We start from the raw sequence: 56671 nt of genomic DNA, 5'->3' as shown, positions 1-56671 counted from the left end.
CGCCGCCTGTATCGCGGCCGCCGCGCTCAAGGCGAACGCCCGGCCCGGCGAGCGCGTCGCCGTGGTGGGCACCGGCACGCTCGGCATGTTCGCCGTGCAGTTCCTCAAGGCCCTCTCCCCGGCCGAGTTGCTGGTGGTCGGCACCCGCGACGACCGCGAGGCACTGTCCCGGCAGTTCGGCGCCACCGACTTCCGCACCCGGGACCAGCACCTCCCGGCAGGCTTCGACGTCGTCATCGAGACCGCCGGGTCCGCTTCCGCCGCGCGCACCGCAGCGGCCCTGCCCAGGCGCGGCGGACGCCTCGTCCTCACCGGCATCCCGGCACCCGGCGCCGAGGGCCTCGACCCCACCGATCTCGTCGTACGGCAACTGGAGGTGCACACCGTGTTCGGGGCGCCGCCGGACGCCTGGGCGCACACGGTCCGGGTCTTCGGCGCCGGGCTGCTCGATCCGCTTCCCCTGATCACACACGAACTGCCGCTCGACGGGTTCCCGCGGGCCATGGAACTGGTGGGATCCGGCGATCCGAAGGTCGGCAAGGTCCTGCTGCGTCCCTGACACTCCCGGACCGTACGCCGGCACGGAATCACCCGACGAGTTCCGTGCCGGCGTACCACCCGGCCTCTCCACGCCCCACGACACGAACGTTGTCCGAAATACCGAACATGAAGGACGCCTTGTGACCGACTCCGCTACGGCAGCCCGCAGGCCCGGTGAGCAGGTGCTCGCCGCGCTCGGCCTGGGCGCCCCCGTCCCTTGCCCCGCCGACGCCTCTCCGCACACCTTCCCCGGAGGCGGCCGCTGGCGCACCGAGATCCCCTCGTGCGAGGGACCCGAGGCGCTGGCCGTGGTCCTCAAGGAGTCCTCCCGGCTCGACGTGCCCATCCACCGCATCAGCCAGGGCAGCGGAGTGTGGATGCTGACCGACGCCGAGATCACCGAGATGGTCGAGGCGACCGGTGAGCGCGACATCGAACTGTGCCTGTTCACGGGGCCGCGCGGGACCTGGGACATCGGCGGCTCCGTGCGCACCGACTCGCGCGGGGCCGGGCTGCGCGCCCGCGGCCACGACGCCGTCGCCGGCTGTGTCGAGGACGCCGTCCGGGCCACGGAACTGGGCGTCAAGTGCCTGCTCGTCGCCGACGAGGGGGTGCTGTGGACGCTGCACCGGGCCCGCACGGCGGGGATCATCCCGGCCGACACCACCCTCAAGGTGTCCGCGCTCGTCGGGCCGGTCAACCCGGCGTCGTACTCCGTCTTCGAGCACCTCGGCGCCGACTCCGTCAACGTGCCGAGTGACCTGACGCTCGATCATCTCACCGAGATCCGGCGGGTCTCCGCCGCCCCCATGGACATGTACATCGAGGCCCCCGACGACCTCGGCGGCTACGTGCGGATGTACGAGGTCGCCGAGCTCATCCGGCGCGGCGCACCGCTGTATCTGAAGTTCGGTCTGTCCAAGGCCCCCGGGATCTACCCGTACGGCACCCATCTGCGGGACCTGACCCTGGACACCGCCCGGGAGCGGGTGCGGCGCGGCCGGCTCGCTCTCGACCTGCTCGCCCGGCACGGCGCGGACGGCGACATGGCGCCGCTCGGCTCCCGGCTGCCCGGCCCGCTGCACCGGTTTCCCACTGATGTCACCCCACTCAACGACGAGAAGAACGAGGACTGATCAGCCATGCGCACTCGTAGAGCCGCTCTCGCCGCGACAGCCGCAGCCGCCTCCCTCGCCCTGACCCTGTCCGCCTGCGGCCAGAACAGCGAGGGCGGCAGCAAGGAGGACAAGGGGAGCGCCAAGGGCGGCACCATCGGCATCGCGATGCCGACGAAGTCCTCCGAGCGCTGGATCTCCGACGGCAACAACGTCGTCAAGAACCTCCAGGCCAAGGGCTACAAGACCAAGCTCGTCTACGGCGAGGACGACCCGGACACCCAGGTCTCGCAGATCGAGAACCTGATCACCCAGGGCGTCAAGGGCCTGATCGTCGCGGCCATCGACAACAAGTCGCTGAACAACGTGCTCCAGGAGGCCGCCGACGCCCACATCCCGGTCATCGCCTACGACCGGCTGATCCTCGGCACCAAGAACGTCGACTACTACGCCTCCTTCGACAACACGAAGGTCGGCGAACTGCAGGCGGGCTACATCGTCGACAAGCTCGGCCTGAAGGACGGCAAGGGCCCCTTCAACATCGAGCTGTTCGCCGGCTCCAACGACGACAACAACACCAAGTACTTCTTCAACGGCGCGATGAGCGTCCTGAAGCCGTACATGGACAGCAAGAAGCTGGTCGTCCGCTCCGGCCAGACCGCGCTCAACAAGGTCACCACCCTGCGCTGGGACGGCGCCACCGCGCAGAAGCGCATGGACGACATCCTCACCTCCTCGTACAAGAGCCAGAAGGTCGACGCCGTCCTGTCGCCGTACGACGGCATCTCCATCGGCGTGCTGTCCTCGCTGAAGTCGGACGGCTACGGCAGCAAGAGCAAGCCGCTTCCGGTCGTCACCGGCCAGGACGCCGAGCTGGCCTCGGTGAAGTCGATCATCGCCGGTGAGCAGACGCAGACCGTCTACAAGGACACCCGCAAACTCGCCGAGGTCGCCTCGACGATGGTCGACGACGTCCTGGCCGGCAAGAAGCCCGAGGTCAACGACTCCAAGACCTACGACAACGGAGCGAAGGTCGTCCCGTCGTACCTGCTGCAGCCGGTGAGCGTCGACAAGACCAACTACGAGGAGACCCTGGTCAAGGGCGGCTACTACACCGACGCCGAGCTCAAGTGACCCCGCGGCCGTACCCGACCCCACACTGATTGGAAGGCACGACCATGGCGGGACCCGTCCTGGAAATGCGCTCGATCGTCAAGACCTTTCCCGGCGTCAAGGCGCTGTCGGACGTCACCCTGACCGTCCGTCAGGGCGAGGTCCACGCCATCTGCGGGGAGAACGGCGCCGGGAAGTCCACCTTGATGAAGGTGCTCTCCGGCGTCCATCCGCACGGCACCTACGAAGGCGAGATCCTCTTCGAGGAGGAGATCTGCCGCTTCAGGGACATCCGGGCGAGCGAGCAGCACGGCATCGTCATCATCCATCAGGAGCTGGCGCTGGTGCCGTTCCTGTCCATCGCCGAGAACATCTTCCTCGGCAACGAGCACGCCACGCGCGGTTTCATCAACTGGAACGACACCCTCAAGCACGCCACGGAACTGCTGCGCCGCGTCGGTCTCGACGAGCACCCGGAGACCCGGGTCGCCGACATCGGCGTGGGCAAGCAGCAGCTGGTGGAGATCGCGAAGGCGCTGTCGAAGTCGGTGAAGCTGCTCATCCTCGATGAGCCGACGGCGGCCCTGAACGACGAGGACAGCGGCAAACTCCTCGATCTCATCCTGGAGTTGAAGAACCAGGGCATCACCTCGATCATCATCTCCCACAAGCTGAACGAGATCCGCCGGGTCGCCGACTCGGTGACCATCCTGCGCGACGGACGCACCATCGAGACGCTCGATGTGAAGGCACCGGAGACGACCGAGGAGCGGATCATCGCCGGCATGGTGGGCCGCGACCTCGACCACCGCTTCCCCGAGCGCACTCCGCACGAGGCCGAAGAGGACGCGGCCCCGGCGCTGGAGATCCGCAACTGGACGGTGTTCCACCCGATCGACCAGCAGCGCAAGGTCGTCGACGATGTGTCGATCCAGGTGCGGCGCGGAGAGATCGTCGGCATCGCGGGACTGATGGGCGCCGGGCGCACCGAGCTGGCCATGAACGTCTTCGGGCGCGCCTACGGCCGCTACGCGAGCGGCACGGTGCTCAAGGACGGCCGGGAGATCCGTACGAAGACCGTCGCCGAGGCGGTCGGACACGGCATCGCGTACGTCACCGAGGACCGCAAGCACTACGGACTGAACCTCATCGACACGATCAACCGGAACATCTCGCTGACCGCGCTGAAGAAGGTGGCGAAGCGGGGCGTGGTCGACGAGCACGAGGAACGGCAGGTCGCCGAGGGCTACCGGAAGTCCATGAACATCAAGGCGCCGACCGTCTTCGAGCCGGTGGGCAAGCTGTCCGGAGGCAACCAGCAGAAGGTCGTCCTCAGCAAGTGGATCTTCTCGGGGCCCGATGTGCTGATCCTGGACGAACCCACGCGCGGTATCGACGTGGGCGCCAAGTACGAGATCTACACGGTCATCGACCGGCTGGCCGCCCAGGGCAAGGCGGTCGTCTTCATCTCCTCCGAGCTGCCGGAGCTGCTCGGTATGTGCGACCGCATCTACACGATGGCCGCCGGAAGGCTGACCGGTGAGGTGCCGCGGGCCGAGGCCACGCAGGAAGTGCTGATGCGCCATATGACGAAGGACAAAGAGGTGACGCGATGAGCGCCGATGTGACCGCGAAGACCCCGGCCCCCGCGCCGCCGGGCAGAAGCGGATCGGCCGGCGGCGAGGGTCTGCTCCAGCTGATGCTGAACGGTCTGCGCCGCAACATGCGGCAGTACGGCATGCTGATCGCGCTCGGCCTGATCGTCGTCCTCTTCGAGATCTGGACCGGCGGGGACCTGCTGCTGCCGCGCAACGTCTCCAACCTGGTGCTGCAGAACAGCTACATCCTGATCCTCGCGATCGGCATGATGCTGGTGATCATCGCGGGGCACATCGACCTCTCGGTCGGTTCGCTGACGGCGTTCGTCGGCTCGTTCGCCGCCGTGCTGACGGTCAGCCATCATGTGGCGTGGCCCCTCGCCCTGGTGCTGTGCCTGCTGGTGGGCGCGGTGGCGGGCTCGGTCCAGGGGTTCCTGATCGCGTATCTCGGCATACCGTCGTTCATCGTCACCCTCGCCGGGATGCTGTTGTTCCGCGGTCTGACGGAGATCCTGCTCAAGGGGCAGACCCTCGGCCCGTTCCCGGACGGGCTGCAGAAGATCGGCAACGGCTTCCTGCCCGAGGCCGGCCCGAACACCAACTACCACAACCTCACACTGCTCCTCGGCCTCGTGCTGATCGCGGCCGTGGTACGGCAGGAGATGCGGGACCGGCGGCGGCAGCAGGAGTTCGCCCTCGACGTGCTGCCCGGGCGGCTGTTCGCGCTGAAGCTCGTCGCACTGGTCGCCGCGGTGTTCGTCCTGACGCTGCTGCTCGCCAGCTACAAGGGTGCCCCGATCGTGCTGATCATCCTCGGTGTCCTCGTGGCCGGCTACGGCTATGTGATGCGCAACGCCGTGTTCGGCCGCCACATCTACGCGATCGGCGGCAACCTGCCGGCGGCGAAGCTGTCCGGCGTCAAGGACAAGCGGGTCACCTTCCAGGTGTTCCTGAACATGGGCGTGCTCGCGGCCCTGGCGGGTCTGGTGGTCGCGGCCCGCCTGAACGCGGCCTCACCGAAGGCGGGTGTGAACTTCGAACTCGAGGCGATCGCCTCGTCGTTCATCGGCGGCGCGTCCATGAGCGGCGGTGTGGGTACCGTCCTCGGCGCGATCATCGGCGGTCTTGTCCTCGGCGTGCTGAACAACGGCATGAACCTCCTCAGCGTCGGCACCGACTGGCAGCAGGTCATCAAGGGCCTGGCCCTGCTGGTGGCGGTCGGCTTCGACGTGTGGAACAAACGCAAGTCCGGTTCGTGAGCCGGCAAGGCCCCCACCCGGCGGTGGGGGCCTTGCGCTTCCTCGTGCGACCCGTCCCCGACTCGCCGGGCGCGTGACGCACCACCAGCGGGAACGGTTCCCGAAGACACACCTCTTTCACATCAGTTGAACACCGCCTCCCGCGCATCCGTATGAAAGGGCGGCCCGTGCTCCCCCCCTGCACGGGCCACCTGAAAGTCGACGGGCCCGGTCGTCCCCACCGGGCCCGCCTCATACGGAGGTTCCATGGCCGACAACGTCACCTCGCTCTTCCGCAGCACCGCAGCGCACAGCCCCTCGATGGCAGCGCTGACGCGGGAGGGTGGCGACGGTACCGGCCCGGTGGACTTCTGCATCCCGTGCAACCCGTACTTCCCCACGTCCGCCATGTTCGACGAGATGGCGACGCGGCTGCGCGAGATCGTCACCTACTACCCGAGCAGCGCCGACACGATCACGGCCGAGCTGTGCAACCTGCTCCAGCTGCCGCCGCAGTGCGTGGCGATGGGCAACGGCTCGACCGAGCTGATCACCTGGATCGACCACCTGCTGGTCCGCGAGTCCCTCGCCGTCCCCGTCCCCACCTTCGGCCGCTGGACCGACCAGCCGATGGAGACCGGCAAGCGCGTCGACATGTTCCCGCTCCAGGAGTCCAGCGGATTCGCCCTGGACCTGGCGCAGTACGCCGAGTTCATCCGTAGACGCGGCACCCGCGTCGCCGTCGTCTGCAACCCGAACAACCCCGACGGCGGGTTCGTGCACCGCCAGGCGCTCGTGCAGTTCATGGACGCGATGGCGGATCTGGACCTGGTGGTGATCGACGAGTCGTTCCTGGAGTTCGCCGACGCCGAGAACGAACCGAGCGTCGTCCAGGACGCCGTGATGCGCCCTAACGTCATCGTGCTGCGCAGCCTCGGCAAGAACTTCGGCCTGCACGGCATACGGTTCGGCTATCTGGTCGCCAACCCCTCGCTCGCGGGCAAGGTCCGCTCGATGCTGCCGAAGTGGAACCTCAACTCCTTCGCCGAGCACGTAGTGTTCATGCTGAAGGAGCACGCCTCCGAGTACATGGAGAGCCTGCACGAGGTCCGTCGGGATCGCCTGGACATGTCCCGCCAGCTCTCCCAGCTCCCCGGCCTGACGGTCTACCCGTCGCAGGGCAACTTTCTCTTCGTGCGCCTCCCCGTCGGCGCCGAGGGCACCGTGGTCAGGGACCGGCTGCTGACCGAGCACCGGATCCTGGTCCGCGAGTGCGGCAACAAGATCGGTTCATCCAGCCGCTTCCTGCGGCTCGTGGTGCGCCCCGAGGTGGACGTGCGTCGCCTGGTGTCCGCCATGGAGCAGGTGCTCTACGGGACCAGGAGAGGAGCCGCCGTGCCCGAGCTGAGCACAGGGACCAGCTACAGCTCGGGCACGGCGGCGGTGGACCGGCTCGTCAGCCAGACGAACGGGGCCGGTGTCATGGGGCTCGCCTCCCAGGCCGCGTCGATGCCGCTGGCCCCGGGCTCGGCCCCGGCGCCCGCCCCGGCCCCCATGCCCGCGCCGGCTCCGCTGCCGACGCCGGCCGCCCCCATGCCGGTACCCGTGCCCATGCCCGCTCCCATGCCGGCACCCGCGCCGATGCCGGTACCGATGCCCGCCCCGGCAGCCGCCGTCCCCATGGCCCCCGCGACGCCGCCGGGGGTCGCTCCGGCCCCCGCGACCGGCTTGCAGCCCGTTCCGCAGACCGGTCTGCCCGGGCTGGCGGCTGCCGCGCAGAACCGGCGCGGCATGCCCGCCGCGGGCGGCCTCACGGCCGCCCAGGTCCGCGGCCGCACCCAGCCGGAGCCGGTCCCCGAGCCGACCGGCTGGCCGGCGGCGGGCGCGATGTACAACCAGGTCGGCTGAGCCGCCCCTCACCCCCACCGACCCTCCGCCGCCCAACCGGCCCGAGCCGGACGGGTGCCGTGTGCCCGCAGAGACGCCCCGGGCCGGCCGGACTGCTCTGCCGAGGGCTTCCACCCGCCCGGCAGATCGATCTCGACGCGCACGGTCTTGCCGGGGGGCGGCTCGCGGTCCAGCACCTCCCACCGGTCGGCGAGCGCGTCGACGAGCACAAGCCCGCGGCCGCTCTCCGCCAAGGCGGCCGGTGACCGCACCGCGCCGGGCGCCGGCGGGTGCGGCGGCCCGCTCCGGGTGTCGCTCACCTCGATCCGGACACTGCCGGTGACCAGGGACAGCCGCAACTCGAAGTCCCTGCCGGGTACGCGGCCATGTGTCACCGCGTTCGCGGCCAGTTCGGCGACGATCACGGCAGCGGCCTCGGAGGTGTCCGTCCCGTGCGGGACGCCCCAGGTGTGCAACTGGTTGAGCGCGAGGTGGCGGGCCAGCCGGGCGCCGCGCGGGGTGGCGCTGAGGCGCTGCACGAACACACGTGCAGTAAACGGGTCTTGGGGAGTGGGAGGTGCGGTCATGCGCCCAATCTGGCGGGCGGGAGGGGCACTTCACCAGGTCGACAGCGCGTACGCTGCGGCAGCGTACGCGTTCACCGACTGGACAGTACCAGTTACTTTCCGTGACCATGGCCGCGGGAGGTGGCCTACGGTGTTGGATGGCGCGACGGGTGCGGGCGGAGAGCCGGAGTCCTCGGACAGTCTGCGGACGTTCGGGGCGGTGGTGCAGGCGTTACGAGAGCACGCGGGGCTCAGCCGGCACCAGTTCGGCGAACTGGTGCGGTTCTCCAAGCACACGGTGGCGTCCGTGGAGCTGGGGCGCCGGATGCCGGACCCGGCCTTCGTGGAGCGGGCGGAGGAGGCCCTCGGGAACACGGGGGCCTTACGGAAGGCGGCGGGCCATCTGGCACGGCAGCCGGGGCTGGCGGCGTGGTTCCGGCAGTGGGCACGGCTGGAGACGGTGGCGGTCAGTCTGTACACGTACGAGTGCCGGGTACTGCCGGGCCTGTTGCAGACGGAGGGATACGCGCGTCAGTTGTTCGTGGACCAGTTGCCGCTGCTGGAAGACGAGCAGATCCAGGTGCAGTGGGAGGCCCGGGCAGAGCGGCAGCGCCTGCTTCGGGACCGACCCAGCACTGCGTTCAGCTTCATCCTCGAAGAGCACCTGTTCCTCCGGCGCACAGGTGGGGTGGACGTCACGCGTCAGCTCATCGATCGCGTACTGGCGGCCTCCGAACTGCGCAACGTCGAGATCCAGGTCATGCCGTTGGTGCGGGCGTCCCATGCCGGACTGCACGGGCCCATGCAGCTGCTGGAAACCCCCGACAACAAGTGGCTCGCCTATACAGAGGCTCCGGAAAGCGGCCAGCTCATCGCCAACTCCAAGGTGGTCAGCGTGCTCCAGCAGCGCTATGCCAGGATGCGTGCGCAGGCTCTCACCCTCGAAGACTCCGTGAGTCTGTTGGAGCAGATGCGAGGAGCGCTATGAGCACGCCCGAACTGGCCTGGTTCAAGAGCAGCTACAGCAGCGGCTCCGGGGACGACTGCGTCGAAGTCGCCCTCTCCTGGCACAAGTCGAGTTACAGCAGCAGCGGTTCCGGCGACTGCGTCGAGGTCGCCCTTTCCCCCGCCACCGTCCACGTCCGCGACTCCAAGGACGCGTGCGGCCCCCGCCTCACCCTCTCCCCCGCCGCCTGGACCGACTTCCTCTCCTTCGCCGCACAGGCCTGACCTCTGCCTTTGACCTGCCGCACCTCGCGTCGGCGACCCCATGAACGAACATGTTCGTCACGAACTTGTTCGCGGCGAACATCCGGCGACGGCCGAACTCCTGGGCGGGGGGATGATGTTCTCGCTCGCCGACGGCAGGGGCTTCCTCACGCACCTGGAGACCGACGGCTCGATCCACGCGTACGTGGCCTTCAAGGCCCCCGAGGACTGGCTGCCCGGCATCGACTTCACGGACCCGGCCGCGGCCAAGGCGAAGCTGCTGGGGTATTTCGAGGGCTGGGACGACCGGTTGCGTGCTCTCGTCGCCGACGCGGACGGCACGCCGACCCCCCGTCAGATCCACGCCCTCCCGGTCGGCCACAGCTGGAACCGCACGCCCGGAGTGACCCTTCTCGGCGACGCGGCCCACCTGATGTCGCCGTTCGCGGGCGAGGGCGCGAACGCGGCGATGCAGGACGGCGCGGAGCTGGCTACGGCGCTCGCCGGGCACCCCGGCGACCCCGAAGCCGCACTCTCCGCGTACGAACACGCCCTGTTCCCGCGCGCCGAGCGGGCCGCCGCCGAGTCGGCCGAGGGCCTCGCTCTCCTGTTCGGCCCGGACCCCGTACGGAACCTGGTCGCGATGATGGGCGGCGGCGCCTCGTAGCCCGGAGTTCCGGTCAGGGGTTCTCCCAGGCCGCGGGTTCCTCGGCCAGTGCCCGCACCGGGGCCGGCAGCGTGCCCGTCGCGATGTCCGCGAGGGTGACGCCCTCCAGGATGCGGCGGACGTTCGCCCGGACCGCGACCCACAGCGGCAGCAGCGGCTCCGCGGGTCCGGTGTAGGCGAGCCGGTTCGGGCGTTCGCCGCGCACCGAGACGATCGGGCCGTCCACCGCGCGGATGACGTCGGCCACGGTGATCGCGTCGGCCGGGCGCGCCAGCCGGTAACCGCCGTTGCCGCCGCGCCGGCTGTCGACCAGGCCACCGCGGCGCAGATCTCCGAGGATCCCCTCCAGGAACTTGTGCGGGATGCCCTGCGCGGAGGCGACCGTCTCCGCCTTCACCGGATCACCGCCCTGACGCACGGTCAGCTCCAGTGCCGCCCGTACCGCGTAATCCGCCCGTGCCGAGATCCTCATACGCTCATTGTGATGCCTGTCACCGGCCACAATGTCGGCAGCCGCGCCCGTGAGGAGACTGTCCTGGTGTTGAGCAGACGTACCTTCAGCGCGCTCGTCGGCACCGCCGCGCTCGGCCTTTCGCTGGGCGGGAGCGGTGAGGAGTGCGCCGCCGTCACCGCGCCGACCGGTCCTATCCCCGAGCCGCCGGGTGCGGACGGGCGGGACCACTCGGTGGGCTTCGACAAGTACTCGATGATCGTCGACGGCAGACGGGTCGTGCTGTGGTCCGGCGAGGTGCATCCGTTCCGGCTGCCGAGCCCTTCACTCTGGCGGGACGTCCTGCAGAAACTGCGCGCCCACGGCTACAACACGATCAGCGTCTACGTCTCCTGGAACTACCACTCCCCCGCCCCCGGCAGATACGACTTCACGGGCGTGCGCGACCTCGACCTGTTCCTGCGCACGGCCGCCGAGACGGGGCTGTACGTGACCCTGCGCCCGGGCCCGTACATCAACGCCGAGGTGGACGCGGGCGGCTTCCCCGGCTGGCTGACCGCCACCGAGGGCACGGCCCGCACCGCCCACCCCACGTACCTGAGGCATGTGGACGAGTGGCTGACCGCCGTGAACCGGATCGCGGTCCGGCACCTGTACACCAAGGGGACCGGCACCATCGTCCTCTACCAGCTGGAGAACGAGTACGCGAACCACGTCACCGAGGCGACGGGCCGCGACTACATGGCCCACCTCTACCGGAAGGTGCGCACGGACGGCGTCGACGTGCCGCTCTTCCACAACGACAAGGGCAGGAACGGCCACTGGGCGCCCGGCACCTTCGACACGGGCGGCGAACAAGGGCGTTGGCTGTACGCCTTCGACGGCTACCCCTCGCCGTTCCAGACGCCCCCGGACTGGGGGTACTTCGGCCCCGGAGGGACCAAGGGCGGGTCGACCGCGAGCCCCGACACCCCTGGATTCCTGGCCGAGTTCGGGGGCGGCTGGTTCGATCCGTGGGGCGGCGCCGAGTTCGACGGCGAGGGGTACGCGGAGTCGCGCCGCACCCGGGACGCGGCCTACGAGCGGCGGTTCTACCTGACCAACCTCGCCAACGGCATCAAGGTCCACAACGTCTACATGACCTTCGGCGGCACCTCGTGGGGCTGGCTGCCCGCGCCGGTCGTCTACACGTCGTACGACTACGGGGCCGCCCTGGACGAGGCCCGGCAGCCGACCGCCAAGCTGGTCCCGATGCACCAGCTCGGCCATCTGCTCCGCAGCGTGCCGGATCTGGCCAAACTCGACCGCGCCGAGGACATCGATGCCGGCGGCGGTCCGGGCCTGAGGGCCTATCACCTCGTCAACCCCGACACCAAGGCGCACGTCTACGTGCTGCGGAACGACACCTCCACCGAGGCCGTCGCCGCCGTCCCTCTCTCCGGGACCACCGTCCGCGTGGCCCTCCCCGGCCGCGACGCCCGGCTACTGACCACCGGCCTCTCCCTCGGCCCGCGCACCCTGCGCCACTCCACCGCCCAGCCCATGCTGTACCTGACCGCGGGCCGCCAGGACGTCGCCGTGTTCACGGGCCGCTCCGGCGAGGCGACACAGACCGTCCTGGAGTGCGCGAGCAAACCGTCCGCCACCGTGCTCGAAGGCGAGGCCCTGTACGGGTACCGGGACGGGGCGCTGCACGTGGACGCCCGGCTCGGCGGTCTCGCCCGGGTGCTGGTGGAGGGCGCAGGAGTGCCGCGACCGCTGCTGCTGCTCCTCGCCGACGACCAGACGTCCGTACGCCTGTGGCGCCATGACACCCCGTCGGGCTCCCTCCTGGTGTACGGGCCCGCGCTGCTGCGCACCGCCGTCCTGCGCGGCACGGCCGCGCACCTGACCGGCGACACCGTCGAGGAAGCGGACCTGGAGGTGTGGGTACCGCGCGGGGTGACGGAGGTCGTCTGGAACGGACGGCCCGTGCCGGCACGCGTCACCGCCTCCGGCAGCCTGCGCGCCACCCGGCCGCTGCCGGGTGCGGGACCGGTCCGGCTGCCCGCGCTGAGCGGGTGGCGGCGGAAGGCCGAGAACCCCGAGTCGGCCGCCGGCTTCGACGACTCGGCATGGCGGACGGCCGACCTGACGTCCTCCTACAGCACGACACCCGTGCCCGCGGGAGCACCCGTCCTCTTCGCGGACGACTACGGCTTCCACTACGGGGACGTCTGGTACCGGGGCCGCTTCGAGGACGCGGCGGACGCCGAGTCGGTCTCGCTCTCGTATGTCACCGGCACTCAAGGGCTGCTGATGGCGTGGCTGGACGGAGAGCCGCTGGGCACGCACCGGATGCCCGTGCCGGACAAGAAGACGGTGCGGCAGGCGACATGGGCGGCGACGGCGACGTTCCCGCTCCCGCCGGAGAAAGGGTCCGCAGTGGGCAAGGAGAAGGGGTCCCACATCCTGTCCGTCCTCGTCCGCCGGATGCAGCACGACCAGGACGGCCGGGCCGACGACACCCACAAGGCGGGACGGGGACTGGTCTCCGTCACCTTCGGCGGCGCGTCGCCCAGGGTCGGGTGGCGGATCCAGGGCGGGACGGCACCCGATCCGGTGCGCGGTCCGCTCAACAACGGCGGGCTGTACGGGGAGCGGCACGGCTGGCATCTGCCCGGCTTCGCGGACGGCGACTGGCAGTCCGTCGCCCTGCCGCGGGCCGAGCGGCTACAGGGCGTGGTCTGGTACCGGACCGGATTCCGGCTCGCGGTCGATCCCGGGACGGACGCGTCGATCGGGCTGACCCTCACCGACGAGCCGACCCGCGCCTACCGGGTGCAGATCTTCCTCAACGGCTGGAACATGGGCCAGTACATCAACGACGTGGGTCCGCAGCACACCTTCGTGCTGCCGAACGGGGTGCTCGACACCCGGGGGGAGAACACGCTCGCTCTGGCGGTCCTCTGCGACGGGACGACGCCATCGGGCCCGGGGGCGGTGGAGCTGACGCTGCTCGGCCGGGCGTCCGGAGGAGTCCCGGTCACCCGTGTGGACTCTCCCGGCCCGACGGGCGCGGCCTAGACCGCCGTCCCGCGGGGCAGCACGGCATGGGCGATGCCGGTGAGGTTGCCCTGCAGGATGAGGATCTCCCTCTGGCCCGATCCGTCGAGGCCGGCGGCGTAGACGTTCCCGGCCAGGTCGGTGATGTACATATGGCCGCCGTCCGGATCGAGGGCGATGCCGATGCCTTCCATCAGGTGGGTCATCAGGATCTCGGACGTCCGCCGGCCGCCCCGCGGGTCCGTCGGAGCGCGGTTCACGGTGTTGCCGCGCGGCGGGTCCCCGCGATCCGTCCAGTACAGCATGTGCTCGGCGAGGTCGAGTTCCAGGTCGATGGGCTCCGGGAGCCGGTCGAACAGCACCTCGATGTCGCCGCGTTCGGCCGGGCTCTCCCCTGCGGGCAGGTCGATCCCGGCCCGCAGGATCCTCCCGAGTCCGGCGTCGCTCGGGCCCTTCTGCGTCCAGTAGAGGTGTCCGGCGACCGGGTCGACCGTGACGCCCACGCACCACTTCGTCTCGTCGCGGCGGTCGTCCTCGCCCTGTCCTGCCAACACCAGGGTCTCGGGGTGCGAGCCGTCGAGGTCGCAGCGCATCACGCGCATGCCCTCGCGATCGCCCCAGTACAGCTTGCGGCCGGCGGCCTCGAGGTGGAGCTGCTTCGGCGTGTGGGTGACGCCGCTGGGCACGATCGTCGTCCGGTTGCCTCCGTCCAGGTCCACTCGTTCGATCGAGCCGTCGTTCTCCGGCGGGAGCCCCATGTTCGTCCAGTAGATGTGCCCGGCCACCACGTCGACGGCGACCCCGTCGGGGATCCTGCACCCGGTGACGAGGACCTTCTTGGCTGAGCCGTCGGGGTTCACGGAGAACAGGCGGCCGTCGCTGCTGGCCTCGAGCACGAACAGTCTTTCCTGACGCCGCGTCACGGTCCTTCCTCCGCCGGGCGACCGGCCGCGGCGGACGGTTCGTGCTCGGCCCGCACGGCCAGCAGGGCGCACAGCATCGCGTCCCGCCGGGCGTCCAGTTCGTCGACCGAGTGGCCGCCCGCCTCCTCCAGGACGCCGTTCACGATCGTCTCCCTGAGCTCGGGCGTGAACTCGGGAGTGCCCAGTTGCTGCCAGGACTCGACCATCCGCGGCATGAGGGTGTCCATGAAGTGCTGGATGCCGCCCTCTCCTCCGCCGAGATGCCACAGCAGATGGGGGCCCATGACCCCCCATCTGAGCCCCGGCCCCCAGGACACCGCGTCGTCGGAGTCCGCCACGTCGAGCACTCCCTCCTGGACCAGGTAGACCACCTCGCGGTACAGCGCGGCCTGGATCCGGTTGGCGACGTGCCCGGGGAGCTCCTTCTTGAGGTGAATCGGTTTCTTGCCGATGGCGGCATAGAACGACATGGCCTCCCGGATCGTCTCCGGCGCGGTCCTCGTCCCACCGACTACCTCGACCAGCGGGATGATGTGCGGCGGGTTGAAGGGATGGCCGATGACGGTCCGCTCCGGATGGCGGCACTCGGCCTGGATGGCGCTCATCGTGATGCCCGACGAACTCGACGCGATGATCGCGTCCGGCGGCGTGGCATCGTCGATGTCGGCGAACAGGCGGACCTTCAGCTCCGGGCGCTCCGGTGCGTTCTCCTGTACGAAATCGGCGTCTCCGAGTGCCTGGCGAAGGTCCGCGGTGAAGCTCAGGCGCTCCGGCGAGGCGTCGGGTGCGAGCCCAATGGAGGCCGCCGCGTCCCATGCCGCCGCCACGTACGACCGCAGGGCCGTCTCCGCGGTGGGGGCGGGGTCGGTCGCCGTGACGTCGAAGCCGCGGACGAGATAGTGCGTCGCCCAGCTCGCACCGATGGTGCCGGTCCCGACGATCGCCACGCGGCGGACGTTTCTGTGCGCATTCATGGGTGGTCACTGCTCCTGGAAGTCGTACACGGGCTGCGGGGGAAGGAATCGGCCGGCATCACCGGCCGTGCCAGACGGGGGCGCGCTTGTCGGCGAACGCCCGTGCGCCTTCCTGCGCGTCCTCGCTGGCGAACACCCCGCTCGTGAGCTCGTCCTGCCGCCGGAAGGCGTCGCTCTCGTTCAGGCTCTGTGTCTCGCGCACGACCTCCTTGACGGCCGCGAGCGCCAGCGGAGCGTTCCGCCCGACGCGCTCCGCCAGTTCGCGGGCCACGCCGAGCGCGGCGCCGGACGGGGTCAGCTCGTTGACGAGGCCGTGCTCCTTGCCTTCGGCGGCGGTCAGCGGCTCGCCCGTGAGCAGCACACGCATCGCCACGTGGTACGGCAGGCGGCGCGGCAGCCTGACCAGTCCGCCCTCCGCGGCCACCAGCCCGCGCATGACCTCGGGGAACCCGAAGCGGGCGTCCTCCGCCGCGACGATCAGGTCGCAGGCCAGCACCATCTCGAAGCCACCGCCGAGCGCCCAGCCCTCGACCGCGGCGATCAACGGCTTGCGCACGGTCGTTCGGGTGAGTCCGCCGAATCCCCGGCCGGGGAGCACCGGCAGCTCACCCCTGGCGAATGCCTTCAGGTCCATGCCCGCGCTGAACACCCTGCCCGCGCCCGTGAGGACGCCGGCCGTCAGCTCCGGGTCCCCGTCGAGCAGATCCACGGCCGCCCCGAGCTGTACGGCCACCTCGTGGTCTACGGCGTTCTTCTGCTCCGGACGGTTGATCGTGATCGTCAGCACTCCGGCGCGGCGATCGTGCAGCACCACGCCCGGCGCTCCGGACGCCGTGCTCATCGCGACGCCTCCCCTTCCGGCGCGCCGGGAATCGCTCCCTCGACCTGCAGTTCGGCGATCTCGTCGGGGCCGAATCCCAGCTCGGCGAGGATCTCGTCGGTGTGCTCGCCCAGGTCCGGTGCCCGCTTCGCCGGGACCTTCGGCACGCCTCGCAGGTTGACCGGACTGCTGATGGTCTCCTCCAGCCCGGTGACCCCTTCCTGCGGCACGACGATGTCGTTCACGCGCAGCTGCGGGTCCTGCACGGCCTCCTCCGGTGTCTGGATGAGGCTGAAGGTGACGCGTTCCCGGGCCAGAGCGTCCTTCCAGTGGGCGAAGGGCCGTGAGCGGAACTCGGCGTCGAGCAGCTCGGCCAGCGCGCCGGCGTACTTGACGAAGCCCTCGGTGTCCGCGAAACGGGGATCCTCCAGCAGCTCGGGGTGTCCGATGGCCCGCGTCAGTCCCGGCCAGTGCGGGGGTGAGGCGACCAGCATGAACCACTCACCGTCCGCGGTCAGATAGGGGTTGATCAGCGGGTTCGCCGGCGCCTTCCGGTCGTGCAGCTCGAACGGCGTGCCGCCGGCGAGCGCGCCGGCCACGAGCGTTCCGGTGGCCCAGACGCCCGTCGCGAGCAGCGACGTCCCGACACTGGCCCCTTGCCCGGTCCGTTCGCGGCGGTACAGGGCGGTCACGATCGCGGCGTAGATCGCGATCGCCGTCATGTAGTCGCCGCTGCCCCAGACCGGCACGGTCGGCGGGGCTCCCGCGTCCCGGGTGGAGGCCAGCAGCCCGCTGCGCGACCAGGCGGCGGTCAGATCGAAGCCCGGCTGCCCGGCGTCGGGCCCGGCATCCCCGAAGCCGGTGATGTCGGCATAGACCACCTTCGGGTTCCAGCCCGCGATCTCGTCGTAGCCGAGGTGCAGCTTCTCGCGCGTGCCGTGCGGGAAGTTGGTGATCACCACGTCGGCCCACTCGACGAGGCGCTTGAGGATCCTGGGGGCCCCCGGGGACTTCAGGTTGATCACCATGCCGCGCTTGTTGCGGTTGGCGAGGTGCCAGCTGTAGTTGGCCTGTGCCCGGGGGCTGGGGGGCACCGAGCTCAGCCCCCGCTGGGGGTCGCCCGCTCCCGGGGGCTCGATCTTGATGACGTCCGCTCCGAAGTCGGAGAGCACGGTGGCCGCGGCCGGTGCCGCGATGAAACTCGACGCGTCGAGCACCTTCAGGCCGGTGAAGACGGATTCGATGGTCATGGCCATCACTTCACGAAGGCGCTGAGGCCGCCGGTGACGGCACGTCCGACGATGAGGGTCTGGATCTCCCGCGTGCCCTCGTACGAATAGAGGGCCTCGGCGTCGGCGACGAAGCGGCCGACCTTGTAGTCGAGGACGATGCCGTTGCCGGCCAGCAGCTCCCGCGCCCACCCCACGTTCTCCCGCATGCGCACGGTGCAGTAGGCCTTCGCCAGGGCGGACTGCTCGTCCCGGTACACCCCGGCGTCCTGCAACTGGGCCAGCCGCGTCACCATCCCGCAGGAGGCCGTGGCGTTGCCGAGCATCTTCACCAGCAGGTCCTGCACCAGCTGGAAGCCTCCGATCGGGCGGCCGAACTGCTCACGCTCCTTCGCGTACTGCAGGGCGATCTCGTAGGCACCGAACATCACTCCCACCGCCTGCCAGGCCACCCCGCTCCGCGTCCGGCGCAGGATCTCGGCGGTGTCCTTGAACGAGTTCGCCTTCTGCAGCCGGTTGGCCTCCGGGACGCGGCAGCCCTCGAGCACGATGTCGGCGTTCTGCACGATCCGCAGCGCCATCTTGTGCTCGATCTTCGTCGCGGTGAACCCGGGGGTGTCCTTCTCCACGACGAAGCCCAGCACATGACCGGTCTCGACATCGCGGGCCCAGACGACGACCAGATCGGCGAAGGTCGCATTGCCGATCCACCGCTTGGCCCCATCGAGGACCCATCCGTCGCCGTCCCGGCGCGCGGTCGTCTGCAGGCCGCCGGCCACGTCGGAGCCGCCGTGCGGCTCGGTCAGCGCGAAGGCGCCGATCTTCTCGAAGCGGCTCATCGCCGGCAGCCAACGCCGCTGCTGTTCCTCGGAGCCGCAGGTGAGGATGGTGCCCATGGCCAGCCCCGTGTGCACACCGAAGAACGTGGCCATGGACGCGTCGGCGTGCCCGAACTCCAGCGCGATGAAGCCCGCGAGGAGGTTGCTCGGCTTCGATTCCGAGGAATCCGGGTCCGCCCAGTCCAACAGCCCCAGCCGCCCGAAGCCCTCCACCAGCTGGAAGGGGAACTCGGCCCGGGCCCAGTAGTCGTCCACGATCGGGTCCACCTGCGTGCGCAGGAACTCCCGGATCGACTCGATCGTCCCCCGCTCCCCGTCCGACAGCAGTTCCTCGTAGGCGTAGAAGTCCGCGGGCAGCAGCCCTTTGTCCAGGTAGGGGCCGGAGGGTGTGGGCAAGGTCGTGGTGCCGCTCATCGCAATCTCCCTCAAGCGCTGCGGGGCATGGCTCGGAGATCCGCGCCCGTCAGCGCTCTCCCTGCCCGGCGTATCGGTTCTTGGCGCGTATTGAACGCGGAACCGGGGCCGGTTGCCCGGACCCGCGCCGACCGCGGGTGCCGATGTCGCCGCCGACCACCCCAGTGGCCCGCCGTCCGCCCCGTGCGGGAGAGGGCCGGGGCCTTCCCGGAAGGGGGGCGAGGGTTGCGCTCGGGACGACGCCGTGGAGAACGGCGCTGATGCCGCCGTGCCGCGGCGGTCCCCGGGGACGTGGTGGGGCCGGCCCGCACCGGGTCGGCGCGGGCCCCGGCTTCGGTGAGCGCGCCAGGGTGCCCGGTGCGGGCCATGAGGCCCTCCCGGGGAGGGACGGAACGGCGGCGAGGCGGGGGAACGCGGCCCCCGCCCCGCCGCCGCACGGGGTCCTGGAGCGGGTGTCAGCCGGCGAACGCCGGCTGCGGCAGGCCCTTTCCGGCGCCCGGTACGACGAGCACCGAGCCGGAGAGCGGATGCGGGGCGTCCGGACCCGTGCGGGCCGTGGTGATGTAGAGGTCGGCCAGGTCCGCCCCACCGAACGCACAGGCGGTGGGCCGGGGCACGGGCAGTTCGAGTACGCGGTCCAGCTCTCCGGAGGGGGTGTAGCGGTGGACCGCCCCGCCGTCCCACAGGGCGACCCAGACGCAGCCGTCGGCGTCGACGGCGAGCCCGTCCGGGAAGCCGCGGTCGACCCGGGCGAGCGGGCGCCGATCGAACGGAAGTCCGTCGTCGCCGACGTCCAGGACGTCGACGCGCCGGGTCGGCGAGTCGATGTAGTACATCAGCCGGCCGTCGGGACTCCAGCCCGTGCCGTTGCTGACGGCGACGTCGTCCAGCACCGTGCGCACCGTGCCGTCCGGGGCGATGCGGGACAGCGAGCCCCCGCCCGGCGCCTCGTCGTAGCGCATGGTGCCCGCCCACAGCGAGCCGTCCGGGGCGACGGCCGCGTCATTGGCACGGCGGCCGGGTACGGGTTCGCGGAGCAGCCAGCGGAAGTCACGGCCGCCCGGCCCGTAGAGGCCGACGCCGTCCCGGAGGTTCACCACCAGGCCGCCGCCCACACGCGGCTTGGCGGCACCCACGTGCTGCTCGGTCGCCATGACGGTGCGGTGCCCGGAGGCGGGGTCGTACGTGTGCACGCGCGAGCCCAGGATGTCGACCCAGATCAGCCGCCGGGCGCCGGTGTCCCAGGTGGGCCCCTCGCCGAGGGCCGCCTCCGCGCGTACGGCGACCTCGAACCCCGTCATGCGGCACCCCGGTGACCGAGCCGCTCGGAGAGTTCCCCGGCACCCTTCCTGGCGAGCTGCTCCAGTTCGGCGCGGCGCTCGTCGCTCCAGCGGATCATCGGGACGGAGATGGAGAGAGCGGCCACCACCCGCCCGGTCCGATCGTGCACCGGTGCCGCGACACAGCTGACGTCGGGGTTGGACTCGCGGGTCTCCACGGCGACGCCGCGGGCGCGGATCTCGCCCAGGGCCTCCCGCAGGACGGCCGCGTCCGTGATGCTGTTCGGGGTCATCGCGGCGAGCTCGGCACCGTCCGGGATGCGCCCGGCCAGTTCCTGCTCGGGAAGGGACGCGAGGAGCATCTTGCCGACCGAGGTGCAGTGGGCGGGCAGCCGGCGGCCGGCCGCCGACACCATGCGCACGGCGTGCGTGGAGTCGACCTTGGCGATGTAGATGACGTCGGTGCCCTCGAGGATCGCCACGTGCACCGTCTCGTCGCAGGTCTCGGCGACGGACCGGGCGACCTGCTGGCCCTCGGCGGCGAGGTCCAGCTGCTCGGCGTAGCGGCTGCCGAGTTGATACGGGCGCACGCCGAGCCGGTAGCGTCCCGGCTGGCCCGGCACCGGGACGACGTACGAGCGGGCGGCGAGCGTGGTGACCAGCTCGTGCACGGTGGTGCGCGGCAGCTGGAGCTTGCGCACGATGTCGGGGGCCGAGAGCGTCCCGTCCCCGTCGAGGAAGAGCTCCAGTATGTCGAGAGCCCGGGTCACGGCAGGTACGAGGCGTCCCACGACCGGCCCCCTCTCCTGTGTTCGAAATTTCAACTGGCGATCGGCATAGCGAACACAGGCTAGTCACAGTGGGCTTGGCCGGGCAATGGCCGTGCGGTGCGTGCGACGGTGGTCCGGGGCCGCCCGCCCCCGGGTCACGGGGTGCCGGGGATGGGCCCGAAATGCGAGGGGTCCCGGAACCCGCCACCGTCCACGTGCCACCGGAGCGGACCGCCGACGACGAATCCGCGCATGCGTTCCGCCCCGATGACGTGGAGGTGCGCGGACGTGGCCCTGAACGGAATCCCGTAGACGGTTTCCACCTGCCGTGCTTCCTCGGGAGTGCCTTCACGGATGACCAGCCCGCGGTAGAGGGACTCGAGCAGGAGTCCCGCTACGCCTTCGACATGGATGTCGATACGCGGGAGGTCCAGGGACTCGGCTGCGGCCCGCAGCAGAAGCCGGTCCTGATGCGCAGCCGTGTAGTGCCACACCTGAAAGGCGCGTTCCGACCGGAAAAGTTCGGCCATGTCTCTCCTGGTGCGCTGACAGCGGTGCGTGCTGTTCACAAAGCTCTCCCGACCGGGGGCCGGGCGGCGCTTCGCTAAGGGGTCGGGGGCATATGGAGGAAACCGGAGGGAGCGTCGTCCGCGCTCTCGGTCTCGTGAATCTCCAGCGGCCCGCCGACGACGAAGCCGGTCATACGGTCCGCCCCGATGGCATGGAGGCGTCCTCCCTGGTCGAAGACCTCCGGACCGAGAAGCGAGACGACATGGCGGATCTCTTCCGCCGTGCCTTCACGGATCACGATCCCGTGGTAGGCGGGGCGAAGGAACATGGCGGTCACACCCATGTGCAGGTCGATACGGGTGTCGGTCGCCGTGCGGCGGGAACTGCGCAGCAGTAGCCGGCCATGGTGGTGGACGGTGTACTGCCACACTGTGAAGGTCCGTTCGGACCGGAAGGTTTCGGACATACCTCTTCAGCGGCTCCCTCTGCCCTTCTCGCGGACTTCGTCCGGCACTGCCGCCCGGAAGGCCGGGCGGGCAGTACGGTGGGGCGCGTAGACCCTCGACCGAGACGCAAGGCGGTCGGCAACGCTCGTGACCCGGACCTCCCACCCCTTCGGCGCCCTGGACTTCCAGATGGTCCTGCTGCGCCGTATGGCCGACCACAATCCGGACCTGGTCGAGAACGCCCGCCGCACGCTGGGCGTGTCCATCTCCGACATGCGTGAGGCCAACAAGCGGTGGCAGGCGATGGTCCGCTCGCCGCGTCCCCGGCCGGCCGCTTCCCGGTACCGCTCGGTGCTCGGCGAGCCCGAGTCGACGCAGCCCCGCCGGATCGGCGACCTGGACTGCGAGGCCGTACTGTGGCCGGTGCCGCTCTGGCCGGACCTGCGCTTCGAGATCCTGGTGGCACCGAACGGGGTGGTGTGGAACGAGTGGCTGGTGCGTGCCCCGGGCGCCACCGCACCGGCCCTGGAGAGCGTGCAGGACCTCACGCCCTGGTCCTGCACGGTCGACGAGGTGGCCCGCGCCTTCGCTCCGGCCCGCCCGCTGGAGGGTACGGCACCCACGCGCTGGGGGCTGGCCTTCACCGCGCCGGACGCGTCGGGCGAACGGCGCGCGTGCGCCGCGGAGTTCACCTGGGGTCTGCTGCAGCGGGTCGGTGTCCGCGGGCAGCCTTGAGTATCTCCGCCACGACCACGGGCACCGATCCGGGGTGCAGGTCGAGGAACAGGTTCGGCTCGACCAGTTCGAGCTCCATCACGCACGGCCCCCCGTCCGCCCCGTCCACGAGGTCGACACGGGCGTAGAGCAGCTCGGGTGTACCCGGTACGGCGGCCAGCGCGCGCCGGGCGACGTCGAGTTCGGCCGCGGTCGGGTCCCAGGGTCCCACGCCGGGGTGGGCCACCTTCTTCTGGTCGTACGGAGTGCCGGGCACCAGGACGGCGCCCTTTCGGCTCGCGTGCAGGAACCGTCCGCCGAAGAACAGCAGCGCCCGTTCCCCGCCGGCGTCGATGCCCTTCACATAGGGCTGCACCATCGCGGTGAACCCCTCCGCGTGCATCCGCTCGAGCTGCCGTACGGCGGTGGCGTGCTCCCCGGGCGTGTACCGGGCGGCGAACCGGGCGCCCGCGCCAGAGGTGGGCTTGACCACGTACTCGTCGTCCCCGGGCAGGTCGAGGGGGTCGCCGGGAGCGACATAGCGCGTGGAGACGACCGGGACGCCCGCGGCGGCCAGCTCCCCCAGATACCGCTTGTCGGTGTTCCAGCGCACGACCTCCACCGGATTGACCAGCCGCGTGGCCTTCGCGCATCGCTCGGCCCAGTCCGTGAACTCCGCCGCCCGCCAGCTGTAGTCCCAGGTGGAGCGGATCACGGCCAGGTCGTACGCCGCCCAGTCGACGTCCGGGTCGTCCCAGTACACGGCATCGGCCCCGGCCCCGGCCGCCCTCAACTCCGTCACCAGGCCGGGCAGATCGCGGTCCGCAGAGACGTCCGGCCCGGGGCGGCAGGTGACGAGCGCGACTCGGGCGGCATCGGTGCGGGGCACGTCTGGACTCCTGTTCGGGCGACGATTGCTGCGCGCAGGCTAACAACGGGCCGGGGAGCCGCGGCACCCCATACGGGCGGCGGCGGTCAGGGCACGACCCCTGGGTGGCTCGCCCACGTCGGCCGGGACCGGGCGAAGTGAGGTGTCCATCACCACCCGAGCGGGTTTTCGCTCACTCTGGTGTAGGAACGGTCCTTGAGTCCGTACGTCCGCTTCGACCCCAGGAGTGCTCCGCGTGTTCTCCCTCTTTCCGGCCCTGACCGAGTCCTCGGCCGGGCGGCGGCCCGCCCTGCGCTTCGGGGAAAGGGCCCTGACGTACGCCGAGCTGGCCGCGGCGGCGGGTGCGCTCGCCGGGCGGATCGGCGGGGAGGCCAGGGTGGCCGTGTGGGCCACTCCCTCGTTGGAGACCGCCGTCGGTGTGGTGGCCGCGCTGAGCGCCGGTCTGGCCGTCGTACCGCTCAACCCGAAGTCCGGGGACAGCGAGCTGCTGCACATCCTGTCGGACAGTGCGCCCTCGCTGGTGCTGGCCGCCTCCGGCGACGAACTTCCCGGGCCGGTGGGCGAGTTGGAGCGCGTCGACGTCGATGTGCGTGACGCCGGCGCGTACGCGCCCGCCGATGCCGCCGACGAGGACCCCGCCCTCGTCGTCTACACCTCCGGGACCACCGGCCCGCCCAAGGGCGCCGTCATCCCCCGCCGCGCCCTGGCCGCCACGCTCGACGCGCTCGCGGACGCCTGGCAGTGGACCGGGGAGGACGTGCTCGTGCACGGGCTGCCCCTGTTCCATGTGCACGGGCTGGTTCTCGGCATCCTCGGCCCGCTCCGGCGGGGCGGGTCCGTGCGGCACCTCGGGCGCTTCAGCACCGACGGCGTGGCACGCGAGCTCGGCGGCGGGGCGACCATGCTGTTCGGCGTGCCGACGATGTACCACCGGATCGCGGAGGCGCTGCCGGGCGACCCGGGGCTGGCCAAGGCGCTGGCCGGCGCCCGGCTGCTGGTCTCGGGGTCCGCCGCACTGCCCGTGCACGACCACGAACGGATCGCCGCCGCGACCGGCCGCCGGGTCATCGAGCGCTACGGGATGACCGAGACCCTGATGAACACGAGCGTCCGCGCAGACGGGGAGGCGCGCCCCGGCACGGTCGGTGTGCCGCTGCCCGGGGTCGAGCTCCGGCTCGTCGAGGAGGACGGCTCGCCGATCGCCGCGTACGACGGGGAGACGGTCGGCGAGATCCAGGTCCGCGGCCCGAACCTGTTCACCGGGTACCTCAACCGGCCCGACGCCACCGCCGCCGCGTTCACCGCCGACGGCTGGTTCCGCACCGGCGACATGGCGGTCCGTGAGGCCGACGGGTACGTGCGCATCGTGGGCCGCAAGGCCACCGATCTCATCAAGAGCGGCGGGTACAAGATCGGGGCCGGTGAGATCGAGAACACCCTGCTGGAACACCCGGGGGTACGGGAGGCGGCCGTCACCGGGGAGGCCGACGAGGATCTGGGGGAGCGGATCGTCGCCTGGGTGGTCCCGGTGGATCCCGCGACCCCGCCCGGCGCCGATGAGCTGGCCGACCACGTGGCCCGCCGGCTCGCCCCGCACAAGCGTCCGCGGGTCGTGCGGTACCTGGACGCCCTGCCCCGCAACGACATGGGCAAGATCATGAAGCGGGCGCTGGGCGATGCCTGAGCGCCCGACCGCGCGGGAGGCCCTCGCCCTCGTCACCGAGGACTTCGGCGCACTCCCCCACCCCGTGCGGGAGTCCACGCCGGACGGCCCCCTGGAGTGGGCGGGCTACGACGCCTCGCGCGCCCGCGCCACCGCACGCACCGGCGAGGCGGAGTCCGTCGTCTGCGGCCGGGCGACCGTCGGCGGCACCCCGGCCGTACTGATCGCGTTCGAGTTCGGCTTCCTCGGCGGGTCCCTCGGCGAGCGCACCGGGGACCGCCTGGAGGCGGCGCACAGGTACGCCCGTGAGCACCGACTGCCGGTCGTCTCGCTGGTCGCGACGGGCGGCAGCCGGATGCAGGAGGGCATGCTCGCGCTGACCCAGCTCCAGCGGGTGGCCCGGCAGTCGGCGCTCACCCGCGCGGCCGGGCTGCCGCAACTCGCCGTCCTGCGCGACCCGACGACCGGCGGCGGCTGGGCCACGCTGGGCGCCGGCGCCGATGTGGTGCTGGCCCTGCCGGGCGTCCAGGTCGGCTTCGCGGGCTCCCGGGTACGCCCGCCGGACGCGGACCCGGCGGCGTACACCGCGGAGGCCCAGCTGGCGGCCGGCACGGTCGACGCGGTCGTACCACCCGAGCAACTGCGCGAGGCGGTCGCACTGTGGCTGCGGCTGCTGACGGCTCCCTCGGCCGAGCCGGCGCCCGTACCCGCCGCGCTCGGTGCGCCGCACCTGCCGGCCACCGGCTGGGACGCCGTGCGGCGCGCCCGCCACCCGGATCGCCCGCGCGCCGGGGCCTACCTGGACGCGTACTTCACCCGCCGGGCGGCCCTCGGCGGCGACCGCAGCGGTGGCAGGGACGCGGAGGGCATGCTGTGCGGTTTCGGCATCCATGACGGCCGTACGATCGCGTACGCCGCCCAGACCGGCACCGCGACCCGCCCCGCGGGATACCGCACGGCCGCCCGGCTGATCCGCCTGGCCGACGCCCTGTCCGTGCCCGTACTGACGCTGGTGGACACCCCGGGCGCCGCCAACGACGCGGAGGCCGAACGGCAGGGCGTGGGCGCCGCCATCGCGGATCTGTTCACCGCGGTCGCCACCGCCCGTACGCCCGTGACCACGCTGGTGATCGGCGAGGGCGGCTCGGGCGGCGCACTCGCTCTGGCCGCCCCCGACCGCACCTGGGTCGCACCGGACAGCTATTTCTCCGTCATCGCACCGGAGTTGGCGGCCGCGATACTCAAGCGCCCGGCCGACCAGGTGCACACCACCGCGGACCAGCTCCGCCTGCGCCCCCAGGACCTGGTGGAACTGGGAGTGGTACGGGGAATCGCAGCCACCGAGACCGCCCCACCAGGGTGAACCACGGAACACCGGCGCGGGCGGGCACGGGGGCTCCACTTGCGAGTGGACGCGGGGGCTGCACGGTGGGCAGAGGCGGGGACTCCGTTCAGGGGCTCGGCTTGCGGCCCGGGGGCTCCGCTTGCGGACGGGCGCGGGTGTTCCGCTGCGGGCGAGCGCGGGAGGCTCCACTGCCGGCGGCCGCGGGGGCCCTACGGCAAGCAGGCGCGGGGGCCGTTGCGGGGCGCCGCTTGCGGCCCGGGGGCTCCACACGACACTGCGGGCGGGCGCGGGAGCTCGACAGCGGGGGGCGTGGCGGCTCCGCTTGCGGGCGGGCGGGGGTGTTCCGCTGCGGACGAGCGCGGCGGGGACTCCTTCGCGAAGAGTCGCGAGGACCCCTGCGCGGGCACCCACGCGGCTCCGCTTCCGGGCGGCCGCGGGGACTCCTTCCTCGGGCTCCTTCGCGGGCAGGTTCGGCAGCTTCTCCTGCGGGCGGGCGCGGGACTCCGCTAGCGGGCGGGTGCGGCGGCTCCACGGCGGGTTGGCGCGGAGACTCCTCCGCAGCAAGACGCGGGAACTCCTTCGCCGGCAGGCACGGGGCTCCATAGCGGGCGGGCACGGGACTCCGCTAGCGGGCGGGTGCGGCGACTCCACGGCGGGTTGGCGCGGAGACTCCTCCGCAGCAAGACGCGGGAACTCCTTCGCCGGCAGGCACGGGGCTCCATAGCGGGCGGGCACGGGTGTTCCACTCCAGGCGGCCGCGGGACTCCGCGGGCAGGCGCCGGAACTCCTCCGCGAAGAGTCGCGAGGACCCCTCCGTAGGCACCCGCGGCGGCCCCGCTTGCAGACAGGCGCGGGGGCTCCTCCGCGGGCAGGCGTCGCGACTCCTCCGCAGGCAGGCGCGGAGACTCCTCCGCGAGCGGCCGCACAGGCTTCGATGCCGAGGTCAGCGCGCGGTGCCAGGGGAGCGGGGACACAAGCTTCCCGGGGCGCGACGCACCTCAGTTCACCCGTCCGGGTGAACCCGCCCGGCCCCTCTCAAGGGGCGAGGTCCTTCCGTCCGGCGCACGATGCTGAAGGAGAGGCCCGCCACCCGGCGGCCACCCGCGGTCTGTTCTCGGAAGGTACCGCCATGACCGTCAGTCTGGACCAGCTGCGCCGTTGCCATTTCGCCGTCGACCTGGGAGCGGCCCGGACCCGTGTCTACGTCAAGGGGGCCGGGCTTGTGGTGGACCAGCCCAGCGCCGCCGCCGTGAACACCCGGACCGGTGCGCTGATAGCGGTCGGTGAGCTCGCCGAGAAGATGACGGGGCGTACTCCCGCCTACATCCGCGTGGCGCGGCCCGTGTCCGGCGGCACCGTCGTGGACATCGAGATGGCCCAGCGGATGCTGCGCCATCTGCTGGGCGAGAAGCTGCGCCGGAGCCTGCGCCGCAAGCCCCGGCTGCGGGCGGCGGCCTGCACGCCGCACGACGCGGACCCGCTGGCGCAGCGCGCGGCCATCGAGACGCTCGTGGGCCTGGGCGCCCGGAGGGTGGAGCTCGTCGACACGCTGGTCGCGGCCGCCGTGGGGTGCGGGCTGCCGGTGGAGCAGCCCGAGGCCTCCATGATCATGGTCTGCGGGGCGGCCGCCACACAGATCGCCGTGCTCTCGCTCGGGAACATCGTGACCGCGGAGCGGATCCCCGTCGGAGGCGAGGCGGTCGACCACGCGATCGTGCAACATCTGCGGCACGAGCACGCGTTGATGCTGCCGAGCCAGTCGGTACGGCCGCTGCAGCTCGCCCTCTCCGGCAACGGGCTCACCCCGCACGGACCCGCGGCCACCGAGATCCTCGGGCGCGACGTGGCGACGGGACTCGCGCGTTCCGTGCTGGTTGACACCGCCGCCGTACGGGACGCCATCCAGACCCCGCTGACCGCCGTCCTCGACGGCATCGGCAAGGTACTGCGGGACTGCCCGCCCGACCTGGTGGCCGACCTCGCCGACCGCGGCATCATGATGGTCGGCGGCAGCGCCCTGCTGCCGGGCCTCGACCAGATGCTGCGCCAGGCCACCGGTATGCCCGTGCACATCGCCGAGCGACCGGACATCTGTGCGGTCCAGGGCCTGGGAGAGATGCTGGAGGGCAGGATCCAGCCACTGCTTCTCAATCCGCTGGCGGCCTGACCCGAAGGGGGGCCCGCGCCCCGGTGTCCGTACTGCACCCCTTCATGGACCGTCGCCGTACCGCGCCGTCCTCCGCCACGGCGTCACAGGGCCTGCTCAGCCCAGACGATCTTGCCCTGTGAGGTGTAGCGCGTCCCGACCGCCTCGGCGATCTCGGTGACGATGAGCAGGCCGCGCCCGCCCTGGTCACCGGCCTTCGGATGCCTGGGGTGCGGAGCCGCGCTGCTGGTGTCGGACACTTCGCAGACCAGGGCGCGGTCCCGGATCAGGCGCAGTTCCACCGGGCCGGTCGAGTAGCGGATGGCGTTGGTGACCAGCTCGCTGGCCAGCAGCGTGGTGCTGAAATCCAGGCTGTCGAGGTCCCAGGCCTGCAGCTGCCGCCGGGTCCAGGCACGGGCCACCACGACGGCCGCGAGGTCGTGGGGCAGCCGCAGGCTGGCGATGTCCTGGGAGTCCAGCGCCCGGGTGCGGGCGGCCAGCAGCGCCTGGCAGTGGTCGGGGAGCAGCACGCGCGCGTAGGCGTCGAGGACCGCCTGGACCGGGTGGCCGGACCAGCTCGGCACCGCCCGCGAGGTCGGCCCGAAGCGTGTCTCCGGAGCGGGCTCGGGTGCCTCGCCGCTGCTGCCCAGGAGCAGGACGCTGTCCGGATGGACCTGGAACTCCCACTCCTCGAAGGGCTCGTCCGAGGAGCCGAGCGGCCGGTGCTCGGGCAGGTAGGGGGTGCTGACCCTGCCCTGGGCGGTGACGACCTGAAGACAGACGTTGCCCGCCCGTGAGACCGTGCAGCGCCCGTTGACCGGGTCGTAGACCAGGAACAGACAGTGGTCCCCGGCGCCCGCCGGCTCGTCGTCGGCGTCCGTGGAACAGCCCTGCGGCGAGGGTGGCGAGGGACTGTCCGCGGCGATGCCGTTCACCCGCGCCAGAAGCTCCGAAGGCGCCATGTCCAGCCTGGCGAGCGCAGCGATCACCGCCCGCAGCCATCCCATCCGGGCCGCCGCGCCGAGGCCCTCGTCGCCTGCCACGCCCACCACGAGGGCGAGACGCGCGCCCGGGAGCCGGATGGCGTCGAACCACGCACCGGCGGATCCGCCGGACGAAACCTGTCCGCCGATGGCGGGCGCCGCGGTCACCGAGGGCATCTCCTCCGGCAGCAGAGAGCGCTGCAGCTCCCGTCCGGCTTCCTCCCACTCGATGCGGCGTCGCATCAGGTCGAGCCCGCGGGCCGTGCGCTCCGCGAGTTCGGTGGCCGCCCGCAGGTCGTCCTCCCGGAACGGCGGAGAGACGGCGCGCCGGTAAAAGGTCGCCAGTCCGAGAACCAGGCCCTGGACGGTCAGCGGGACGACCATCATGCAGCGCAGCCCGGCTTCCTCGATCCGCCGAGCGCGGTCCGGGTCACGCGCCAGCCACCGGGGCTGGGAGCCCAGGTCGCGGACGATGCGAGGCCGCAGGTCCTTGACGCACTTGCGGTACGGAGTCTTGGCGGGCAGCCTGCTCTCGTCGCCGACCGCATAGGCCGGACGGCATCCACGGCAGTGCACCGAACGGAAGGCGGCGCGCCGCAACGTGGGGCGTGCGCTCTGCGCTCCGTGCCAGGCCCGTTCCCCGCACCGGACCGTGTCCGAGAGCTCGACGGCAGCCAGGTCGGCCAGACCGGGCACCGCTGCGTCCGCGAGGCCTTGAGCGAGCTGGAGCGGGTCCCCCGCGGGCCTGGCCGGGCACCCGTCGGTGTGTGGAGGAGTGAAAGGGGTCATGGTGGCCGTCCTGAGGATGTACCTGGGTGGTTGAGCTGCCATCCAGGTTCCGCCCGCACCGTGACGTGCCGCATCGGCGCCGTACCGCAGTGAGGGTCCGCAATGCGCACCCGGGGGCTCGCGGGGACCCCGCAGCCCGTTGCGGGTTTCCCGCACACTCCCGCCCGAGGGCCGTATGGAGCGGCCGGACGGGCGACCGGAGTCCTACCGTTGCTGTTATGAACGTCCAACGTCACGGCCCCGCTCCCCCGGCCGACCCGCGGACGACCGTGGTCCTCGCGGACGACCATCTGGTGGTCCGGGCGGGTATGCGGCTGCTGCTCTCCCAGGACAAGGCCTTCCAGGTCGTCGCCGAGACCGGCACCGTGCCCGAGACCCTGCGTGTCGTGCAGGACCGCCGTCCGTCCGTGCTGGTCCTGGACCTGTCGATGGGAGGGCAGTCGAGCCTGCCGGTCATACCCGAGCTGCTGGCCGCCTCCCCCGAGACACGGATCCTGGTCCTCACCATGCAGGAGGATCCGGCGTTCGCGCGGGCCGCGATGAGATCGGGAGCCACCGGCTACCTGCTCAAGGAGGCCGCCGGCGAGGAACTGGTCGCGGCGACCCGCCAGGTCTCCACCGGTGGCACCTACGTGCAGCCCGCCATGGGAGCCCGCCTGGCGACCGCGGACAACGGGAGCGACGGCGGGAACGTACTGACCGGCCGCGAGGTCGAGGTGCTGTCCCTGCTGGCGGCCGGACACACCAACCAGGAGATCGCCCGGCGCCTGTATGTCTCGGTGCGGACGGTCGAGACCCACCGGGCCCGCATCCGGGACAAGCTCGGCACGGAGACACGAGCCGAGCTGATCGCGGCGGCACGCGAGCGCGGGCTGCTCACATGACCTGGGGGCTGCCACCGCGGTTCCGCCTCGTCACCGAGGCGGCGGCCACCGCACTGCTGGTGGCAGCCCTGGCGCTGGAGGTCACCGACCAGCCGCTGCAGTCCGAACTCGTCCTCTCCCTCGCCGCGGCGATCCTCTTCTTCACCGCCGCCTCCCTCTCCACCCTGGCGCGCCGGACCTGGCTGATGGTCGTGGCCGGGATCTCGATGATGCTCGCGGTGGCGGGACTGGTCCGCATCGCCCAGGAGCCGCTCCTCAACGCCCTGCACGTCCTGCCCCTGCTGCTGATCGCCTACGCGGCCTCCACCGGACGCGCCACGGCTCTGCGCCAGCGCAGACTCGAGCGGATACGGGCCTCCGCGCGCCGCGACGGTGAGGAGCGGGAACGCCACCGCTGGGCCCGTGAGCTGCACGACGACACGCTCCAGGAACTGGGCGCGGTGCAGATCGTGCTGGCCTCCGCGGCCGTCGGCGGGCGGCCCGAGGCCATGCGGGCGGCCATCGACCAGGCGCGCAGTCTCATCAGCAACCAGATCGCCTCGCTGCGTCACCTGATAGCGGAGCTGCGCCCGGCCGCCCTCGACCAGCTGGGGTTGCGGCCGGCCCTCCAGACGCTGTGCGAGCGCGCCTCGGAAACCTTCGGCATCGCCGTCGAGTTCCGCGGCGACCCGGACGGGGACGGGGTCGGCGACAGCCGGCTCAGCCCCGAGGCGCAGGCCCACGTGTACCGCATCGTCCAGGAAGCGGTCACCAACGCGGTGAAGCACGCCCAGCCCCGCACCATCCGGGTGGAGCTGCACGAGCACGGGCGCACGGTCACCGCGACGGTGACGGACGACGGCTGCGGGATGCCCAACCCACCCGGCGCCCGCACACCCGCTCGCGCCAGGGGCGCCGCGTCCCCGGGCATGGGCTTGGCGGCCATGCAGGAGCGCGCGGACCTGCTGGACGCGTATCTCGCCTTCTCCAGCGTGCCCGGCGCGGGGACCCGGGTGAGGCTGCGGGTGCCGTACGACAGGTGACGTGGCGAGCCCGGCGCCGAGCGGACCCGCTGGACGGAACCTGCCAAGTGGCTTACCCCACGGAAAGATCCCCGCGCCCGTGCGTCCGATCCGGGGGGGCATGGCCGGCCTGATGCGAGAGAACCTCTGCGTCACGCGGGACATCGAGCCGGCCTCGGGGCCCGGACCGACCGTCCTCCGGCACGACTGGGGTGCCGGCGGATCGCCGCAACCCGGGCGCGACGGTGCTGGTCCCGCTGAGGGCCCCGGCACGCCCACGAGCGGAGCGCATCCGGGGGGCCGAACTCCGCACCGGCTGGGACCAGTTGGTGTCCTGATCTTCCGCCACTCGGGCGGGCGGCGGGCCGACTGCAGATCCCTGACGTGTCGTTACCGCCATCCGTGGCAGAGAGGGTGCACAATCGGTGCAGGTGAAAACGTTCCTGCACCGACAGGCCTCGGTGGGGCGGGTGGGACTCGAACCCACGGCCGACGGATTATGAGTCCGCTGCTCTAACCGGCTGAGCTACCGCCCCGTTACGGCGCGTCGCGTACATGTGTGCGCGCCGTCTGCCGCAGCATAGCCGCTCATACGATCTCCTGCTTCGGATGGTCGGCTACACGTGACCTTGAGGACCCCACCAAAGGTGCAGCGGTTCCCGCGGACATGAAAAAGGACCCCAGTGGGGTCCTTTTCAGCGCTCCCCCGACTGGACTCGAACCAGTAACCTGCCGGTTAACAGCCGGCTGCTCTGCCAATTGAGCTACGGAGGATTGAGCTCCCCCGACTGGACTCGAACCAGTAACCTGCCGGTTAACAGCCGGCTGCTCTGCCAATTGAGCTACGGAGGAATGCCTCGTTGCATCGAACGTACCTACCTGGGTATCCGCCAGGGGGCGCGCGCTCGCTGCGACACATACATTAGCGCAAGCAGGGGGGTGCTCCGCCAATCAGTACTCCCCCGCGCCGATGCCCACGCAAGGGACGACGCAGACGCAAGGGAAGGGTGGCCGCCATGCGCTATCGGCTCACGTTCGTCGCCGGACTGGTTCTGGGCTACGTGCTGGGCACGCGAGCCGGACGTGAACGGTACGAGCAGCTGAAGAAGTCCGCCCGTCAGGTCGCCCAGAACCCCGCCGTCCGCAACACCGCCGAAACCGCTGCCCAGCAGGGGCGCGAGATCGCCGGGAAGGCTTTCCACGTCATGAGCGACAAGGTCGGCGACCGCATGCCGGCCTCGGTCGCCGGGCGTGTCCGCTCCCTGCGTGACCGGAACGCGAACGGCAGCGGCGGGGACGACTGGGGAACGAACAGCACCTGACGGCCCCGGCCGCCGGCACCCGTCCGGCGGCCGCCAGGCTTCCGTTCGCGCCGGGAGTGTCGTGAAGCGCTCCCGGCGCGGCGCGGTCACCCCCCTCCGTACGGCAGAATTCCGCCATGGGGATAGTCGCCGGGTTGGACAGTTCGCCCGATTTCACTCGTATCGTCGTCTGTGACACGGACACGGGTGCCGTGCTCAGGCAGGGGTATGCACCGCATCCGGTGGAGAGCCCCGAGGCCGGCGCTGCCGGCGGAGGCCGTCCCTCCGACATCGATCCGCAGGCCTGGCTGCTGTCGCTCGGGGAGGCGGCCGGCGGCGGGCTCCTCGAAGGCGTGCAGGCCATCGGCGTCTCCGCCCAGCAGAACGCGCTGGTCCCGCTGGACGCCCAGGGCACCACCGTGCGCCCCGCGCTGGTCGGCGGCGACAAGCGGGCGCAGGTCGCGGCGGCCGACCTGATCGAGGCCCTCGGCGGCCGGCAGGCCTGGGCCGAGGCCGTCGGATGCGTACCGCAGGCCGCGCAGCCCGTGACCAAACTGCGCTGGCTCGCCAAGAGCGAACCCGACAACGCCCGGCGCACCGCCATGCTGCTGCAGGCCCACGACTGGCTCGTGTGGCAGTTGCTCGGGCGGCCGTTGCGCAGGACCACCGATCGCGGCGGGGCCTCCGGAACCGGGTACTGGTCGGCGGCGACCGGCGCCTACCGCACCGATCTGATCGAGCTGGCGCTCGGCCACCAGGCCATGGTGCCCGAGGTGCTGGGGCCCTCCGAGGCGGCGGGTACGACCCCGGAGGGGCTGCTGATCTCCGCGGGCACCGGCGAGACCATGGCGGCCGCCCTGGGTCTCGGCATCGGGCTCGGCGACGCGGTCGTCTCACTCGGTGCCTCCGGATCCGTCATGGCCGTGCACCCCGAGGCACTCGTCGACTCGACCGGGATGATCACCTCGCTGGCGGACGCGACCGGCATGCACCTGCCGGTGGTGACCACGCTCAACGCGGTGCGCACCCTGCGCGGCACCGCCGAACTGCTCGGCGTGCCCGACCTCGAGACCCTGTCCGAGCTCGCCATGAAGTCGACACCCGGCTCCCACGGGCTCGTCCTCCTGCCCTACCTGGAGGGCGAGCGGACCCCCAACCTGCCGCACACCGCCGGCACCCTGGCCGGACTGCGGCGCGAGTCGATGCGGCCCGAGCACCTGGCTCGCGCCGCGTTCGAGGGAATGCTGTGCGGACTCGCGGACGCGCTGGACGTACTACGCGGGCGCGGCGTCGAGGTGCGGCGGATCTTCCTGCTGGGCGCCGCCGCGGAGCTGCCCGCCGTGCAGGCCGCGGCGCCCGCGCTGTTCGGCGTGCAGGTCGTGGTGCCGCAGCCGGCCGACTACGCGGCGGTCGGCGCGGCCCGGCAGGCGGCCTGGTCCCTCGGCGTGTCGCGGGGCACGCTCGACCCGCGCACCCCGCCCGCCTGGCAGGGACCGGCCGGCCAGGTGCTGGACCCGGGCGACGAACTGGCGGTGGGACAGGCGGTGCGCCAGCAGTACGTGTCGGTGCGCGAACAGACACATCCGGGGGCATTCCGCTCATAGAGTCACAAACGCCCGCACCTTCGAACGCTCACCCGGTGCCGTACACGTGCGGGCGTACCGGTGCGGTGCCTTTTCCGGCTCCTTGCCTGTCCACGTCCGGTGGCTGAATCCACGTCAGCATTTCCGCCCGCCGTCACATTATTCAGTTGAGGTAACGCGGGTGGAGTGTCGGACGATAGTGGGTGGTGCATCACCGACCGCGATGCCGTCCGTCGACGACTCCGAGAGATCTCGCGTGCTCATACGACTTCTGAGGGCCCACCTGCGCCCGTACAAGAAACCGATCCTCCTGCTGGTGCTGCTGCAGTTCCTGCAGACCTGCGCCACGTTGTACCTGCCCACCCTCAACGCGCACATCATCGACAACGGTGTCGTGAAGGGCGACACGAACTACATCCTGACCTTCGGTGGCCTGATGATCGGGGTCTCCCTCGGCCAGGTCGTGTGCAACATGGGCGCCGTCTACTTCGGTGCCCGCACCGCCTCGGCCGTCGGCCGGGACATCCGGGCCGCCATCTTCGACCGGGTGCAGTCCTTCTCCGCCCGTGAGGTCGGCCATTTCGGGGCGCCGTCGTTGATCACCCGCACCACGAACGACGTGCAGCAGGTGCAGATGCTCACCCTGATGACGTTCACCCTGATGGTGTCGGCGCCGATCATGTGCGTGGGCGGCATCGTGCTGGCGCTCGGCCTGGACGTGCCGCTGTCCGGCGTACTGGTCGCCGTGGTGCCCGTGCTCGGCATCAGCGTGACGCTGATCGTGCGGAGGCTGCGGCCGCTGTTCCGCAGCATGCAGGTCCGTCTCGACACGGTGAACCGGGTGCTGCGCGAGCAGATCTCCGGCAACCGGGTCATCCGCGCCTTCGTCCGTGACGACTACGAGAAGGGCCGCTTCGGGGAGGCCAACACGGAGCTCACCGAGGTTTCCCTGCACACCGGCCGGACCCTCGCGCTGATGTTCCCCATCGTGATGACCGTGGTGAACCTCTCCTCGATCGCCGTGGTCTGGTTCGGGGCGCACCGCATCGCCAGCGGCGGCATGCAGATCGGCGACCTGACCGCGTTCCTCGCCTATCTGATGCAGATCGTGATGTCCGTGATGATGGCCACCTTCATGTTCATGATGGTGCCGCGCGCGGAGGTGTGTGCCGAGCGCATCGAGGAGGTGCTCGACACCGAGTCCAGCGTCGTGCCGCCCACCGCCCCGGTGGTCGAGTTGCGGCGCCACGGCCATCTGGAGATCCGCGGCGCCGGGTTCCGCTACCCGGGTGCCGAGGAGTCGGTCCTCAAGTCCATCGACCTGGTGGCGCGGCCCGGCGAGGTCACGGCCGTCATCGGGTCCACCGGCAGCGGTAAGTCGACCCTGCTCGGGCTGATCCCCCGCCTCTTCGACGCCACCGAGGGCGAGGTGCTCGTGGACGGCGTGAACGTCCAGGAGGTCGAGCCGCGGCTGCTGGCGAAGACGGTCGGGCTGGTCCCGCAGAAGCCGTACCTGTTCGCGGGCACGGTCGCCACCAACCTGCGCTACGGCAATCCCGATGCGACCGACGAGGAGCTGTGGCAGGCGCTGGAGGTGGCGCAGGCCAAGGAGTTCGTCTCGAAGCTGGAGAACGGGCTCGACTCTCCCATCGCGCAGGGCGGGACGAACGTCTCGGGCGGCCAGCGCCAGCGTCTGGCCATCGCTCGCACCCTCGTCCAGCGTCCGGAGATCTACCTCTTCGACGACTCCTTCTCCGCGCTCGACTACGCGACCGACGCGGCCTTGCGGGCGGCGCTCGCGCAGGAGACCGCGGAGGCGACCGTCGTGATCGTCGCCCAGCGGGTGGCGACCATCAGGGACGCCGACCGGATCGTGGTCCTCGACGAGGGCCGGGTCGTCGGCACCGGCCGGCATCACGAGCTGATGGCAAGCAACGAGACCTACCGGGAGATCGTGCTCTCCCAGCTCACGGAAGCGGAGGCTGCCTGATGGCCGGGCCCATGGGACGCATGATGGGCGGGGGCGGCCCCGACCAGCGCTCGATGGACTTCAAGGGATCCGGAAAGCGGCTCCTCGCCCAGTTCAAGCCCGAACGCACCCTCATCGTCGCGATGTTGGTCTGCGGCGTGCTGAGCGTGGGGCTCTCCGTGATCGGGCCGAAGATCCTCGGCAGGGCGACCGACCTCGTCTTCGCCGGGATCATCGGCCGGCAGATGCCCGCGGGACTCACCAAGGAGCAGGTGCTCGAGTCCATGCGGAAGCGGGGCGAGGGCGGCATCGCCGACATGCTCTCCGGCACGGACTTCACCCCGGGCAAGGGCATCGACTTCGATGCCGTGGGGAACGTCCTGCTGCTCGCGCTCGGCACGTTCCTGGTGGCCGGCCTGCTGATGGCGGTGTCCACCCGGCTGTCCAACCGGGCCATCAACAAGACCGTCTACCGCATGCGCGAGGACGTGCAGGCGAAGCTGTCGCGGCTCCCGCTGTCGTACTTCGACCAGCGGCAGCGCGGTGAGGTGCTCAGCCGCGCGACCAACGACATCGACAACATCGGGCAGACGCTCCAGCAGTCGATGGGTCAGCTCGTCAACTCCCTGCTCACCATCGTCGGTGTGCTCGTGGTGATGTTCTGGGTGTCCTGGGTGCTGGCGCTGGTCGCACTGGTGACCGTGCCGCTCTCCTTCGTCGTGGCCACGCGGATCGGCAAGCGCTCCCAGCCGCACTTCGTGCAGCAGTGGCGCACCACCGGCAAGCTGAACGCGCACATCGAGGAGATGTACACCGGGCACACCGTGGTCAAGGTGTTCGGGCGCCAGGACGAGTCGGCGCAGCAGTTCGCCGAGCAGAACGAGCAGTTGTACGAGGCCGGTTTCAAGGCGCAGTTCAACAGCGGTGTGATGCAGCCGCTGATGATGTTCGTGTCGAACCTGAACTATGTGCTGGTGGCCGTCGTCGGTGGACTCCGGGTCGCGTCGGGCTCCCTGTCCATCGGTGACGTCCAGGCCTTCATCCAGTACTCGCGGCAGTTCTCGATGCCTCTGACGCAGGTGGCGTCGATGGCGAACCTGGTGCAGTCCGGGGTCGCCTCGGCGGAGCGGATCTTCGACCTGCTGGACGCGGAGGAGCAGGCCGCCGACCCCGAGCAGGGACAGCGTCCGGAGGAACTGCGGGGCCGGGTCGCGCTGGAGCACGTGTCGTTCCGCTACGACCCCGACAAGCCGCTGATCGAGGATCTGTCGCTGAAGGTCGAACCAGGCCACACGGTCGCGATCGTCGGCCCGACGGGTGCCGGGAAGACCACGCTCGTGAACCTGCTGATGCGGTTCTACGAGGTCACCGGCGGGCGGATCACGCTCGACGGGGTCGACGTCGCCAAGATGTCCCGGGACGAACTGCGGGCCTCGATCGGGATGGTGCTCCAGGACACCTGGCTGTTCGGGGGCACGATCGCGGAGAACATCGCGTACGGCGCCGCGCGCGAGGTCACGCGGGGGGAGATCGAGGAGGCGGCGCGGGCGGCGCACGCCGACCGGTTCGTCCGTACGCTGCCGGACGGCTACGACACCGTGATCGACGACGAGGGCACGGGGGTGAGCGCGGGTGAGAAGCAGCTCATCACCATCGCGCGGGCGTTCCTGTCCGACCCGGTGATCCTGGTGCTGGACGAGGCGACCAGTTCGGTGGACACCCGCACGGAGGTCCTGATCCAGAAGGCGATGGCGAAACTGGCGCACGGACGGACGTCCTTCGTGATCGCACACCGGCTGTCGACGATCCGGGACGCGGACACGATCCTGGTGATGGAGAACGGGTCCATCGTCGAACAGGGCACACACAGCGATCTGGTGGACGCCGACGGTGCCTACGCACGGCTGTACAAGGCGCAGTTCGCCCAAGCGGTGGCCGAGGTCGACTGAGTCCCTGGGGGCCGCTCCCTGCGAGCGGCCCCCTTTTTCAGTCCAGGTAGCCCCTCAACTGGTCCGCGAACGCGTGGTCCCGGAGCTTGTTCAGGGTCTTGGACTCGATCTGGCGGATGCGTTCACGCGTCACGCCGAAGATGCGGCCTATCTCCTCGAGGGTGCGGGGACGGCCGTCTGCGAGGCCGTACCGGAGCTGTACGACCTTCCTCTCCCGTTCGCCAAGGGTGGAGAGAACCGCCTCCAGGTGCTCCCTGAGCAGCAGGAACGCCGCGGACTCGACCGGGCTCGCGGCGTCGCCGTCCTCGATGAGGTCGCCGAGGGCCACGTCGTCCTCCTCGCCCACGGGGGCGTGCAGGGAGACGGGTTCCTGGGCGAGCCGCAGCACCTCACTGACGCGCTCGCTGGGCAGCTCCAGATGGGCGGCGACCTCTTCCGGCGTCGGCTCGTAGCCGCGCTCCTGGAGCATACGGCGCTGGACGCGGACGACGCGGTTGATGAGTTCGACCACGTGGACCGGGACGCGGATGGTGCGGGCCTGGTCGGCCAGGGCTCGGGACATGGCCTGACGGATCCACCAGGTCGCGTACGTCGAGAACTTGTAGCCGCGGGCGTAGTCGAACTTCTCGACGGCCCTGATCAGGCCGAGGTTCCCCTCCTGCACGAGGTCCAGCATGGTCAGTCCGCGGCCGACGTACCGCTTGGCGACGGAGACGACGAGCCGCAGGTTGGCCTCGATGAGCCGGCGCTTGGCCATCCGGCCCATGACCACCAGCCGGTCCAGGTCCAGGGCGAGCCGGGTGTCCAGGTCCGGAGAGCTGACCAGCTTCTCCTCGGCGAACAGGCCGGCTTCGACACGGCGGGCGAGCTCCACCTCCTCGGCTGCCGTGAGCAGGGGGATGCGGCCGATCTCGCGCAGATACTGACGGAACAGGTCCGAGGAGGGGCTGCCGCTTGTCTCCGCGGGGGCGCGCAGCGGTTCGACGGGCTCGGGCTCCTCGGTGGCCTCGCCCGCGGGTGGCTCGTCGAGTTCGGGCGGCTCCTGAGGCTCGGCCTCCGTCCCGGGGTCCTGCGCGAGCCCGTTGTGCGTGGACACCGCCGTGAGGACGCCGGTATCCATGCCCGGCTCGTCGCTGACGACGTCGGTCTGTGTGAGGGTCTGGGTCTGCACGGGGGCGACCTCCAGGAATGTCGCTGCTGAGACATGCGGCAGCGGTATGTCGGGGATGGGTCCGGTGGTCCGCCCGCCGGCCATCCCGTAGTCGATGAGCGGAACCGCGGGGATGCCGGACCCGCTGTGGGCGGGTCGGCCGCGCTCCGAGGACTCAGGCACCGGAACCCAGTGTGGAGTACGACACATCGCTCCCACGAGGGGCGTGCGTCCACTTTTTGAGTCCGGTGCGTGACCGGGTGGTTACTCAGTTCGTTCGACCATCTGACCGGGGAACTGGGAACATAGGGGAAGGACCGATCGGGCAAGATGGGGAACATGGGCGAGAACGAGGAGCTGCGACGTCGCCTCGAGGCGGGCGAGGCGCGCGTGGACGAGGTCGTGGAGCAGCAGGCCACGACGCGTAACCTCGCCGTCGGGTCCGACCGGGACGTCGCCGCGCTGCAGGAACAGCGGCGAGCGGACATGCAGTTGATCCGGGCCTTGCGGGACACCCAGCTCGAGCATGGCAGGACGCTGCACCAACACGGGGAGCTGATGGGAGCCCTCGTGGCCGGGCAGGTCGAGCACGGCAGGATCCTGGCCGAGCACAGCGGGATGTTGCGGTCCCTGGCCGCAGGACAGGCCGCGGTCCTGGACCACCTCGGGATCGCCCCGCCCGAGTCGGGCCGGGACGACTAGGAACCCTGTGCGGCGGCGCTCACAGCGCGGCCGCCCCCCGTTCGCGCAGCGCCTGGTCGTACTGCTGCAGGACCCACAGCTCGTTCTGTACGGCGGAGAGGTGGGCCGGGTCCGCGTGGGAGCCGAGGCGGGTCAGGGTGCTCTGGATGTCGCGGACACGGCGTTCGACCGCGCGGCGGCGGACCGTGACCAGCTGGGCTCCCGCGTAGGTGTCGTCCACCTCTTTGCGCAGCATGATGGCCTCGACCGCCAGCTCCGTCACCATGGCGCGGACCGTGTCGTCGGGGGCCGCCTCGCGGACCCGGACCAGGTACTCCTGCGGGTCCTGCGCACCGTACTCCGCACCCCCCGCCTCCATGATCGTCTGGCGCACCGCCGCGTACGGCGGCGCGGTGAACTCGTCCATCCCGTACGCGTCGAACGCCGGGGAGACCAACTCCGGTCGCTGGAGGGCGAGTTTGAGCAGCTCGCGCTCGGTCGCGAAGACCGGGTTGCGAAGGTTCAGCGCCGGGCCGGAGACCGCCGGGCGGGGAGCTGCCTGGTAGGGCTGCTGGGGGTGGCGGCCGGCGGGCGCGGGTCCCCTGCCGCCCCGGTCGCGTGCCCAACGGGCCAGTTGCGCCACCCGCTTGACCACGAACTGGGTGTCGAGGATGCCGAGCATGCCGGCGAGCTGGACCGCGACCTCGTGCTGGGCGCCGCTGTTCTTGATGCGGGCGACGATGGGGGCCGCCTCGTCAAGGGCTGCGGCGCGGCCGGCGGGGGTGTCGAGGTCGTACCGTACGACGATCTGGCGGAGCGCGAACTCGAAGAGCGGGGTGCGGGGTTCGACCAGGTCGGATACGGCCTCGTCACCCTTCGCCAGGCGCAGCTCGCAGGGGTCCATGCCGTCCGGCGCGATCGCGATGTACGTCTCGGCGGCGAACTTCTGGTCGTCCTCGAAGGCGCGCAGTGCCGCCTTCTGTCCGGCCGCGTCACCGTCGAAGGTGAAGATCACCCGGGCCGAGCCGTTGTCCATCAGCAGCCGTCGCAGGATCTTGATGTGCTCACCGCCGAAGGCCGTGCCGCAGGTCGCGATGGCCGTGGTGACCCCCGCGAGATGGCAGGCCATGACGTCCGTGTACCCCTCGACGACCACCGCCCGGCTCGACTTCGCGATGTCCTTCTTCGCCAGGTCGATGCCGTACAGGACCTGCGATTTCCGGTAGATCGCCGTATCGGGCGTGTTGAGGTACTTCGGCCCGTTGTCCGCCTCGTACAGCTTTCGTGCGCCGAAGCCCACCACGTCGCCGCCGATGTCGCGGATCGGCCACATCAGCCGGCCCCGGAAGCGGTCGATGGGGCCGCGGCGGCCCTCCTGGGAGAGACCTGACAGCAGCAGTTCCTTGTCGCTGAAGCCCTTGCCGCGCAGAAAGCGGGTGAGGTGGTCCCAGCCCTGGGGGCTGTAGCCGACGCCGAAGTGGAGCGCGGCGGCCTGGTCGAAGCCGCGCTCGGCCAGGAACTTCCGTCCCGTCTCCGCCTCGGGGCCGGAGCCGAGCTGCTCCGCGTACCATTCGGCGGCCAGCTTGTGGGCCTCGACCAGGCGGATGCGCTCACCGCGCTGGTGGGTCGGGTTGTACCCGCCCTCCTCGTACCGCAGCGTGATGCCTGTCCGGGCGGCGAGGCGCTCGACCGCCTCGGAGAAGGAAAGGTGGTCGACCTTCATCACGAACGTGATGGTGTCGCCGCCCTCCTGGCAGCCGAAGCAGTGGAACAGGCCCTTGCTCGGGCTGACCTGGAAGGACGGGGACTTCTCGTCGTGGAACGGGCACAGGCCCTTGAGGTTGCCGCCGCCCGCGTTGCGCAGCTGGAGGTATTCGGACACGACGGAGTCGATCGGGACCGCGTCCCGTACCGCCTTCACGTCCTCGTCGTTGATCCGTCCTGCCACGAGGAGATTCTACGGTGGCGCACCGACAGCCACGGGGCTCGTGCGGCGCCCCGGCGAAGACGCGGGGCGCACGCGCGGGCACCTAGGCGGACAGGCTCTCCAGCGGCACTCCGGGGTCCGCCAGCGCCTCCGGGTTCACCACGGTCCTGGCCCGGATCAGGTCCTGGATGCGGTCTGTGACGTCCCACACATTCACGTTCATACCGGCCAGCACCCTCCCCTCCTTCAGCCAGAAGGCGATGAAGTGCCGCTTTCCGGCGTCGCCCCGGATCACCACCTCGTCGTACGACCCCGGCGGCGCCCACCCCGAGTACTCCATCCCGAGGTCGTACTGGTCGGAGAAGAAGTAGGGCACGCGGTCGTAGGTGATGTCCTTGCCCAGCATCGACCGGGCGGCCGCAGGGCCGCCGTTGAGGGCGTTGGCCCAGTGCTCGACCCGCAGCCGGGTGCCGAACAGCTCGTGCCGGAAGGACGCCACGTCCCCCGCCGCGTAGATGTGCGGGTCGGAGGTGCGCAACCCCGCGTCCACCGCGACGCCGCCCCCTTGCGCGCGGTCGGCCAGCTCCAGCCCCGCCGACTCCGCCAGGGCGACCCGCGGCGCCGCGCCGATGGCGGCGAGCACGTCGTGCGCGGGGTGCTCGTCGCCATCGTCGGTGCGGGCGGCCAGCACCATGCCGTCCTGGCCGACGATCTCGGTGAGCCGTACGCCGAAGCGGAAGCGGACGCCGTGCTCGCGGTGCACTTCGGCGAAGAGGTTGCCCAGCTCGGGGCCGAGGACCGCGTGCAGCGGGGTCGGCTCGGCTTCCACGACGGTCACCTCGGCGCCGTACTCGCGGGCCGCCGCCGCGACCTCCAGGCCGATCCAGCCGGCGCCCGCGATCACGAGGTGGCCGTTGTCCCGGCCGAGCGAGGCGAGGACGCCCTTGAGCCGCTCGGCGTGGGCGAGCCGGCGCAGATGGTGGACACCGGCGAGATCGGTGCCCGGGATGTCGAGGCGCCGGGGCTCGGCTCCGGTCGCGAGCAGCAGCTTGTCGTAGCGGACGAGGGTGCCGTCGTCACCGAACCGGACCGTCCTGGCCTCGCGGTCGAGGGCGACGACGGTCTGGCCGAGGTGCAGCTCGATGTCGTTCTGCGCGTACCAGGCGGGCTTGTGGACGAAGACGCTGTCTCGCTCCTCCTTGCCGAGGAGGTACCCCTTGGAGAGCGGGGGCCGCTCGTAGGGGTGGTCACGTTCGTCGCAGATCAGTATCACCCGGCCGGTGAAACCCTCCGCGCGGAGTGTCTCGGCCGCTTTCGCACCGGCGAGACCTCCCCCGACGATGACGAACGTCTGATCCGCGTCGACCACTTGATGCCTCCTCTTAAGGATGTCGCCATATGCGAGCCTCTCGCATGGAGCGTGGTGCGGGAAGAGGGAGTGCCCCGATCAGGCCGGGTCCCGTCACCTTCGGCTCATGTCCGCCGGGTCAGCCGTGCGTGCAGGGAGCGCGCCGAGGCGTCCGTGAGCGAGGCGATCTGGTCGACGATCACCCGTTTGCGGGCGCGGTCGTCGGCCGCCTCGGCGAACAGGGCCCGGAACTGCGGGTCGAGTCCTTCGGGGGCCCGGGCGGTGAGCGCCTCGGCCAGCTCGGCGACCACGACACGCTGGTCGGCGCGGAGCCGCTCCTGCTCGGCGCGCTGCATCACGTACCGGTCGGCGACCGCCTTGAGGACCGCGCACTCCATGCGGGCGCCGGCCGGTACGACGAGTTCGGCGGCGTACCGCGTGAGGCGCCCGCTGCCGTAGGCCGCCCGGGTGGCGCCCTCCGCGGCCAGGCAGAAGCGGCCGATGAGCTGGCTGGTGGCGTCCTTCAGCCGGGCCTGGGCGACCGCGGAGCCGTCGTAGCCGCGCGGCCACCACTCCTGGGTGAGAAGCCGGTCGAGGGCCTCGGCCAGTTCCTCGGGGTCGGTGTCCGCCGGCACGTACCGCCCGAGGGCGACGGCGAACACCGCCTGCCGCTCCGGCTCGGCGTGCAGGCAACCGGGGTCGATATGGCCGGCGTGCAGGCCGTCCTCGAAGTCGTGCACCGAGTAGGCCACGTCGTCGGACCAGTCCATGACCTGGGCCTCGAAGCAGGTGCGGTGGCCGGGGGCGTCCTTGCGGACCCAGTCGAAGACGGGGCGGTCGTCCTCGTAGACACCGAACTTCCGGGACGTGGGATCGGTGGGGTGGGCGCCGCGCGGCCAGGGGTACTTGGTGGCGGCGTCGAGGACGGCCCGCGTCAGGTTGAGGCCCACACTGACGAGTTCACCGGTGTCGGCCCCCACGAAACGCTTGGGCTCGATGCGGGCGAGCAGCCGCAGGGACTGGGCGTTGCCCTCGAAGCCGCCGCAGTCCTCCGCGAACTCGTTCAGCGCCTGCTCGCCGTTGTGCCCGAACGGCGGGTGGCCGAGGTCGTGGGAGAGACAGGCCGCCTCGACGAGGTCGGGGTCGCAACCGAGGGCGGCGCCGAGCTCACGGCCGACCTGGGCGCATTCCAGCGAGTGGGTGAGCCGGGTGCGGGGGCTGGCGTCCCAGGCGTCGGTACTGGTCTCGCCCGCGGCCGCGGAGCCGAGGGCCTGGGAGATGCCCGGGGCGACGACCTGTGTCTTGCCAGCGAGCCGACGCAGCGCCGCCGAGTGCAGCACCCGCGCGCGGTCGCGCTGGAAGGCCGTGCGTCCCGGGCGTTTGTCGGGTTCGGGTGCCCAGCGCTCGACGGCCGCCGCGTCGTACGCCGAGCCGGCCGCGCCGTTCTCGTACCGCGCGCAAGTGTCGTAGGCCTTCGGTGCAGTCCCGTCCATGACCCGACAGTAATCGCAGCGAATGACAATCGGGATTCGGGCGTCCGTCTACCGGCGGGCCGTTTCGCGGGCGCACGGGTGAAGGGCGGCCTCGGGTTCTCCCGGGCGAACGCGGCCGGATTCGGGGCGGGAGCGCCGAGGGGTGTAGGCGCGGACGGGGGTCCCGGAACCGGCCGGCCGGAGCGGAGCCGGTGGGTTCAGGCCGTGGCCAGCGCGGGCTCGGCGGTCGGCTCGGCAGGCGCGAGTGCCTGGTCGTAGCGGTGCAGGACGAGCCGGGCCATCGCCGGGTGGGCGCCGAGCGGGGCCGCGGCGATCCCGGGGGCGGCCTCGGCGCACTCCGTGGCGAAGCGGCCGGGCGCGGCGAAGCAGGAGGCGACGGCGATCCGGTGACGGCCGCGGGCGGCAAGCGCGCGCACCGCCTCGGACACGGTGGGCGTGGCGGCGGAGGCATAGGCGGGGACGACGGGGACGTCCAGGCGTTCGGCGAGGAGCTCCGCGATGCGACGGGTATCGACGGCGGAGTCCCGGTCGCGGGAACCGGCGGCGGCGAGCACGACGGCGCTCGCCCGGCGCCGGCCGTCGCTGAGCGTGGTGCGCCAGCCCGCCTCGACGAGCCGGGCGTAGAGGGTCTCCACAAGGAGGGGGTGTGATCCGAGCGGTGCGGCGATACGGATGTCCGTCCGCGCCGCCGCGACGGCTTCGGGGATGTCCCGTTTGACGTGGTGGCCGCGGCTGATGAGCAGCGGTACGAGGACGGCGCCGGGGTCGCCGAGCGCGGCGAGCGTGTCGGGCAGCAGGGGCTCGTTCAGCTCGATGTGCCCGAGGTGCACGGGCAGGTGGGGGCGCAGTTCGCGGACCCGTTCGGCGAGGGTGCGCACGGTGGACAGGGCGCGCGGGTCGCGGCTGCCGTGTGCCACGAGGACCAGCGCGGGCGGGGCCGGGCGCCGGGAGCCGTTCATGCTGACCAGGCCGAGCCGGCTGCCGAGCTGACTGGTGATCCGGTCCATCAGTTGCGCCGTGCTGTCGAGGTGGGCGCCCTGGAGCGGCCGGCCGCCGGGGCTGGGCTGGGACTCGTCTCGAGGAGGGTTCGACGCCGTCATGGACCGATCCTGGCGGCAGCAGATTGCCGGGCTGTTGCACCACCGTGACCGCGCTGTTTTCCGGGACTTCACCTCATCGGGGCGCAAGGGGTGAGAAGCGCGGTGCCGTCCGCAGCCCCTCGCGGGGAGCGGGGCCGTCGACCGCGGGTCCGTCCGAGTCCGGCGCGAACCGGATCACCGTACGCTACGTCCTCACTGGTGACACTGGTGAGAGCGAGCGACCCGGGGGGACGCGTTTCGATGGGCCTGCCGCGCCTGAGGATCCGCAGACCGAAGCTGCCGCGTACGCGTGCGGGACAGCGGCGGGCCGTACAGGGTCTTGTACTGCTGTGTGTGCTGGCGCTACTGCCGGCGACCTGGATGTTCCTGACCACGGGCAGCCGGCTGCGCACGACCGCGGATGTGCCCCGCACCGATGTGGCCGTCGTCTTCGGCGCCGGCCTGTGGGACGGCGAGCCGTCGCCGTACCTCGCCCACCGGCTCGACGCGGCCGCGCAGCTGTACCGGGCGGGCCGGATCAAGGTAGTCCTGGTCACCGGCGACAACAGCCGCGACGACTACGACGAGCCGGACGCCATGCGCGTCTATCTGACGAAGCACGGTGTACCGGGCGGCCGGGTCGTGCGCGACTACGCCGGGTTCGACACCTGGGACTCCTGCGTCCGGGCGAAGAAGATCTTCGGTGTGGACCGGGCGGTCCTGATCAGCCAGGGCTTCCACATCCGGCGCGCCGTCGCCCTGTGCCGGGCGGCGGGCGTGACGTCGTACGGCGTCGGCGTCGACGACAAGCACGACGCGACCTGGTACTACGGCGGCACGCGAGAGGTCCTCGCGGCGGGCAAGGCGGCCGTGGACGCGCTGTTCCAGCCGGACCCGACCTTCCTCGGCCCCAAGGAGCAGGGGGTCGTGAAGGCACTCGCGGCGGCGCGGGGCTGAGGGCGCGGAGCACGGGCGGACGGGACCTCACCGCGCCGGGCGGCCCGCGGGGAGGCCGCCGTCCCGGCCGTGTAACCGGCGGCCGCCACGGCACGTAACACCGCCGACGCAGGCTGGGCGGTATGCGGAACACCTCGACGCCCACCCATTGCCCGTACTGCGCACTCCAGTGCGGGATGAATCTCTCGCCCGCCCCGACGGGAGGCGTCGAGGTGAGCGAGCGCGCGGACTTCCCGGTGAACCGGGGCGCGCTGTGCGGCAAGGGCCGGACGGCACCCGCGCTGCTGTCGTCGGGGGTCCGGCTGACCTCGCCGTTGGTGCGCCGCGCAGGGGTTCTCAGGCCCGCCGGGTGGGAGGAGGCCCTGGACCGCGTAGCCGGGGAGCTCGCCCGGGCGCGGGCGGAGCACGGCCCGGACGCGCTCGGGGTGTTCGGCGGGGGCGGCCTGACCAACGAGAAGGCGTACGCGCTCGGGAAGTTCGCCCGGGTGGTCCTCGGCACCTCGCAGATCGACTACAACGGGCGGTTCTGCATGTCGTCGGCGGCGGCCGCGGGCGTACGGGCGTTCGGCCTGGACCGGGGGCTGCCGTTCCCGCTGGAGGACGTGCCGCGCACCGGATGCGTGATCCTCGTCGGCTCCAACCTGGCGGAGACGATGCCGCCCGCGCTGCGGTATCTGACGGAACTGAAGGAGAACGGCGGCACGTTGATCGTCGTCGACCCGCGGCGTACCCGGACGGCCGAGCAGGCGGACCTGCATCTGGCGCCCCGGCCGGGCACGGATCTGGCGCTGGCGCTCGGTCTGCTGCACCTGATCGTGGCCGAGGGCCGCACGGACGAGGCGTACATAAGGGAGCGCACCCGCGGCTGGGAGGAGGCGCGGGCCGCGGCGATGGCGCACTGGCCGGAGTACGTCGAGCGGATCACCGGGGTGTCCGTGCCCGAACTCCGGGCGGTGGTACGGCTGTTCTGCGAGCCGAAGGCCGCGATGGTGCTCACCGCCCGCGGACCCGAGCAGCAGTCCAAGGGCACGGACACGGTGGGTGCGTGGATCGACCTGTGCCTGGCGACCGGCCGCGCGGGCCGGCCGCTGTCCGGCTTCGGCTGCCTGACGGGCCAGGGCAACGGGCAGGGCGGCCGCGAACACGGCCAGAAGGCGGACCAGTTGCCCGGCTACCGCAGCCTGACGGACCCCGCGGCGCGGCGCCATGTCGCCCGGGTGTGGGGGGTGGACCCGGACGCACTGCCGGGCCCGGGCCGCAGCGCCTACGAACTCCTCGACGCGCTGGGCACGGACGTCCGCACGCTGCTGCTGATGGGGTCCAACCCGGTGGTGTCGGCACCGCGCGCGGCGCACATCGAGGACCGGCTACGCTCACTGGACTTCCTCGCCGTGTGCGACGTGGTCCGCTCCGAGACGGCGGAACTGGCCGACGTGGTCCTGCCGGTCACGCAGTGGGCGGAGGAGACGGGCACCACGACCAGCCTGGAGGGCAGGGTCCTGCTGCGCCGCCGGGCGCTCGCCCCGCCGCCCGGGGTCCGCAGCGATCTGGAGGTCCTGCACGAACTGGCCGCCCGGCTGGGCATGGAGAAGGGCTTCCCCACGGACCCGGAGGAGGTCTTCGGCGAACTGCGCCGCGCGACTGCGGGCGGCCCGGCGGACTACTCCGGGATCACCTACCGGAGGCTGGCGGAGGAGAACGGGGTGTTCTGGCCGTGCCCGGCGCCGGCCGCCGGGGAGGACGTACTCCCGGATGATTCCGGGCTCCACGGGCCACCGACCGCCGTTCACCCTGGTACCCCCCGCCTCTTCCTCGACCGTTTCGCCACCGGTGACGGGCGGGCGCGGTTCGCCGCTGTGTCGTACCGTCCCGCCGCCGAGGAGCCCGACGACGACTATCCGGTACTGCTGACCACCGGCCGGGTCGTCGCCCAGTACCAGTCGGGGGCGCAGACGCGGCGCGTGGAGGAGCTGAACGCCGCCGCGCCGGGCCCGTATGTGGAGATGCATCCCCGGCTGGCCGAGCGGCTCGGCGCGGTGGACGGGGAGGCGGTGGCCGTGGTGTCACGACGGGGCCGGGCCGTCGCACCCGCGCGGATCAGCCGTGCCATTCGGCCCGACACCGTCTTCATGCCCTTCCACTGGCCGGGCGAGGGCCGCGCCAACACGCTGACCAATCCGGCGCTCGACCCCACTTCCCGGATGCCGGAGTTCAAGGTGTGCGCGGTACGGCTGGAGCGGGTGAGGGGCGCCGCGGGAGAGTGACTCAGGGGGTGGGCGTCCGTGAGGCGCTCGCCGCGCTGTCCGGTGGCGGGGTGCTCGCTGTCGCTCCGCCGGACGGCACGCCCGGCTGCGGTGCCCCGGACGTCCCGCCGGACGATCGGGACTCCGGGAGCGGGGAGCCGTCGCCGCGCGTGCTTTCCCCTGTGTTCTCCCGCGTGGGATCGATCCCGATGGTCAGCGTCGCCAGCAGCCCCTTGTCCGCGTCCCTGGTGACGTGCATCAGCCCGTCCCTCGTGCCGCCTCCGCGGTACACCAGGTCCTGAGCGAGACGGGTGCGCGTGCCGGTGTGCCGGGTGTAGGGGTCCCTCGCGCCGACCTCGTCGGAGTACCGGTCCGCGAAGAAGAGCTGGCCGGTCCAGTTGACCCTGCCGTCCGCGTAGGTGCCGCCGGTCGCTCTGCCTCCGGTGTGCACCCTGACGTGGATGTGCGGGGCCCGCCGCCCATACCAGCCGGGGAAGACGGTCGCGAACTCGGCGGTCCCGCCGGCGTCGGTCGTCTGGAAGCCCCGCAGATACGTCCGTGGGTTCGCGCCGCTGTTGTCGCTGCCCGCGGCGGGCACGGTGCCGCCCGGCCGCGCGGTCGGGTAGCCGGAGTAGTAGCCCCAGGCGTCGCAGTGCCAGACCTCCACCGCGGCGTCCTTGAGGAGCGCGCACGCGTGTGGCTCGTCGCGCACGGTCAGCCGCAGCGTGAGCGGGACGCCCTTCTTGCCCCCGGTGATGTCTGCGGAACGGGGCGCCGGCGAGGTGGTAGGGCCCCACGGTGACGCTCGGGTTGAGGACGCACAGTCCGTCGCCGGGAGCGGGGCTCGGCACCTTGCCGGGACCGGGGCCCCGGGAGACCCGGGACGGGGGAGCAGGAACTGAGCACGGGCCCCAGGACGGCACCCGCGGCGGCGCCGCCCAGCGCGAGCGCCCGCCGCCGGGTGAAGTCGCTTTCGCTCATGGCCCGGACCCTAGGCGCAGCATCGTGGCTGCGGGAGAGGGCACACAGGGCGGTCGCCCGCACGAGCGATGCGGCCACGCCCCTTCTCCGGCTCACTCGAAAGCCGGACATCCCGGGTCTCAGCGGCGCGCCGACCAGTCCCCGCCCTCGATGGGTCTGCCGTGCGCGCGCAGCCGTGCGGCGACCGCGGGCCCCGCGACATAGACCCAGGCGTGCACGGTCCTGCCGTCGGCGGCCGTGACGTCCCGGCGCACCCGCTCGTACAAGGTGTGGGGATCACCCGGCACGTACTCCTCCAGCCGGTCGAGGGTGGCGAGCAGTTCGCCGTACGCCTCGGGCAGCGCGGTGACGATCTCACCGGTGACCGTGCCCCCGTCCTGCTCCACCGCGTACGGGTATCCGGGGCCGTCGTACAGCACGGCGCCGGGCAGCAGGCCGGGCTCCTCGCGGCGGGTGCGGCCGCGCAGGAAGAGGTCGTGGTTGTACTCGCCGGGGCGCAGCGTCCCGTACACGAAGAACGGCAGTCTCACGCGTCCGCTCCCTCGCCCGTCCTGTCGGCCGCAACCATGCGTCGTCTTACCTTCGCACCTTTGACCGCGCCTGCCGAAACGATCCTCACCCCCCACACACATCTCCCCGACCGCGCTATGGACATGACATGTCATGAACCCTTAAATCAGGGGAACGCCTGAGGTCCCCGCCTCCGGCCCCCCTATGCGCCCCCACGCGCCTTCCCGAGGAGACCGATGAGTCGGATACGGCACATCCGAGGTTCCCGTCTCACCGCGGCCGGTACCGCCGCGACCACCGCCGCCCTGCTGGCCGCCGCTCTCGCCCCCGCCCCCACCGCCGGCGCCACCGACAGACCCAGCCGGGTCACCGCGATCGACAACGCCGCCGCGGCACTGGTGCACCAGGCCACGCGTCTGGGCCTGACCCCGGCACAGGGCACGAGCGTACGCGACGTCGTCGTGGACGCCGACGGCAGCCAGCATGTGCGCTACGACCGTACGTACCGTCAGCTCCCCGTCCTCGGCGGCGACTTCGTCGTCCACATGAGCCCGAACGGCTCCTACCGCAGCTCGGACCGGGCCACGAAGCGTGCCATCACCGTGCCGACGACCACTCCCTCCGTCAAGGCTCCCGAGGCGGCCGACCTGGCCACCGCCGCGCTGCGCGCTGCGAACGCCGGCGAGCTGCTGAAGAAGGTGACCGCCAAGCCGCAGCTCGTCGTCGACGCGCTGCACGGGGCGCCGCGGCTCGCCTGGCGTACCGATGTCGTGGGCCAGGACTCGCTCGGCAACCCGGTCGCCCGCACGGTCCTCACGGACGCCCGCACCGGGAAGCAGATCGACGCGTGGGACAGCATCGAGACGGCGAGCGGCGACGGGCAGTCCCTCTACAGCGGCACGGTCGGTCTTGAGACGACGCAGTCCGGATCGACGTACCAGCTCAAGGACCCGACCCGGGGCAACACCTACACCGGCGACGCCGCGAACAAGACGGACCTGTGCTTCCTCGGGATCTGCTTCAGCCGTGCGCCCGCCACCCTGTTCACCGACTCCGACAACCACTGGGGCACGGGCACGGCCTCGGACCGCTCCTCGGCGGCGGTGGACGCGCAGTACGGCACCGACGAGACCTGGGACTACTACAAGAACGTCCACGGCCGCAACGGCATCGCGGGCGACGGCAAGGGCTCGTACAACCGTGTACACTACGGCACCAACTACAACAACGCCTTCTGGGACGACAGCTGCTTCTGCATGACGTACGGCGACGGCGACGGGACGACCTTCGGCCCGCTGGTGGCGCTGGACGTGGCGGGCCACGAGATGTCGCACGGCGTGACGTCGAAGACGGCGGCGCTGACGTACTCGGGCGAGTCGGGCGGCCTGAACGAGGCGACCTCGGACATCTTCGGAACCCTGGTGGAGTGGTACGCCAACAACTCCTCCGACCCCGGTGACTATCTCATCGGCGAGAAGATCGTCCGCTCGGGCTTCGGCAAGTCGGCGCTCAGGTACATGGACAAGCCGTCGAAGGACGGGAACTCGGCGGACTGCTGGAGCTCGTCGGTCGGGAACCTCGACGTCCACTACTCCTCGGGCGTGGCCAACCACTTCGCGTACCTGCTGGCGGAAGGCAGCGGCGCGAAGACCCTCAACGGTGTCTCCTACGACTCCCCCACCTGCAACGGCTCCACGGTGACGGGCATCGGCCGGGACAAGCTCGGCAAGATCTGGTACCGGGCCCTGACGGTCTACATGACGTCCTCGACGAACTACGCGGGGGCGCGCACGGCCACGCTGAACGCGGCCAAGGACCTCTACGGCGCGGGCAGCACCGAGTACAACGCGGTGGCGGCGGCGTGGAGCGCGGTCAACGTGAGTTGATCACCGCCGTGCCGCGGCGGGCGTAAATCCGTGGCGGGCCGGGTCCCGGTGCGCCTACGCTCCGGCACCCGACCCGCCGACGGCCGCACGGAGACCCATGTCCGCCGCGAAGATGCACGCCGACGAACTCGACGTCGACAGCGCCCTGGTGCGCCGGTTGATCACGGAGCAGTTCCCGCGGTGGGCGGGGCTGCCCCTCGCCGACGTCCCGTCCGCCGGGACCGACAACGCCATGTTCCGGCTGGGCGACGACATGGTCGTACGGCTGCCGCGCCGCCCTGGCGCCGCCGGGCAGGTGGCCAAGGAGCAACGCTGGCTCCCGCTGCTCGCCCCGCACCTCCCGCTGCCGGTCCCGGTGCCGCTCGGCCGGGGCGAGCCGGGGCCGGGGTACGAGCAGCCCTGGTCGGTGCTGCGCTGGCTGGACGGCGAGAACGCCTACGACGCGCCCCTCGCCGATCTCACCTCGGCAGCCGAGGAGTTGGGCCGCTTCGTGGCGGCGCTGCGCAAGGCCGACGCGACCGGCGGCCCGGCCTCCTGGCGCGGCGGCCCGGTCGGGGCGAACGACGCACACGTCCGCTCAGCGATCCGCGATCTGGGCGCCGAAGGCCGGGTGGACGCGGCCGCGGCGACCGCGCTGTGGGAAGAGGTCCTCCGGCTCCCCCAGTGGGACGGCGATCCCGTGTGGCTGCACGGCGACCTCCTGCCCGGGAATCTGCTGACCGGGGCCGGCCGGCTCACCGCGGTGATCGACTTCGGCGGCCTGGGCGTGGGCGATCCGGCGGCCGACACCCTGGCCGCATGGGCTGTCTTCACGACCGGCACCCGCGAGGCGTTCCGCGAGGCGGCCGAGTGCGAGGACGCGACGTGGGCGCGGGGACGGGGATGGGCCCTGTGCTTCGGGCTGATGGCGGAGCACTACTACCGGCAGACGAACCCGGTCCTGGCGGCGGTGGGCCACCGGACAGTGGCGGAGGCGCTCGCGGGCTGAGGGGGCGCGGCGGAGCAACGGGCGCTTCGGACACAGCGGTCCTCCAGGACCCGCGCACCGCCACCCGCCCTGCCCGACCGGAACGGCCGGCTGCTCCTTCGCACGCATCCGCGCAGGTCCGCGGCGGATTCGAAGATGCCGGGAAAAAACTTCCGGCGCGGTGTCGAGAAAGCGTCGACGGCTCCGACGTCCCCTGTGAAAGTTGCCCACAAGGGGCGGCACGCACCCAGGGAGCGGAATCATGAAGTATCTGGTGATGGTCCAGGGCTCACAAGCCGACTACTACGCGATGCAGGGAAAGGGCTCCGAGCACAGCCCGGTCTGGAGCGAGAAGGACCTGCAGACGATGTTCTCCTTCATGCAGGCCGTCAACGACGACCTCGCCGAGTCCGGTGAACTGGTCGACGCCCAGGGGCTGGTCGAACCCGCGCAGACCCGCTTCGTGCGGGCGGACAAGGACGGCCGCCCGGTGATCTCGGACGGCCCCTACGGCGAGACGAAGGAAGTGCTCGCCGGGTACTGGGTGCTGGACTGCGAGAGCCTGGAGCGGGTCACGGAGATCGCGGCGCGCGTCGCCCGGTGCCCGGTCCCGGAGGGCTCGCCCGACCACCCGGTCGTCATCCGCCCCATTCAGGAGAGCGGCGGCGATCTGTGCCCGTGACAGGCACGAACGAGGTCGAGGACCTGCTGCGGCTGCACGCACCGCAGGTCCTCGGCGCGCTGGTGCGCCGCTACGGGCACTTCGGCCCGGCCGAGGACTCCGTACAGGAGGCACTGCTCGCCGCCGCGCAGCAGTGGCCCAGGACCGGCGTACCGGACAATCCGCGCGGCTGGCTGATCAAGGTGGCCTCGCGCCGCCTCACCGACCAGCTGCGCAGCGACGAGGCGCGGCGTCGGCGCGAGGAGACGGCGGCGCAGCTGACCCCGCGGGACGCCTTCACGGCGCCTCCGCCCGGTGAGAGCCGCGCCCCGTCCGACGACGACACCCTGACGCTGCTCTTCCTGTGCTGCCATCCCGCCCTGACGCCCGCCGCGCAGATCGCGCTCACCCTGCGGGCCGTCGGCGGTCTGACGACGGCCGAGATCGCCCGTGCGCTGCTGCTGCCCGAGGCGACGGCCGCGCAGCGGATCAGCCGGGCGAAGGCGAAGATCAAGGACGTACCGTTCCGTCAGCCGCGCCCCGAGGACCGCGACCAGCGGCTGGCGGCCGTGCTCCAGGTGCTCTATCTGATCTTCAACGAGGGCTATACGGCGACCTCCGGAGCCGCTCTGCAGCGCGCGGACCTCGCACATGAGGCGATCCGGCTGACCCGTGCCGTGCGGCGACTGCTGCCGCGGGAGGGCACGGTCACCGGCCTGCTGGCCCTGATGCTGCTCACCGAGGCGCGCAGCGCGGCCCGCAGCGGTCCCCACGGCGAGCTGATCCCGCTCGACGAGCAGGACCGCGCACGCTGGGACCGCAAGGCGATCGCCGAGGGCACGGTGCTGGTGGAGGAGGCGCTCTCCGAAGGCCCGGCCGGCGCCTATCAGCTGCAAGCGGCCATCGCCGCCCTGCACGACGAGGCGGAGCGGGCGCAGGACACCGACTGGCCGCAGATCCTCGCTCTGTACGACCTTCTCGTGGCCCGTACCCTCGAGCCCATGGCGGCGCTGGGGCGGGCGGTGGCGGTCGCGATGGTGGAGGGACCGAAGGCCGGGCTCGCCGAAGTGGCGGGGATAGAGGACCGGCTGACCGGCCATCACCGGCTCGACGCCGTACGCGCCCACCTGCTGGAGAAGGCGGGGGACCGGGAGGGCGCCAGGGCCGCGTACCAGCGGGCCGCGCGGCACACCCTCAGCATCCCAGAGACCCGCTATCTCCAGATGCGGGCGGCACGGCTGGGACCCGGCGCCGAGGGCACGGACAAGACACCGCCCCCCAGTTGACCGACGCGCTGCCCATCGACCGAACCGCCTCGCGCCCGGGTGCGCCGGACTACCCCGCGTACGGCCGCGTCCGCTTCGCCTCCCGCAACGCCTCGGCCCACCAGACCAGTTGATCCAGCATCACCTTGGCGGCCGCATCGGGGCCCGTCGTGTCACGCGGCCGGCCCTCCTCGTCGAAGGCGGCGCCCCCGCCGTGGAAGGACACCGTGTCCCGCATGGTGACCGCGTGGAGTTCGGCGAAGACCTGGCGCAGGTGTTCCACCGCGCGCAGGCCGCCCGAGACGCCGCCGTACGAGACGAGGGCGACCGGCTTGGCCCGCCATTCGGTGTAGTGCCAGTCGATCAGGTTCTTCAGGCCCGCCGGGAAGGAGTGGTTGTACTCGGGGGTGAGGACGACGAACGCTTCGGCGCCGCCCAGCTTCGGGGTGACCTCGGCGAGCGCGGCCGTCGCCCCGGGGGACGGGGCCAGCGTCGCGGGCAGCTCGGCCTCGGCCACGTCCACGACGTCGGGTACAAGGTCGTCGCGTTCACGGATCCGGCCGAGCAGCCACTCGGCGACGACGGGAGCGAAGCGGCCGTGGCGGTTGCTCCCGATCACGACGGTGACGCGGACAGGCGCGGAAGTGGGGACATCTGTGATGGTGTTCATGAC

47 protein-coding genes, 3 tRNA genes and 1 pseudogene (1 of these 51 only partly in view) are annotated in these 56671 nt (G+C 71.5%); 27 read left to right on the top strand and 24 right to left on the bottom strand.

What is annotated here, in order from left to right; translation table 11 throughout:
- The 6 genes from ACWDA7_RS03045 to ACWDA7_RS03020 form a co-directional block, all read left to right on the top strand.
- On the top strand, positions 1-559 hold the 3' portion of the coding sequence (locus tag ACWDA7_RS03045) for a zinc-dependent alcohol dehydrogenase (RefSeq protein WP_450602477.1). It extends 446 nt beyond the left edge of the window; the window shows 559 of its 1005 coding nt (coding positions 447-1005); the start codon falls outside the window, past its left edge; the stop codon is at positions 557-559.
- Between the two features lie 121 nt (positions 560-680).
- Positions 681-1676: a hypothetical protein gene (locus ACWDA7_RS03040; protein WP_450602476.1), complete on the top strand. Its 996-nt coding sequence runs from the start codon at positions 681-683 to the stop codon at positions 1674-1676.
- Between the two features lie 6 nt (positions 1677-1682).
- A complete protein-coding gene (gene chvE / locus ACWDA7_RS03035) occupies positions 1683-2789 on the top strand; it encodes a multiple monosaccharide ABC transporter substrate-binding protein (RefSeq protein ID WP_450602475.1) in 1107 nt (368 codons plus the stop codon).
- A gap of 44 nt (positions 2790-2833) precedes the next feature.
- On the top strand, positions 2834-4384 hold the full coding sequence (mmsA, locus tag ACWDA7_RS03030; RefSeq protein WP_450602474.1) for a multiple monosaccharide ABC transporter ATP-binding protein: 1551 nt from the start codon (positions 2834-2836) through the stop codon (positions 4382-4384).
- Positions 4381-5625: a multiple monosaccharide ABC transporter permease gene (mmsB, locus tag ACWDA7_RS03025; protein ID WP_450602473.1), complete on the top strand. Its 1245-nt coding sequence runs from the start codon at positions 4381-4383 to the stop codon at positions 5623-5625. The genes mmsA and mmsB overlap by 4 nt, the downstream gene beginning before the upstream one ends.
- A gap of 246 nt (positions 5626-5871) precedes the next feature.
- Complete coding sequence (locus ACWDA7_RS03020) at positions 5872-7512, top strand: pyridoxal phosphate-dependent aminotransferase (protein WP_450602472.1); 1641 nt, start codon at positions 5872-5874, stop codon at positions 7510-7512.
- 8 nt (positions 7513-7520) lie between these two features.
- On the opposite strand, the gene ACWDA7_RS03015 is transcribed toward ACWDA7_RS03020, so the two are convergent.
- The gene (locus tag ACWDA7_RS03015) at positions 7521-8078 is read right to left on the bottom strand and encodes an ATP-binding protein (RefSeq protein ID WP_450602471.1); all 558 of its coding nucleotides are present in this window, start codon (positions 8076-8078) and stop codon (positions 7521-7523) included.
- A 130-nt stretch (positions 8079-8208) separates the two neighbouring features.
- On the opposite strand from ACWDA7_RS03015, the gene ACWDA7_RS03010 reads away from it, so the two are divergent.
- The 3 genes and pseudogenes from ACWDA7_RS03010 to ACWDA7_RS03000 all read left to right on the top strand — a co-directional run.
- A complete protein-coding gene (locus ACWDA7_RS03010) occupies positions 8209-9045 on the top strand; it encodes a helix-turn-helix domain-containing protein (protein WP_450602470.1) in 837 nt (278 codons plus the stop codon).
- Positions 9042-9287, top strand: a complete 246-nt coding sequence (locus ACWDA7_RS03005; RefSeq protein ID WP_450602469.1) for a DUF397 domain-containing protein — start codon at positions 9042-9044, stop codon at positions 9285-9287. Before ACWDA7_RS03010 ends, ACWDA7_RS03005 begins: the two co-directional genes overlap by 4 nt.
- 79 nt (positions 9288-9366) lie before the next feature.
- Positions 9367-9933, top strand: a pseudogene (locus ACWDA7_RS03000) (FAD-dependent oxidoreductase); the annotation flags it as partial.
- A 13-nt stretch (positions 9934-9946) separates the two neighbouring features.
- Here the strand turns inward: ACWDA7_RS03000 and ACWDA7_RS02995 are convergent.
- On the bottom strand, positions 9947-10405 hold the full coding sequence (locus ACWDA7_RS02995; RefSeq protein WP_450602468.1) for an RrF2 family transcriptional regulator: 459 nt from the start codon (positions 10403-10405) through the stop codon (positions 9947-9949).
- A 63-nt stretch (positions 10406-10468) separates the two neighbouring features.
- On the opposite strand from ACWDA7_RS02995, the gene ACWDA7_RS02990 reads away from it, so the two are divergent.
- Positions 10469-13450, top strand: a complete 2982-nt coding sequence (locus tag ACWDA7_RS02990; protein ID WP_450602510.1) for a beta-galactosidase — start codon at positions 10469-10471, stop codon at positions 13448-13450.
- Here ACWDA7_RS02990 and ACWDA7_RS02985 read toward each other — a convergent pair.
- The 9 genes from ACWDA7_RS02985 to ACWDA7_RS02945 all read right to left on the bottom strand — a co-directional run bounded on the left by ACWDA7_RS02985 (position 13447) and on the right by ACWDA7_RS02945 (position 21654).
- The gene (locus tag ACWDA7_RS02985; RefSeq protein WP_450602467.1) at positions 13447-14352 is read right to left on the bottom strand and encodes a 3-hydroxyacyl-CoA dehydrogenase; all 906 of its coding nucleotides are present in this window, start codon (positions 14350-14352) and stop codon (positions 13447-13449) included. The two genes, ACWDA7_RS02990 and ACWDA7_RS02985, sit on opposite strands and share 4 nt — an antisense overlap.
- Positions 14349-15326, bottom strand: a complete 978-nt coding sequence (locus ACWDA7_RS02980; protein WP_450602466.1) for a 3-hydroxyacyl-CoA dehydrogenase NAD-binding domain-containing protein — start codon at positions 15324-15326, stop codon at positions 14349-14351. The genes ACWDA7_RS02985 and ACWDA7_RS02980 overlap by 4 nt, the downstream gene beginning before the upstream one ends.
- A gap of 58 nt (positions 15327-15384) precedes the next feature.
- Entirely contained in the window at positions 15385-16167 is a 783-nt protein-coding gene (locus ACWDA7_RS02975) for a crotonase/enoyl-CoA hydratase family protein (RefSeq protein WP_450602465.1), read from the bottom strand.
- Positions 16164-17396, bottom strand: coding sequence for a CaiB/BaiF CoA transferase family protein (locus ACWDA7_RS02970; RefSeq protein ID WP_450602464.1), 1233 nt, complete (start codon positions 17394-17396; stop codon positions 16164-16166). The genes ACWDA7_RS02975 and ACWDA7_RS02970 overlap by 4 nt, the downstream gene beginning before the upstream one ends.
- A 5-nt stretch (positions 17397-17401) precedes the next feature.
- Positions 17402-18628: an acyl-CoA dehydrogenase family protein gene (locus tag ACWDA7_RS02965; RefSeq protein WP_450602463.1), complete on the bottom strand. Its 1227-nt coding sequence runs from the start codon at positions 18626-18628 to the stop codon at positions 17402-17404.
- A 455-nt stretch (positions 18629-19083) separates the two neighbouring features.
- A complete protein-coding gene (locus tag ACWDA7_RS02960) occupies positions 19084-19929 on the bottom strand; it encodes an SMP-30/gluconolactonase/LRE family protein (protein WP_450602462.1) in 846 nt (281 codons plus the stop codon).
- Positions 19926-20699 (bottom strand): IclR family transcriptional regulator, encoded by a 774-nt coding sequence (locus tag ACWDA7_RS02955; protein ID WP_450602461.1) that lies wholly within the window; start codon positions 20697-20699, stop codon positions 19926-19928. Before ACWDA7_RS02955 ends, ACWDA7_RS02960 begins: the two co-directional genes overlap by 4 nt.
- A 134-nt stretch (positions 20700-20833) precedes the next feature.
- A complete protein-coding gene (locus tag ACWDA7_RS02950) occupies positions 20834-21208 on the bottom strand; it encodes a hypothetical protein (RefSeq protein ID WP_450602460.1) in 375 nt (124 codons plus the stop codon).
- 74 nt (positions 21209-21282) lie between these two features.
- On the bottom strand, positions 21283-21654 hold the full coding sequence (locus ACWDA7_RS02945) for a hypothetical protein (RefSeq protein WP_450602459.1): 372 nt from the start codon (positions 21652-21654) through the stop codon (positions 21283-21285).
- Between the two features lie 169 nt (positions 21655-21823).
- Here ACWDA7_RS02945 and ACWDA7_RS02940 point away from each other — a divergent pair, with 169 nt between their 5' ends.
- On the top strand, positions 21824-22369 hold the full coding sequence (locus tag ACWDA7_RS02940; protein WP_450602509.1) for a hypothetical protein: 546 nt from the start codon (positions 21824-21826) through the stop codon (positions 22367-22369).
- Here ACWDA7_RS02940 and ACWDA7_RS02935 read toward each other — a convergent pair.
- The gene (locus ACWDA7_RS02935) at positions 22323-23237 is read right to left on the bottom strand and encodes an ATP-grasp domain-containing protein (RefSeq protein ID WP_450602458.1); all 915 of its coding nucleotides are present in this window, start codon (positions 23235-23237) and stop codon (positions 22323-22325) included. The genes ACWDA7_RS02940 and ACWDA7_RS02935 overlap by 47 nt on opposite strands.
- Positions 23238-23472: 235 nt before the next feature.
- Between ACWDA7_RS02935 and ACWDA7_RS02930 the strand changes: the two genes are divergently transcribed.
- From ACWDA7_RS02930 to ACWDA7_RS02920, 3 genes are all read left to right on the top strand, one after another.
- Complete coding sequence (locus tag ACWDA7_RS02930; protein ID WP_450602457.1) at positions 23473-24921, top strand: acyl-CoA synthetase; 1449 nt, start codon at positions 23473-23475, stop codon at positions 24919-24921.
- Entirely contained in the window at positions 24914-26263 is a 1350-nt protein-coding gene (locus tag ACWDA7_RS02925; protein ID WP_450602456.1) for a carboxyl transferase domain-containing protein, read from the top strand. Before ACWDA7_RS02930 ends, ACWDA7_RS02925 begins: the two co-directional genes overlap by 8 nt.
- A 1111-nt stretch (positions 26264-27374) precedes the next feature.
- Complete coding sequence (locus ACWDA7_RS02920; protein WP_359403699.1) at positions 27375-28412, top strand: rod shape-determining protein; 1038 nt, start codon at positions 27375-27377, stop codon at positions 28410-28412.
- A gap of 83 nt (positions 28413-28495) precedes the next feature.
- Here ACWDA7_RS02920 and ACWDA7_RS02915 read toward each other — a convergent pair whose 3' ends face one another.
- Entirely contained in the window at positions 28496-30163 is a 1668-nt protein-coding gene (locus ACWDA7_RS02915; protein WP_450602455.1) for an ATP-binding SpoIIE family protein phosphatase, read from the bottom strand.
- Between the two features lie 218 nt (positions 30164-30381).
- Between ACWDA7_RS02915 and ACWDA7_RS02910 the strand changes: the two genes are divergently transcribed.
- Both ACWDA7_RS02910 and ACWDA7_RS02905 read left to right on the top strand, forming a co-directional pair.
- On the top strand, positions 30382-31047 hold the full coding sequence (locus tag ACWDA7_RS02910; RefSeq protein WP_450602454.1) for a response regulator: 666 nt from the start codon (positions 30382-30384) through the stop codon (positions 31045-31047).
- Positions 31044-32069 (top strand): ATP-binding protein, encoded by a 1026-nt coding sequence (locus ACWDA7_RS02905; protein WP_450602453.1) that lies wholly within the window; start codon positions 31044-31046, stop codon positions 32067-32069. The genes ACWDA7_RS02910 and ACWDA7_RS02905 overlap by 4 nt, the downstream gene beginning before the upstream one ends.
- A gap of 441 nt (positions 32070-32510) precedes the next feature.
- Here the strand turns inward: ACWDA7_RS02905 and ACWDA7_RS02900 are convergent.
- From ACWDA7_RS02900 to ACWDA7_RS02890, 3 genes are all read right to left on the bottom strand, one after another.
- Positions 32511-32584 (bottom strand) — tRNA-Ile (locus ACWDA7_RS02900).
- 165 nt (positions 32585-32749) lie between these two features.
- Positions 32750-32822 (bottom strand) — tRNA-Asn (locus tag ACWDA7_RS02895).
- Between the two features lie 5 nt (positions 32823-32827).
- A tRNA-Asn gene (locus ACWDA7_RS02890) sits at positions 32828-32900 on the bottom strand.
- 164 nt (positions 32901-33064) lie between these two features.
- Here ACWDA7_RS02890 and ACWDA7_RS02885 point away from each other — a divergent pair.
- The 4 genes from ACWDA7_RS02885 to ACWDA7_RS02870 all read left to right on the top strand — a co-directional run bounded on the left by ACWDA7_RS02885 (position 33065) and on the right by ACWDA7_RS02870 (position 38850).
- Entirely contained in the window at positions 33065-33370 is a 306-nt protein-coding gene (locus ACWDA7_RS02885; RefSeq protein WP_359403686.1) for a YtxH domain-containing protein, read from the top strand.
- 116 nt (positions 33371-33486) lie between these two features.
- Positions 33487-34953, top strand: a complete 1467-nt coding sequence (locus ACWDA7_RS02880) for an FGGY family carbohydrate kinase (protein WP_450602452.1) — start codon at positions 33487-33489, stop codon at positions 34951-34953.
- Between the two features lie 235 nt (positions 34954-35188).
- On the top strand, positions 35189-36922 hold the full coding sequence (locus ACWDA7_RS02875; protein WP_450602451.1) for an ABC transporter ATP-binding protein: 1734 nt from the start codon (positions 35189-35191) through the stop codon (positions 36920-36922).
- Positions 36922-38850 (top strand): ABC transporter ATP-binding protein, encoded by a 1929-nt coding sequence (locus ACWDA7_RS02870; RefSeq protein ID WP_450602450.1) that lies wholly within the window; start codon positions 36922-36924, stop codon positions 38848-38850. The genes ACWDA7_RS02875 and ACWDA7_RS02870 overlap by 1 nt, the downstream gene beginning before the upstream one ends.
- A 37-nt stretch (positions 38851-38887) precedes the next feature.
- Here ACWDA7_RS02870 and ACWDA7_RS02865 read toward each other — a convergent pair whose 3' ends face one another.
- Positions 38888-40183: an RNA polymerase sigma factor gene (locus ACWDA7_RS02865; protein ID WP_450602449.1), complete on the bottom strand. Its 1296-nt coding sequence runs from the start codon at positions 40181-40183 to the stop codon at positions 38888-38890.
- Positions 40184-40339: 156 nt separating this feature from the next.
- Between ACWDA7_RS02865 and ACWDA7_RS02860 the strand changes: the two genes are divergently transcribed.
- Positions 40340-40702 (top strand): hypothetical protein, encoded by a 363-nt coding sequence (locus tag ACWDA7_RS02860; RefSeq protein WP_450602448.1) that lies wholly within the window; start codon positions 40340-40342, stop codon positions 40700-40702.
- A gap of 19 nt (positions 40703-40721) precedes the next feature.
- Here the strand turns inward: ACWDA7_RS02860 and dnaG are convergent, their stop codons facing one another.
- The 4 genes from dnaG to ACWDA7_RS02840 form a co-directional block, all read right to left on the bottom strand.
- Complete coding sequence (gene dnaG, locus ACWDA7_RS02855; protein ID WP_450602447.1) at positions 40722-42629, bottom strand: DNA primase; 1908 nt, start codon at positions 42627-42629, stop codon at positions 40722-40724.
- 82 nt (positions 42630-42711) lie between these two features.
- Positions 42712-43977, bottom strand: a complete 1266-nt coding sequence (locus tag ACWDA7_RS02850) for an FAD-dependent oxidoreductase (RefSeq protein WP_432927331.1) — start codon at positions 43975-43977, stop codon at positions 42712-42714.
- A 104-nt stretch (positions 43978-44081) separates the two neighbouring features.
- Positions 44082-45449: a deoxyguanosinetriphosphate triphosphohydrolase gene (locus tag ACWDA7_RS02845; RefSeq protein ID WP_450602446.1), complete on the bottom strand. Its 1368-nt coding sequence runs from the start codon at positions 45447-45449 to the stop codon at positions 44082-44084.
- Between the two features lie 197 nt (positions 45450-45646).
- Positions 45647-46549: a sirohydrochlorin chelatase gene (locus tag ACWDA7_RS02840; protein ID WP_450602445.1), complete on the bottom strand. Its 903-nt coding sequence runs from the start codon at positions 46547-46549 to the stop codon at positions 45647-45649.
- Between the two features lie 240 nt (positions 46550-46789).
- Between ACWDA7_RS02840 and ACWDA7_RS02835 the strand changes: the two genes are divergently transcribed.
- Together ACWDA7_RS02835 and ACWDA7_RS02830 are read left to right on the top strand one after the other, a co-directional pair.
- Positions 46790-47485 (top strand): SanA/YdcF family protein, encoded by a 696-nt coding sequence (locus tag ACWDA7_RS02835; protein ID WP_450602508.1) that lies wholly within the window; start codon positions 46790-46792, stop codon positions 47483-47485.
- Between the two features lie 122 nt (positions 47486-47607).
- Positions 47608-49749 (top strand): molybdopterin oxidoreductase family protein, encoded by a 2142-nt coding sequence (locus ACWDA7_RS02830; protein WP_450602444.1) that lies wholly within the window; start codon positions 47608-47610, stop codon positions 49747-49749.
- 1 nt (position 49750) lies between these two features.
- Here the strand turns inward: ACWDA7_RS02830 and ACWDA7_RS02825 are convergent, their stop codons facing one another.
- Complete coding sequence (locus ACWDA7_RS02825) at positions 49751-50440, bottom strand: protocatechuate dioxygenase (protein ID WP_450602443.1); 690 nt, start codon at positions 50438-50440, stop codon at positions 49751-49753.
- A gap of 388 nt (positions 50441-50828) precedes the next feature.
- Positions 50829-51239 (bottom strand): gamma-glutamylcyclotransferase family protein, encoded by a 411-nt coding sequence (locus ACWDA7_RS02820; RefSeq protein WP_450602442.1) that lies wholly within the window; start codon positions 51237-51239, stop codon positions 50829-50831.
- Positions 51240-51455: 216 nt separating this feature from the next.
- Between ACWDA7_RS02820 and ACWDA7_RS02815 the strand changes: the two genes are divergently transcribed.
- From ACWDA7_RS02815 to ACWDA7_RS02800, 4 genes are all read left to right on the top strand, one after another.
- Positions 51456-53105, top strand: coding sequence for a M4 family metallopeptidase (locus ACWDA7_RS02815; RefSeq protein WP_450602441.1), 1650 nt, complete (start codon positions 51456-51458; stop codon positions 53103-53105).
- 97 nt (positions 53106-53202) lie between these two features.
- The gene (locus ACWDA7_RS02810; protein ID WP_450602440.1) at positions 53203-54093 is read left to right on the top strand and encodes an aminoglycoside phosphotransferase family protein; all 891 of its coding nucleotides are present in this window, start codon (positions 53203-53205) and stop codon (positions 54091-54093) included.
- 241 nt (positions 54094-54334) lie between these two features.
- Positions 54335-54754: a YciI family protein gene (locus ACWDA7_RS02805; protein WP_359403640.1), complete on the top strand. Its 420-nt coding sequence runs from the start codon at positions 54335-54337 to the stop codon at positions 54752-54754.
- Positions 54751-56019 (top strand): RNA polymerase sigma factor, encoded by a 1269-nt coding sequence (locus ACWDA7_RS02800; protein ID WP_450602439.1) that lies wholly within the window; start codon positions 54751-54753, stop codon positions 56017-56019. The genes ACWDA7_RS02805 and ACWDA7_RS02800 overlap by 4 nt, the downstream gene beginning before the upstream one ends.
- Positions 56020-56068: 49 nt before the next feature.
- On the opposite strand, the gene ACWDA7_RS02795 is transcribed toward ACWDA7_RS02800, so the two are convergent.
- Complete coding sequence (locus tag ACWDA7_RS02795; protein WP_450602438.1) at positions 56069-56668, bottom strand: NADPH-dependent FMN reductase; 600 nt, start codon at positions 56666-56668, stop codon at positions 56069-56071.
- Between the last annotated feature and the right edge of the window lie 3 nt (positions 56669-56671).

This window comes from Streptomyces sp. NPDC001156 (genome assembly GCF_053598275.1).
Note: the sequence above shows the minus strand (reverse complement) of the source record. Positions and strands in the feature narration are given on the sequence as shown.

Excerpts from the sequence above, each read along its gene's own strand:
- chvE (WP_450602475.1), top strand. The coding sequence starts at position 1,683 with ATGCGCACTCGTAGAGCCGCTCTCGCCGCGACAGCCGCAGCCGCCTCC.
- mmsA (WP_450602474.1), top strand. The coding sequence starts at position 2,834 with ATGGCGGGACCCGTCCTGGAAATGCGCTCGATCGTCAAGACCTTTCCC.
- mmsB (WP_450602473.1), top strand. The coding sequence starts at position 4,381 with ATGAGCGCCGATGTGACCGCGAAGACCCCGGCCCCCGCGCCGCCGGGC.
- ACWDA7_RS03020 (WP_450602472.1), top strand. The coding sequence starts at position 5,872 with ATGGCCGACAACGTCACCTCGCTCTTCCGCAGCACCGCAGCGCACAGC.
- ACWDA7_RS03015 (WP_450602471.1), bottom strand. The coding sequence starts at position 8,078 with ATGACCGCACCTCCCACTCCCCAAGACCCGTTTACTGCACGTGTGTTC.
- ACWDA7_RS03005 (WP_450602469.1), top strand. The coding sequence starts at position 9,042 with ATGAGCACGCCCGAACTGGCCTGGTTCAAGAGCAGCTACAGCAGCGGC.
- ACWDA7_RS02995 (WP_450602468.1), bottom strand. The coding sequence starts at position 10,405 with ATGAGGATCTCGGCACGGGCGGATTACGCGGTACGGGCGGCACTGGAG.
- ACWDA7_RS02980 (WP_450602466.1), bottom strand. The coding sequence starts at position 15,326 with ATGAATGCGCACAGAAACGTCCGCCGCGTGGCGATCGTCGGGACCGGC.
- ACWDA7_RS02975 (WP_450602465.1), bottom strand. The coding sequence starts at position 16,167 with ATGAGCACGGCGTCCGGAGCGCCGGGCGTGGTGCTGCACGATCGCCGC.
- ACWDA7_RS02970 (WP_450602464.1), bottom strand. The coding sequence starts at position 17,396 with ATGACCATCGAATCCGTCTTCACCGGCCTGAAGGTGCTCGACGCGTCG.
- ACWDA7_RS02965 (WP_450602463.1), bottom strand. The coding sequence starts at position 18,628 with ATGAGCGGCACCACGACCTTGCCCACACCCTCCGGCCCCTACCTGGAC.
- ACWDA7_RS02960 (WP_450602462.1), bottom strand. The coding sequence starts at position 19,929 with ATGACGGGGTTCGAGGTCGCCGTACGCGCGGAGGCGGCCCTCGGCGAG.
- ACWDA7_RS02950 (WP_450602460.1), bottom strand. The coding sequence starts at position 21,208 with ATGGCCGAACTTTTCCGGTCGGAACGCGCCTTTCAGGTGTGGCACTAC.
- ACWDA7_RS02945 (WP_450602459.1), bottom strand. The coding sequence starts at position 21,654 with ATGTCCGAAACCTTCCGGTCCGAACGGACCTTCACAGTGTGGCAGTAC.
- ACWDA7_RS02940 (WP_450602509.1), top strand. The coding sequence starts at position 21,824 with ATGGTCCTGCTGCGCCGTATGGCCGACCACAATCCGGACCTGGTCGAG.
- ACWDA7_RS02925 (WP_450602456.1), top strand. The coding sequence starts at position 24,914 with ATGCCTGAGCGCCCGACCGCGCGGGAGGCCCTCGCCCTCGTCACCGAG.
- ACWDA7_RS02920 (WP_359403699.1), top strand. The coding sequence starts at position 27,375 with ATGACCGTCAGTCTGGACCAGCTGCGCCGTTGCCATTTCGCCGTCGAC.
- ACWDA7_RS02915 (WP_450602455.1), bottom strand. The coding sequence starts at position 30,163 with ATGACCCCTTTCACTCCTCCACACACCGACGGGTGCCCGGCCAGGCCC.
- ACWDA7_RS02910 (WP_450602454.1), top strand. The coding sequence starts at position 30,382 with ATGAACGTCCAACGTCACGGCCCCGCTCCCCCGGCCGACCCGCGGACG.
- ACWDA7_RS02905 (WP_450602453.1), top strand. The coding sequence starts at position 31,044 with ATGACCTGGGGGCTGCCACCGCGGTTCCGCCTCGTCACCGAGGCGGCG.
- ACWDA7_RS02885 (WP_359403686.1), top strand. The coding sequence starts at position 33,065 with ATGCGCTATCGGCTCACGTTCGTCGCCGGACTGGTTCTGGGCTACGTG.
- ACWDA7_RS02880 (WP_450602452.1), top strand. The coding sequence starts at position 33,487 with ATGGGGATAGTCGCCGGGTTGGACAGTTCGCCCGATTTCACTCGTATC.
- ACWDA7_RS02870 (WP_450602450.1), top strand. The coding sequence starts at position 36,922 with ATGGCCGGGCCCATGGGACGCATGATGGGCGGGGGCGGCCCCGACCAG.
- ACWDA7_RS02860 (WP_450602448.1), top strand. The coding sequence starts at position 40,340 with ATGGGCGAGAACGAGGAGCTGCGACGTCGCCTCGAGGCGGGCGAGGCG.
- ACWDA7_RS02845 (WP_450602446.1), bottom strand. The coding sequence starts at position 45,449 with ATGGACGGGACTGCACCGAAGGCCTACGACACTTGCGCGCGGTACGAG.
- ACWDA7_RS02840 (WP_450602445.1), bottom strand. The coding sequence starts at position 46,549 with ATGACGGCGTCGAACCCTCCTCGAGACGAGTCCCAGCCCAGCCCCGGC.
- ACWDA7_RS02835 (WP_450602508.1), top strand. The coding sequence starts at position 46,790 with ATGGGCCTGCCGCGCCTGAGGATCCGCAGACCGAAGCTGCCGCGTACG.
- ACWDA7_RS02830 (WP_450602444.1), top strand. The coding sequence starts at position 47,608 with ATGCGGAACACCTCGACGCCCACCCATTGCCCGTACTGCGCACTCCAG.
- ACWDA7_RS02815 (WP_450602441.1), top strand. The coding sequence starts at position 51,456 with ATGAGTCGGATACGGCACATCCGAGGTTCCCGTCTCACCGCGGCCGGT.
- ACWDA7_RS02810 (WP_450602440.1), top strand. The coding sequence starts at position 53,203 with ATGTCCGCCGCGAAGATGCACGCCGACGAACTCGACGTCGACAGCGCC.
- ACWDA7_RS02805 (WP_359403640.1), top strand. The coding sequence starts at position 54,335 with ATGAAGTATCTGGTGATGGTCCAGGGCTCACAAGCCGACTACTACGCG.
- ACWDA7_RS02795 (WP_450602438.1), bottom strand. The coding sequence starts at position 56,668 with ATGAACACCATCACAGATGTCCCCACTTCCGCGCCTGTCCGCGTCACC.